The organism is Vibrio sp. 1457, assembly GCF_033340195.1.
GTDB classification, from domain to species: Bacteria; Pseudomonadota; Gammaproteobacteria; order Enterobacterales; family Vibrionaceae; genus Vibrio; species Vibrio alginolyticus.
Genome location: NZ_JAWOWA010000010.1, coordinates 115,344 through 173,014 on the forward strand (window position 1 = coordinate 115,344; position 57,671 = coordinate 173,014).

At 43.9% G+C, this 57,671-nt stretch carries 50 protein-coding genes (2 of these 50 cut by a window edge); 27 read left to right on the forward strand and 23 right to left on the reverse strand.

The window, feature by feature from the left end; all coding sequences use genetic code 11:
• From R7Z41_RS12760 to R7Z41_RS12770, 3 genes are all read left to right on the forward strand, one after another.
• Positions 1-2,254: the 3' portion of a VolA/Pla-1 family phospholipase gene (locus tag R7Z41_RS12760; protein ID WP_225477835.1), read on the forward strand. Its footprint begins 155 nt before the window's first position; 2,254 of the gene's 2,409 nt are visible here — the last part of the coding sequence; its start codon lies off the left edge, out of view; its stop codon occupies positions 2,252-2,254.
• Positions 2,255-2,390: 136 nt separating this feature from the next.
• Positions 2,391-2,600 (forward strand): YgdI/YgdR family lipoprotein, encoded by a 210-nt coding sequence (locus R7Z41_RS12765; RefSeq protein ID WP_017634171.1) that lies wholly within the window; start codon positions 2,391-2,393, stop codon positions 2,598-2,600.
• A 289-nt stretch (positions 2,601-2,889) separates the two neighbouring features.
• On the forward strand, positions 2,890-3,447 hold the full coding sequence (locus tag R7Z41_RS12770) for a PhnA domain-containing protein (protein ID WP_005376350.1): 558 nt from the start codon (positions 2,890-2,892) through the stop codon (positions 3,445-3,447).
• A 185-nt stretch (positions 3,448-3,632) separates the two neighbouring features.
• Here R7Z41_RS12770 and R7Z41_RS12775 read toward each other — a convergent pair whose 3' ends face one another.
• The 3 genes from R7Z41_RS12775 to R7Z41_RS12785 all read right to left on the reverse strand — a co-directional run bounded on the left by R7Z41_RS12775 (position 3,633) and on the right by R7Z41_RS12785 (position 7,488).
• A complete protein-coding gene (locus R7Z41_RS12775) occupies positions 3,633-3,824 on the reverse strand; it encodes a hypothetical protein (protein ID WP_005376351.1) in 192 nt (63 codons plus the stop codon).
• A gap of 279 nt (positions 3,825-4,103) precedes the next feature.
• Positions 4,104-5,123 (reverse strand): TerC/Alx family metal homeostasis membrane protein, encoded by a 1,020-nt coding sequence (locus R7Z41_RS12780; RefSeq protein ID WP_033907086.1) that lies wholly within the window; start codon positions 5,121-5,123, stop codon positions 4,104-4,106.
• A gap of 622 nt (positions 5,124-5,745) precedes the next feature.
• Positions 5,746-7,488: a bifunctional metallophosphatase/5'-nucleotidase gene (locus R7Z41_RS12785; RefSeq protein ID WP_005376363.1), complete on the reverse strand. Its 1,743-nt coding sequence runs from the start codon at positions 7,486-7,488 to the stop codon at positions 5,746-5,748.
• Between the two features lie 268 nt (positions 7,489-7,756).
• Here R7Z41_RS12785 and R7Z41_RS12790 point away from each other — a divergent pair, with 268 nt between their 5' ends.
• Positions 7,757-9,391: an ATP-dependent endonuclease gene (locus tag R7Z41_RS12790; RefSeq protein WP_047103581.1), complete on the forward strand. Its 1,635-nt coding sequence runs from the start codon at positions 7,757-7,759 to the stop codon at positions 9,389-9,391.
• Positions 9,392-9,544: 153 nt separating this feature from the next.
• Here the strand turns inward: R7Z41_RS12790 and R7Z41_RS12795 are convergent, their stop codons facing one another.
• Both R7Z41_RS12795 and R7Z41_RS12800 read right to left on the reverse strand, forming a co-directional pair.
• Positions 9,545-10,027, reverse strand: a complete 483-nt coding sequence (locus tag R7Z41_RS12795) for a DUF1097 domain-containing protein (RefSeq protein WP_017634175.1) — start codon at positions 10,025-10,027, stop codon at positions 9,545-9,547.
• 227 nt (positions 10,028-10,254) lie between these two features.
• On the reverse strand, positions 10,255-11,160 hold the full coding sequence (locus R7Z41_RS12800) for a LysR substrate-binding domain-containing protein (RefSeq protein WP_005376369.1): 906 nt from the start codon (positions 11,158-11,160) through the stop codon (positions 10,255-10,257).
• A gap of 301 nt (positions 11,161-11,461) precedes the next feature.
• On the opposite strand from R7Z41_RS12800, the gene focA reads away from it, so the two are divergent.
• Complete coding sequence (focA, locus tag R7Z41_RS12805; protein ID WP_025767788.1) at positions 11,462-12,913, forward strand: formate transporter FocA; 1,452 nt, start codon at positions 11,462-11,464, stop codon at positions 12,911-12,913.
• A gap of 137 nt (positions 12,914-13,050) precedes the next feature.
• Here the strand turns inward: focA and R7Z41_RS12810 are convergent, their stop codons facing one another.
• The 3 genes from R7Z41_RS12810 to R7Z41_RS12820 all read right to left on the reverse strand — a co-directional run bounded on the left by R7Z41_RS12810 (position 13,051) and on the right by R7Z41_RS12820 (position 14,573).
• Complete coding sequence (locus R7Z41_RS12810) at positions 13,051-13,620, reverse strand: YceI family protein (protein ID WP_017634178.1); 570 nt, start codon at positions 13,618-13,620, stop codon at positions 13,051-13,053.
• Positions 13,617-14,156: a cytochrome b gene (locus R7Z41_RS12815; RefSeq protein ID WP_025767789.1), complete on the reverse strand. Its 540-nt coding sequence runs from the start codon at positions 14,154-14,156 to the stop codon at positions 13,617-13,619. Before R7Z41_RS12815 ends, R7Z41_RS12810 begins: the two co-directional genes overlap by 4 nt.
• Before the next feature lie 174 nt (positions 14,157-14,330).
• Positions 14,331-14,573: a DUF2164 domain-containing protein gene (locus R7Z41_RS12820; RefSeq protein WP_005390155.1), complete on the reverse strand. Its 243-nt coding sequence runs from the start codon at positions 14,571-14,573 to the stop codon at positions 14,331-14,333.
• 183 nt (positions 14,574-14,756) lie between these two features.
• Here R7Z41_RS12820 and R7Z41_RS12825 point away from each other — a divergent pair, with 183 nt between their 5' ends.
• Together R7Z41_RS12825 and R7Z41_RS12830 are read left to right on the forward strand one after the other, a co-directional pair.
• Positions 14,757-15,389 (forward strand): hypothetical protein, encoded by a 633-nt coding sequence (locus tag R7Z41_RS12825; RefSeq protein WP_005376385.1) that lies wholly within the window; start codon positions 14,757-14,759, stop codon positions 15,387-15,389.
• 187 nt (positions 15,390-15,576) lie between these two features.
• Positions 15,577-16,365: an EAL domain-containing protein gene (locus R7Z41_RS12830; RefSeq protein WP_025767790.1), complete on the forward strand. Its 789-nt coding sequence runs from the start codon at positions 15,577-15,579 to the stop codon at positions 16,363-16,365.
• 27 nt (positions 16,366-16,392) lie between these two features.
• Here the strand turns inward: R7Z41_RS12830 and R7Z41_RS12835 are convergent, their stop codons facing one another.
• The 3 genes from R7Z41_RS12835 to R7Z41_RS12845 form a co-directional block, all read right to left on the reverse strand.
• The gene (locus R7Z41_RS12835) at positions 16,393-17,652 is read right to left on the reverse strand and encodes a DEAD/DEAH box helicase (RefSeq protein WP_025767791.1); all 1,260 of its coding nucleotides are present in this window, start codon (positions 17,650-17,652) and stop codon (positions 16,393-16,395) included.
• 67 nt (positions 17,653-17,719) lie between these two features.
• A complete protein-coding gene (locus tag R7Z41_RS12840) occupies positions 17,720-18,322 on the reverse strand; it encodes an ACP phosphodiesterase (protein WP_025767792.1) in 603 nt (200 codons plus the stop codon).
• 81 nt (positions 18,323-18,403) lie between these two features.
• The gene (locus R7Z41_RS12845; protein ID WP_017820948.1) at positions 18,404-18,577 is read right to left on the reverse strand and encodes a hypothetical protein; all 174 of its coding nucleotides are present in this window, start codon (positions 18,575-18,577) and stop codon (positions 18,404-18,406) included.
• Positions 18,578-18,891: 314 nt separating this feature from the next.
• Here R7Z41_RS12845 and R7Z41_RS12850 point away from each other — a divergent pair, with 314 nt between their 5' ends.
• Entirely contained in the window at positions 18,892-20,322 is a 1,431-nt protein-coding gene (locus tag R7Z41_RS12850) for a methyl-accepting chemotaxis protein (RefSeq protein WP_025767793.1), read from the forward strand.
• A gap of 430 nt (positions 20,323-20,752) precedes the next feature.
• On the opposite strand, the gene R7Z41_RS12855 is transcribed toward R7Z41_RS12850, so the two are convergent.
• The gene (locus R7Z41_RS12855) at positions 20,753-21,421 is read right to left on the reverse strand and encodes an HAD-IA family hydrolase (protein WP_025767794.1); all 669 of its coding nucleotides are present in this window, start codon (positions 21,419-21,421) and stop codon (positions 20,753-20,755) included.
• A gap of 195 nt (positions 21,422-21,616) precedes the next feature.
• Positions 21,617-22,126 (reverse strand): hypothetical protein, encoded by a 510-nt coding sequence (locus tag R7Z41_RS12860; RefSeq protein ID WP_005376378.1) that lies wholly within the window; start codon positions 22,124-22,126, stop codon positions 21,617-21,619.
• A 145-nt stretch (positions 22,127-22,271) separates the two neighbouring features.
• Between R7Z41_RS12860 and R7Z41_RS12865 the strand changes: the two genes are divergently transcribed.
• The 4 genes from R7Z41_RS12865 (at position 22,272) to glgC (ending at position 28,020) form a co-directional block, all read left to right on the forward strand.
• Positions 22,272-22,742 (forward strand): CreA family protein, encoded by a 471-nt coding sequence (locus R7Z41_RS12865; protein WP_005397614.1) that lies wholly within the window; start codon positions 22,272-22,274, stop codon positions 22,740-22,742.
• A gap of 233 nt (positions 22,743-22,975) precedes the next feature.
• Positions 22,976-24,280 (forward strand): inosine/guanosine kinase, encoded by a 1,305-nt coding sequence (locus tag R7Z41_RS12870; protein ID WP_005376376.1) that lies wholly within the window; start codon positions 22,976-22,978, stop codon positions 24,278-24,280.
• Between the two features lie 235 nt (positions 24,281-24,515).
• Complete coding sequence (locus tag R7Z41_RS12875) at positions 24,516-26,264, forward strand: formate--tetrahydrofolate ligase (RefSeq protein WP_225477833.1); 1,749 nt, start codon at positions 24,516-24,518, stop codon at positions 26,262-26,264.
• A gap of 538 nt (positions 26,265-26,802) precedes the next feature.
• Positions 26,803-28,020: a glucose-1-phosphate adenylyltransferase gene (gene glgC, locus R7Z41_RS12880; protein WP_025767797.1), complete on the forward strand. Its 1,218-nt coding sequence runs from the start codon at positions 26,803-26,805 to the stop codon at positions 28,018-28,020.
• Positions 28,021-28,117: 97 nt separating this feature from the next.
• Here glgC and R7Z41_RS12885 read toward each other — a convergent pair whose 3' ends face one another.
• Both R7Z41_RS12885 and R7Z41_RS12890 read right to left on the reverse strand, forming a co-directional pair.
• Positions 28,118-31,279, reverse strand: coding sequence for a chitinase C-terminal domain-containing protein (locus tag R7Z41_RS12885; protein WP_025767798.1), 3,162 nt, complete (start codon positions 31,277-31,279; stop codon positions 28,118-28,120).
• 277 nt (positions 31,280-31,556) lie between these two features.
• Entirely contained in the window at positions 31,557-32,438 is an 882-nt protein-coding gene (locus R7Z41_RS12890) for an AraC family transcriptional regulator (RefSeq protein WP_206969532.1), read from the reverse strand.
• Positions 32,439-32,644: 206 nt separating this feature from the next.
• Between R7Z41_RS12890 and R7Z41_RS12895 the strand changes: the two genes are divergently transcribed.
• The 7 genes from R7Z41_RS12895 to R7Z41_RS12925 all read left to right on the forward strand — a co-directional run bounded on the left by R7Z41_RS12895 (position 32,645) and on the right by R7Z41_RS12925 (position 39,179).
• Entirely contained in the window at positions 32,645-33,793 is a 1,149-nt protein-coding gene (locus R7Z41_RS12895; protein ID WP_005376393.1) for an iron-containing alcohol dehydrogenase, read from the forward strand.
• Between the two features lie 294 nt (positions 33,794-34,087).
• Entirely contained in the window at positions 34,088-34,744 is a 657-nt protein-coding gene (locus R7Z41_RS12900; protein ID WP_225477831.1) for a lysoplasmalogenase, read from the forward strand.
• A gap of 162 nt (positions 34,745-34,906) precedes the next feature.
• Positions 34,907-35,641, forward strand: coding sequence for an amino acid ABC transporter ATP-binding protein (locus R7Z41_RS12905; RefSeq protein ID WP_213962475.1), 735 nt, complete (start codon positions 34,907-34,909; stop codon positions 35,639-35,641).
• On the forward strand, positions 35,641-36,438 hold the full coding sequence (locus R7Z41_RS12910; RefSeq protein WP_213962476.1) for an amino acid ABC transporter permease: 798 nt from the start codon (positions 35,641-35,643) through the stop codon (positions 36,436-36,438). Before R7Z41_RS12905 ends, R7Z41_RS12910 begins: the two co-directional genes overlap by 1 nt.
• A gap of 9 nt (positions 36,439-36,447) precedes the next feature.
• On the forward strand, positions 36,448-37,266 hold the full coding sequence (locus R7Z41_RS12915) for a transporter substrate-binding domain-containing protein (protein ID WP_213880725.1): 819 nt from the start codon (positions 36,448-36,450) through the stop codon (positions 37,264-37,266).
• Positions 37,267-37,347: 81 nt separating this feature from the next.
• Positions 37,348-38,268 carry an amino acid ABC transporter permease gene (locus R7Z41_RS12920; protein ID WP_213962477.1) on the forward strand — a complete coding sequence of 307 codons (921 nt, stop codon included), beginning with the start codon at positions 37,348-37,350 and terminating at the stop codon, positions 38,266-38,268.
• Positions 38,269-38,360: 92 nt separating this feature from the next.
• Positions 38,361-39,179 carry an EAL domain-containing protein gene (locus R7Z41_RS12925; protein ID WP_213962478.1) on the forward strand — a complete coding sequence of 273 codons (819 nt, stop codon included), beginning with the start codon at positions 38,361-38,363 and terminating at the stop codon, positions 39,177-39,179.
• A 106-nt stretch (positions 39,180-39,285) separates the two neighbouring features.
• Here R7Z41_RS12925 and R7Z41_RS12930 read toward each other — a convergent pair whose 3' ends face one another.
• On the reverse strand, positions 39,286-39,819 hold the full coding sequence (locus tag R7Z41_RS12930) for an RNA-binding S4 domain-containing protein (RefSeq protein WP_005376400.1): 534 nt from the start codon (positions 39,817-39,819) through the stop codon (positions 39,286-39,288).
• Between the two features lie 226 nt (positions 39,820-40,045).
• Here R7Z41_RS12930 and R7Z41_RS12935 point away from each other — a divergent pair, with 226 nt between their 5' ends.
• Positions 40,046-40,999 carry an endonuclease/exonuclease/phosphatase family protein gene (locus tag R7Z41_RS12935; protein WP_064369267.1) on the forward strand — a complete coding sequence of 318 codons (954 nt, stop codon included), beginning with the start codon at positions 40,046-40,048 and terminating at the stop codon, positions 40,997-40,999.
• A 17-nt stretch (positions 41,000-41,016) separates the two neighbouring features.
• Here the strand turns inward: R7Z41_RS12935 and cra are convergent, their stop codons facing one another.
• A complete protein-coding gene (cra, locus tag R7Z41_RS12940) occupies positions 41,017-41,997 on the reverse strand; it encodes a catabolite repressor/activator (RefSeq protein ID WP_005376402.1) in 981 nt (326 codons plus the stop codon).
• Positions 41,998-42,370: 373 nt separating this feature from the next.
• Between cra and fruB the strand changes: the two genes are divergently transcribed.
• Genes fruB through fruA form a run of 3 tightly spaced genes read left to right on the forward strand, consistent with a single transcriptional unit; the run spans position 42,371 to position 46,243 of the window.
• Positions 42,371-43,504 carry a fused PTS fructose transporter subunit IIA/HPr protein gene (gene fruB / locus R7Z41_RS12945; RefSeq protein ID WP_206969542.1) on the forward strand — a complete coding sequence of 378 codons (1,134 nt, stop codon included), beginning with the start codon at positions 42,371-42,373 and terminating at the stop codon, positions 43,502-43,504.
• A 9-nt stretch (positions 43,505-43,513) separates the two neighbouring features.
• On the forward strand, positions 43,514-44,485 hold the full coding sequence (gene pfkB, locus R7Z41_RS12950) for a 1-phosphofructokinase (RefSeq protein WP_225477830.1): 972 nt from the start codon (positions 43,514-43,516) through the stop codon (positions 44,483-44,485).
• A gap of 18 nt (positions 44,486-44,503) precedes the next feature.
• A complete protein-coding gene (gene fruA / locus R7Z41_RS12955; protein ID WP_005376409.1) occupies positions 44,504-46,243 on the forward strand; it encodes a PTS fructose transporter subunit IIBC in 1,740 nt (579 codons plus the stop codon).
• Positions 46,244-46,323: 80 nt separating this feature from the next.
• On the opposite strand, the gene R7Z41_RS12960 is transcribed toward fruA, so the two are convergent.
• From R7Z41_RS12960 to R7Z41_RS12975, 4 genes are all read right to left on the reverse strand, one after another.
• The gene (locus tag R7Z41_RS12960; protein WP_064369268.1) at positions 46,324-47,034 is read right to left on the reverse strand and encodes a hypothetical protein; all 711 of its coding nucleotides are present in this window, start codon (positions 47,032-47,034) and stop codon (positions 46,324-46,326) included.
• 175 nt (positions 47,035-47,209) lie between these two features.
• Entirely contained in the window at positions 47,210-50,269 is a 3,060-nt protein-coding gene (locus tag R7Z41_RS12965) for an efflux RND transporter permease subunit (RefSeq protein ID WP_064354753.1), read from the reverse strand.
• On the reverse strand, positions 50,269-51,330 hold the full coding sequence (locus R7Z41_RS12970; protein WP_062730998.1) for an efflux RND transporter periplasmic adaptor subunit: 1,062 nt from the start codon (positions 51,328-51,330) through the stop codon (positions 50,269-50,271). The genes R7Z41_RS12965 and R7Z41_RS12970 overlap by 1 nt, the downstream gene beginning before the upstream one ends.
• Entirely contained in the window at positions 51,330-52,403 is a 1,074-nt protein-coding gene (locus R7Z41_RS12975; protein ID WP_053349134.1) for an efflux RND transporter periplasmic adaptor subunit, read from the reverse strand. Before R7Z41_RS12975 ends, R7Z41_RS12970 begins: the two co-directional genes overlap by 1 nt.
• 160 nt (positions 52,404-52,563) lie before the next feature.
• Here R7Z41_RS12975 and vdeR point away from each other — a divergent pair, with 160 nt between their 5' ends.
• Complete coding sequence (gene vdeR, locus R7Z41_RS12980; protein WP_005376423.1) at positions 52,564-53,292, forward strand: efflux transporter transcriptional repressor VdeR; 729 nt, start codon at positions 52,564-52,566, stop codon at positions 53,290-53,292.
• Positions 53,293-53,363: 71 nt separating this feature from the next.
• Here vdeR and gcvT read toward each other — a convergent pair whose 3' ends face one another.
• Positions 53,364-54,482 carry a glycine cleavage system aminomethyltransferase GcvT gene (gene gcvT, locus R7Z41_RS12985; RefSeq protein ID WP_064369269.1) on the reverse strand — a complete coding sequence of 373 codons (1,119 nt, stop codon included), beginning with the start codon at positions 54,480-54,482 and terminating at the stop codon, positions 53,364-53,366.
• A gap of 260 nt (positions 54,483-54,742) precedes the next feature.
• The gene (locus R7Z41_RS12990) at positions 54,743-55,366 is read right to left on the reverse strand and encodes a helix-turn-helix domain-containing protein (RefSeq protein ID WP_005376429.1); all 624 of its coding nucleotides are present in this window, start codon (positions 55,364-55,366) and stop codon (positions 54,743-54,745) included.
• A 379-nt stretch (positions 55,367-55,745) separates the two neighbouring features.
• Between R7Z41_RS12990 and R7Z41_RS12995 the strand changes: the two genes are divergently transcribed.
• From R7Z41_RS12995 to gcvP, 3 genes are all read left to right on the forward strand, one after another.
• Positions 55,746-57,041, forward strand: coding sequence for a serine hydroxymethyltransferase (locus R7Z41_RS12995; protein WP_005376430.1), 1,296 nt, complete (start codon positions 55,746-55,748; stop codon positions 57,039-57,041).
• A 53-nt stretch (positions 57,042-57,094) separates the two neighbouring features.
• Positions 57,095-57,475 (forward strand): glycine cleavage system protein GcvH, encoded by a 381-nt coding sequence (gene gcvH / locus R7Z41_RS13000; RefSeq protein ID WP_005376432.1) that lies wholly within the window; start codon positions 57,095-57,097, stop codon positions 57,473-57,475.
• Positions 57,476-57,601: 126 nt separating this feature from the next.
• Positions 57,602-57,671 carry the beginning of an aminomethyl-transferring glycine dehydrogenase gene (gcvP, locus tag R7Z41_RS13005; RefSeq protein ID WP_225477828.1) on the forward strand. The gene runs 2,795 nt beyond the window's last position, so the window shows 70 of its 2,865 coding nt (coding positions 1-70); the start codon lies at positions 57,602-57,604; its stop codon lies off the right edge, out of view.

Sequence of the window (57,671 nt, forward strand, 5' to 3'; positions counted from 1 at the left end):
TCAAGGAGCGAACGCAGATGTACCGGCACCGTCTTACTTATTAATGGACACAAGCGATGGTACGCTTGGTCTGCCAACTGATGGCGATGATGCTTTAACCAACCCTAGAGCCTCGATGAATACGATGGATGGATGGTCAACGTCTATGCCAATCGTTCTGAACTTTAAAGGCGATGGTTTTGCAACGGGCATGTTGCCGTCTGGTGTTAAAGTCATCAAGATTAACCAACGCTTAACCGAGTGGGACGGTAAATCTAACCCAATCGAAGAGGTACTCGTTCAGAATCAGGACTACGTAGTTCAAGCAAAAGGTAACTCTCTATACGTCCAGTTCTTGGCTGCACTTGATGAGTCAAGCGAGTACATTTTTGCGGTTACACAAGATGTTACTGACGTGAATGGTGAGCCAATTGGTACATCAGCAAGTTATGCGACTGGTAAATCGAAAGAAATCGTTTATGAAACTGGCGACCTTGCTTCTGTTCAAGCAGTCACTCAGGCGGTTGAAGGCATTTTTGGTATCGCCAAAGTAAACCCTAACGACATCGTTTACTCCTCATGGTTCAGTACCCAGTCTGTAGGTGATACGTTAGCGGCAGTCAAAGGAGTAACCGCTACTGGTTTTTCTACCGGCGCAAACACACTAAATACCGTTTACAAAAATGACTCAAACGAAGGTTCAGTTGACTTATCAACGGCCTACACAATAACGCTCGGTGAAACCCAAGACTTTAGCACTGCGCTAGACTCTGACGATGACTTTAGTAAATACATTAGCGATCAAGACGCAGCTAAAACGGCAATTAAAGGCCTTTACATGCAATCAGGTGCCGATGTAAGCGTGACACAAGGTGTGGTAAGACTGCCTCATTACCTGGAAAAAGGCGCAAGCTGGAACATGCAACCAATGGTATCTGCGATGCCAAGCCTAGCGAAGCTAAGCGCAGCATTAGCGGATCCGAACGAGCAAGCAAACATGGTTCAGCAGCTATCAACAGGCGTTTTTGCAAATGATCCTGTTGATGTGACAAAGCTTGCTACAGATCCTACAGAGCAGCTAAAACTTGTTGGAGCTAAGCTTACTCTTACCGATGGTACCCAACTTGATAGTGAGCGTATCATAACTCGCTACTCGCCTGTTCCCGTAGTGAAATCGGTTGAAGATGTCGAAGTACTGGTCTTCACACCTAAATCTGGCGTCGCGACAGACGTTGTGATTTATCAACACGGCATCACCTCAGCGAAAGAGAATGCGTACGCGTTCGCGTTCAATATGGTAAAAGCAGGTGTGGCAGTTATCGCTATTGACTTACCTATTCATGGTACGCGCAGCTTAGATGAACAACGTTCCGCAAATGCGAATGTACTGGCTTATCTAAATCTTTCCAACTTAGCCGTTGCGCGTGACAACCTACGTCAAAGTGTTCTGGATGTGTTAGGTTTGCGCGCTAGCTTGGTAGTATCTGCTCAAGGCGGTCTTTTAGCTGGAGGTCCTCTGCAAGGCTTCAACCCAATGACGGGTTCAAAGGTCAAAATGCTAGGTCATTCACTTGGCGGTATTGTAGCTACATCTGCCGTCGCAGCAGCAAACAATACATTGGGCAGCCCTACTGCCGATGCGCTGTACACCTTTAGTTCTGCATCAGTACAGAACTCTGGTGGACAAATTGGTAATTTGTTACTGGGTTCAGACAATTACGGCCCTCAGATCAAACATAACCTCGCTTATGCAGCATCAAAAGACTATGCGACTTACGCTGATGCATCATGTGCGGATCTAGAAGATAAAACATGTTACGAAGCATTTGAGGCTGCGGCAACGGAAGCTCAAGTAGCAGCGCTAGAAGCAGGTTTCTCACAATTTATCTATGCAGCACAGACTACACTAGACACTGTCGATCCGTTCACAAACGCTTCAGATTTAGTGGCATCTGGTTCGCTAACGACACCATTCTTTATGACAGAAGTGGATGGCGATAGCACAGTACCAAACAGCGTTCCAAATGCACCATTCGCGGGTACTGAACCGCTTGCTAATAAGCTAGGGTTGAAGACTGTGAACAGTACGGACACTACTGTGAATGCAACTGCGAGCTTTGTACAGTTTAATGCTACTGCATCGCACAGTACTTTTGCTTCGCCAAATGGCACTCTGTCTGATATTGATCATCATGTAGAGATGCAGATGGAAAACACTGACTTCTTAATGGATGACACACTAACAGGTGTCACTAACACTTCTGTTTTGAAGTAATCGCAACACCCTTCCTACCAAAGCCCAGTTTCTACTGGGCTTTTTCATTTCAATTCTATTCAAACCCACTCATATTTCCTCTGCTATAGTTAAATCGATGTCTTTGCCTAACTCACTTGTTTAAAAGGAAAACTCTATGCGCGTATTGACTGTTATTGCCACTGTATTACTTCTTTCTGCATGCGGAAGTAGCCAATATCTGATGTCGACAAATGAAGGGAAAATTATTACCTCTTACGGTAAACCAGACCTGAACGAGGAAACGGGTATGTACGAGTATGAAGACATGGATGGTAAAGAAATGAGTATTTCAAAAGAGCAAATTGTCCAGATTGTCGAACGTTAACGACAGGCCCTCTGTAAATTAGAGGGCTATGTTCTAGCCACCCTCTCTCTACATTTACCTCTTTTAGGCTTGTAATCGTTGTAGAAATTGACACAACTAATTCATAAGCCAAAACAATTAATAGTGTCTTTTATACTTCCGTATTATTTATTTAGCGAATATTTTACATCTTCACCTTAATCAGGTTGGAGTATTGTAAAATCTAGTCTTTAATTCGCTAACACCCTTTTATTTCTCAGGATAAAGTGGATAATACCGCCACAAAATAACATTACTAAGGTGAGTCCTTATGTCTATTGAAGCTACTCTGCTTGCGCGCTGCGAGTCAAAATGTGAACTGTGTTCTTCTGAATCTCAACTAACTGCATACGCTGTCCCACCTCACGGTAATGTGACGGTTGATACTGCCATCATGGTTTGTGATAAGTGTCTGGGTGAGATCGATGAGCCAAAAGACATTAACCACTGGCGTTGTCTAAACGAAAGCATGTGGAGCCAGGTTCCTGCTGTACAAGTGACTGCATGGCGCCAACTCACTCGCCTAAACACAGAAAGCTGGGCTCAAGATGCTCTTGACATGATGTACATGGAAGAAGAGCAAATGAACTGGGCAATGAAAGGGATGTCTGCTGACGATAAAACGGTTGACTGTAACGGCACTGAACTTAAGAAAGGTGACGATGTAACAGTAATTAAAGACCTACCAGTAAAAGGCACTAACCAAGTAATCAAACAAGGTACAGTGATTCGTGGTATTAGCCTTGGCGATGATCCAAAGCTAGTTTCGGGTAAGGCAAATGGTGGTCAGTCGATGTACGTGATCGCAGAATACTGCCGCAAGAAGTAATATCGCACTTCAGTCATGTCAAAACGGGGCACCAATGGTGCCCCGTTTTTCTATACAACACTTAATCTACTCTCATGTCTACCTCCTCTAGAGTGTTTCTTTTCTAGGGCGTAGGTTGAGTAGGCATGTTTTACAAATAAAAAAATACCGGCTCATAGGCCGGTATTTCTTACACTATTTCAATATTAACGGTACATACCGATGTCTTTTTGAATATGTGCTGACAAGTCTTCTGCGTAGTAACTGCGTGGCGCAGTGTTATCTACAAATAGAATGTCCAGTAAGTGAGCAATCAGTCCTTTGAAGTTAACCGCGTAGGTTTTCTTATCCATAGAGGTTGGTAAAGCTACATTTGTCATTTGCATTGCTTGTGCCATGATTGCCTCTCTTTAAAAGCAGTAGTCTGTTTAGTTGGTTGTATATTAGTCAGTTTCTTATTGTTTAAGAAATGACAAATTTTACCCATTCAAATTAGAATTTCTAATAAAACAAACTCATTACAAAACTCAAAAATACAAATGAATAATAACGGCATAAATAATCACAATTGCTGTAATTACATTGAATAACTGAACATTACCTGCATAATCGCCCCTTGAGCAACAACATATATTTAACAATATTTTTCGTTATTTCTTTTGATTTTAGTGCTTACTTTATATTTTTTGATTAGTAATATTAACGCTAGTTTGACGCTTCGCTTTATTTTTTAGGAGTGATGCCACCACTGCCGATGTCATCACAACAACTAAAAATGTGAGAGACCATGCTGTCGGAATCTCATATTCTGTTCCAACCAATAGCATTTTCACCCCGATAAACATCATGATTACTGATAATGCTGGTTTTAAGTACACAAACTTATCTAACATTGCTTGAAGAACAAAGTACAGCGATCGCAAACCCAATAATGCAAATACGTTCGCGGCTAAGACTAAAAATGGCTCTCGCGTTACCGCGAATATAGCTGGTATAGAATCCAACGCAAACATAACGTCCATTACTGCAATGACACCAACAACGATCAGCATCGGTGTTGCCACCCACTTACCAGCTTGCTTTAAGATTAAGTGATTTCCTTGGTAGTCATCTGTAACTGGCAATACCTTTCGAATCAACTGCTCCGGATATGGATTAACTTCTTCTGCTTCGCCTTTGTCGCGAGCTAGCTTAACACCCGTCCAAATAAGGAAAGCAGCAAATAAGTACAATACCCAGTGATACTGTGCAAGTAACTGAGCACCAACCGCAATCATGACAGCGCGTAAAACTAGCGCACCTATCACCCCCCAAAGCAATGCTCTCGGGCGCAAGTGCTCCGGCACACTGTATTGTGCAAAGATGATGGCAAACACAAACAAGTTATCAACGCTTAACGACTTCTCTAGTAAGTAACCAGTTAAGAATGAAATCGTTGCTTTGTCGTTCGTATAAGCGCTATGTGGCGCGTAAAAGTCCCAGAATAAATAAATAGAACCAGCAAAAACAAAGGCAAGCAAGAACCAAAAAACACTCCAAACGATGGCTTTTTTCATCGTGATAACGCCACCACGTGTTTGATAGATATCAAGAGTAACAAGAACAAGGGTAAATAAACCAAAAGCACCATACATCGCTAATGATTCTTGAAGAGGCACCGATTGGCTCAATTGGGTGGTATTTTCGATAAGAGACATATTTCCTCCCATGGCGGAAGGACTTCGTTTGGTGACCTTCCGCAGACAATAACAACCAACAGCCACATAACGATTATGTGCTGTTAGTCAATGAATGCGTTGGTCTCGTTGAAGTGTTGACGTGAATGAACCACGTAACACCTTTACTTACCGGATAAGCTGATGCTTAACGAGATGACGATAAGTAAACTTGCGCTAACTACTCCCCAAACGCCGACATAATAACGCCGAGCGTCAGGCTTTCCAACAAAAAAACCTTGTCTTATCGAAATAAAATTCTTATCAAAAATCAGGAAGCACTATAAAAAGAAAGAAATGGATTCAACCACCGCAACTATAGTAAACAGACAAAAAGCAGCAAATGGCTCAAGACAAACTCTTCATTGGTTAGAGGCCTAGCGGGGAAGATAGATACAAAAAAGGAGCATTACTGCTCCCTTTTGTAGCATCCACATTCTTAGCAATTCAAAAGCCGCTTAGAGGCACAAAGTAGACCAGTGTTGACCAAATTGCGATCCAGGCAACCACGACTACCGTATCTGCCCAATCTTTATTCCACATACTGCCATCCTCATCAACCCATGTAGTAAGTGGAGAGCAGCAAAATGAATACCAGTATCTATTATCGACGTCGCTTTGTGTAAAGTTTGTGACTTTGATTCAAACAGTTTGGCTCATCGGTCAGGAGTTCAATAAAACAATCAGCCATGGACAAACTGGTCACACGCCCTTCTCCTTTCATCTCCTGCAATGCGTCGTACCCCTCTTTCCCTTTCATCGTATAGGCAGAAGAAGTCCCTCGATACCAAACATCATCTTGAACACCTACCCATTGTTTACCATCAAAAATCACTAATGATTGAACTCTTTCGCCTTTTGGGGCATCTGCGTGGTACTCGAAGTTTAAATTGTAAGTGTACGGATAACTGCCAGATCCAGTGCCTTCTACGCCATTGTTGAGTGCATTATTTATCGCGCCTTCAAGTGCACGGCGAATAGCGCTGCCTTTTACATCGTAAAAGCCGATAGGAACGGCAAAAGGCAACAGCCGTCCGGCAATGTCTGCCACTGTAATGTTGCCAGGGTTCAAAGAGGTTCGCACGCCACCCGCATTATGAATTGCAAATTGAACGTCATATCCACGTTTGTTTAAACAGTGCAGAAATGATCGGGCAACGGAGGAAGCCAACTCACTCTCACCAAATTCATCGGGAATTCTCACATGACGCTTTTTGGTGTCAACACTAGCAATGACTTGTGACTGTAACTGCCTGACCTGAGGAATATATTTATCGCTCAGGATCGCTTGAGTTTCCGGGTGTTTCTTACAAACCACGACATTCGGTTGACCATGGATGAAGTCGCACGCGGTTTCGAATACACCTTGGTCGAGCTGTTGGTTTAGCGTCGAGTCCCAAAAAATACGTCGACCAAGCAACAGTTCATTTTGTCCACTCAACATCGTTGCTTTACCGTGTTCATCAAACTCAATGACGCAGTGCCCCATTGTCAAAGCATGGAAACCCGCTTGCACCACATAGGTATCATTAATTTTGATACCGTAGGGATCGTCTTGTCCTAACCCTATTGATGAAAAATCACCTTGCAACCGGTGGCTGTGTCCACCAACAATTATACCAATACCTGCGACTTGCTCAGCTAACTCTAAATCACCTTCATAACCTAAGTGGCTCAGAAGAATAATATTTTTTATACCTGATGAATGGATTTGTTTTACGGTCGCCTTGGCGGTTTCAATTGCTGAGTGAAAAGGCGTGTCTGCATCAGGGTTTGCGATGTCGCTCATTTTATCTATGGATAATCCGAAAATCGCGACCCGCTCACCATGGAATTCTTTAACAATGTATTGAGCGCTCTGTGTATCCGGTTGGTAACTATATACATCCTTGCAATCACTGATACGGTGAGGTTTTTTAAGTGATTCATTGGATAAATCCCAGTTGCCAGCAAGCAATGGGAACTGAGTACGTTGGCAAAACAATGCAACTGGCTCATTCCCCATATCTAATTCATGGTTACCTAACGCCATTGCATCAATCTTTAATGCGTTCAATAAGTCGGCATTGGCTTTGCCTTTAAATAATGAGAAATACAGCGTACCTTGGAAGCAATCTCCGGCATGGAGGAACAACATCCCATGACCTTGGCGCTGAGCATCATCTCTTAACTGCTCGACTCGGGTTGCGATACGAGAAAAGCCGCCAGCACTGACATAGGGCTCTAGCGTGAGTTCATTGTTTATCTTAAGCTTTAACTGTAATGACGTTGGTTCAAAGTAGGAATGTGTGTCATTGATGTGTGCCAGTTTGATTCTCACTGGCTTATGATTGTTATTCATCTTCATCTTCTCTTTTTTCATTCCTTATAATAATAAGAAGTGAATCATGACAGAATCATGAATTTTATGAAACTGCGATTTAGGATTTCATGTTTAAGTGATCACGATGCTGTCCCCCGGCTTTGAAAGCAAGCCTCGCTTGTAACGGTCTCTATTCAGTAAGAGGCTCTCGTAATTTTGTGAACTGAGCTTAACTCAAAAATTTCGAATTCATATATGCTTAGGAGTAGCAAAATAACTCTCGATAATTCAAATAATTGCAAGGAGGATTGAGATGAGACTAGAACGCATCGAAATCTCCGGGTTTAGAGGCATCAAACGCCTTTCACTCTCTTTTGACGAACTCACCACGCTTATCGGTGAAAACACGTGGGGCAAATCATCATTACTCGATGCCCTTTCCATCGCATTACCTGCCAATGGCTCATTGTATCAATTCAAACTGAAAGATTTTCACGTTGACTACTCAATTTCTCATCCACAAACACAACACTTACAGATCATTGTTTGTTTTAAAGCACAGGATAAAAACGAAGTAAAAGCGGGACGCTACAGACGCATAAAGCCTACATGGTGCACCAACGAAGATGGTGAGCAAGTCATTTACTATCGTATTAGTGCGTCTCGCGATGAGCACGGCATTAATACAGAGTACGCGTTTTTGGATCATAACGGCAAACCCAAAAAACTTCACCACTCAGAGAAACTCGCTATTGAGTTAATGACACTTCACCCTGTAATCCGACTACGCGACTCCCGACGCTTCCCAGATTTAAACCATGTCAACGGCGATGGTAAAAATGCTCGGATTGAAAAACGAATCAACAACACCTGTCGACGCTTATTGGCTATGCCTGGCCATGTGAATAAAGGTGAGATTCGTAGTAGCCTCGACTCAATGCAAACGCTTGTTGAACACTATTTTGCATTCAGAAGTGTCAGTAAAGGTAACCCACGCAAACCTCGTGATGGTCTTTTCTATACAAGCCCTTCCTCTGATAAAGGTTTGAGTCAGTTCTTGAAAGAAACCAATGACAAACAAAGCCGCTTGCTCTTAATGGGGTTACTCAATGCCTATCTTCAAGCTAAAGGCCCCACCGATTTAAGGCGCTGTGCGAGACCAATACTGATCATTGAAGATCCAGAAGGTCGACTGCATCCAACTCATCTAGCGAGAGCGTGGTCCTTATTGCAATTGTTGCCAATGCAAAAGATATTAACCACCAACAGTGGCACGTTACTCGGTTCTGTTCCACTGTATTCAATTCGACGTTTAATTCGGCTATCAGACAGAACCATCGCTAAGAGTTTAAACTCAACAAAGTTTGGTCGAGACGAGTTGCGCCGAATTGGTTTCCATATTCGTTTTCATCGTTCAGGAGCATTATTTGCGCGGTGCTGGTTACTTGTTGAAGGCGAAACCGAAGTTTGGCTTTTTCATGAACTGGCTCGTCAATGCGGGTATGACTTGGCTGCCGAAGGGGTTCAAATCGTTGAGTTTGCTCAATCAGGTCTAAAATCACTCATCAAAGTAGCAAAAGAGTTTGGTATTGATTGGCATGTCGTTACCGATGGCGACCCAGCAGGGAAAAAGTACGCGCATGCAGTACGAGCACAGCTCGACCATGATCAGGAAAGGCATCGACTTACGGAATTACCCGACCGAGACATCGAGCACTTTCTGTACAACAATGGGTTTGAACTTTTCTTTAAGGACATCATCAAAGTTCCTCATGACCACCCTATCCCTGCTAAAAAAGTCGTAAATCGTGTTTTGAAAAAACATGCAAAACCGGACTTAGCTTTGGCTATTGTTTCTCATTGTGAAGAGAAAGGCATGGAGTGTATTCCTGTTCTTCTGCGCTGGACACTTAAACGCGTTGTTACCATGGCCAACGGCAATACATGAGTTAGGCGTATTTTGCACTCAGCGTATTGTCTTGTAATACAAAAAAAGCACACCAATTTGGTGTGCTTGTATCAAACATCATTAATTTTGATTAAGGGTATTGAGAGGGATAAAACTCAATACACAGTGGATACCAATAAGATCGGGGGTTCACTACTGTGCTTGCTCAGCAAGCGAAGATGAAGTAGCGGTTGATTTCGTATGCAACCATAGCCCTGTCGCTTTCATTAGATAGCCAAACACACCACCTAGCAACAACGATGGAATAACAAGTTGCCAGTTTCCATCAGCCGCAAATGTTGCGCATGAACCAATAAAAGTACCAGGGATGTACGCGAGCCAAGCCTGTTTAGCTTGAATACACATGAAGAATGCCACAATAGCGGTAATCACATAGCCAATAATTTCCAACCCAACGTAAGTGGAACCGTGAATAATTACCATTGCCCAGAATACGCCTGTCATATTGGTGATTAAGCTGATGCCTAGTCCTTTCAATCCGCTCGTTGGCGCTGCAAAGTAGCTCGTGCAACCTAAAAAACCAGCCCAAGAAAGCAAACCTAAAGAGATGGCGATCCAACCCCATACGCCAGATAAAATTCCAGTAGTAATAGAAATAGCTAAAAGTGTCGTCATGGTAGTCATACCTACTCGGCTATTATCGTACCTATATGGTTCAATAACTGCCTTCATACATTGAAATCAAGGACACATGTTAGATACATCAGCTCAGCTTATCGGTGATATTGATCACAATAAGATATTATTATTTTCACAATTTACATTAAAAGTTTGACGCAACCGATAAATCAACAGATTTAGGGAATAAACCAACTCATCTCGTAGGCATATTTAATCAACCTTTAAAGAACTGAAGGCTTCCCTTTCATCATTCGCAGCCCCTCTCTTTTAATGCAGTCGACTAATGGGTTTTCTGCCATATCTGAACGCCATATAAATGAAAGCGTCCTTTCCATTTTTAACTCAGGTACATTTAATGCCACAAGGTGACCTGCTTCTATATATCGCTCTACATCTAAATACGGTAAGCAAGTAAGGTACTGACCATTAGCAACTAAACTACGTAACACCGGAACGTGTTCGTACTCGCGCCACACATCCAAATCTTCAATAAGGTGGTGAATAGAACTATCAAATGTTTTTCGTGTGCCAGAGCCATGCTCTCTTAGTACCCACTTCGCTTGCTCTAACTGCGCAAGGCTAACAGACTGATTACGCGCAAAAGGATGATGAGAAGCTGCGACAACAGTAAGATGATCACGACACCATACTTCTTGGTGTAAACGGTTATCATCACAGCGCCCTTCAATAATCCCTAAGTCATACTTGTAATCTAATACCCCATCAATCACCCCTTTTGTACTTTGTACACCGAGAGAAATACGCATTTCTGGAAAGTCATTATCAATGATACTGATAAGGTCGGGAACTAAGTGCTCTGCTGGGGTTTGACTCGCTCCCATACGAATCTCACCACTCAATAAATGTTGCTCATAGAAGCCCATTTCAATCTGCAATGCATCTTGTAGCAAGCGTTTTGCTTTTGGTCGTAACCACATCCCCCAATGGGTTAACGCCATTTGCTTGCCTTGCCTCTCAAACAACGGCCTGCCAAGCATCTTCTCTAATTGCGCAAGCGACATGCTCGTCGCTGATTGTGTCAAAGCCAATTTTTCTGCGGCTTGGCTTACACTGCCGGTATCTGCAACTGCGTCGAAAACCGCTAATTGCTTAAGTGAGTAGCGCAAAGTGTCCTCCATTATTAGTGGGTATTTCCCAATTCCCACAATTGTTAAAGCATGCCCCAATAAGCAATAGAGTTCATTTTACCTAGCCCCGTAAAGTTATCAATTAATTTGATGAGGTTTCTAAATATTATCAATTTTACCTTACTAACCGCTCTCCCTATTCTGAGTACGCGGTTCGGGAACACCGCAAGCCTCAATGGTTTTGAAACCGAAGTCATTGAGGCTCTTAATAAAAACAACAATTTCATTTTTGAGTTAATAACCAAGGATTTTTTATGCGATTACAAATTAAGGAGTCAATATGGCGGTGACCAGTTCTCAAAATCACCAGTATTTTTCTCCAAAAGAGATGATGGTTGAAGCGGAAAAATTTGCGTTAAGTAAGGCAAACAAAACCAGCAGTATGACATTAAGCCTCGCCATTATGGCCGGCGCGTTCATCGGGTTAGCATTCTTGTTTTACATCACGGTGACCACCGGTAGTACGGGCGCTGGTTGGGGCTTGAGCCGCCTAGCTGGTGGACTCGCATTTAGCATGGGATTGATCCTCATAGTGATCTGCGGTGGTGAATTATTTACCAGCTCCGTCCTATCCAGTATTTCTTGGGCCAATAAGCAAATATCGTTCGGTAAGATGCTTTCGATCTGGGGCAAAGTTTACGTTGGTAACTTTATTGGTGCGATGTTCCTACTTGCGCTGGTTACTGCTGCTGGTCTTTATCAGATGGATGGCGGTCAATGGGGATTAAATGCGCTTAACATCGCACAACACAAACTTCACCACACTCTCATTCAAGCGTTTGCACTCGGTATTCTCTGTAACCTGTTGGTCTGCCTAGCGATTTGGCTGACATTTAGTTCTGCAAATGCAATGACAAAAGCAGCAATGACAATTTTGCCTGTGGCAATGTTTGTCAGCAGCGGTTTTGAGCACTGTGTTGCGAACATGTTTATGGTTCCACTTGGTATTGTTATCGCGAATTTTGCACCTGAATCTTTTTGGGCATCTGTCGGTGTGCCCGCGTCACAATACACAGACCTAAACATTAGCCACTTTATTACCGCTAACTTAATTCCTGTCACGCTTGGCAACATCGTCGGCGGAGCGGTATTAGTTGGCCTTTCAAACTGGTGTATTTTTCGCCGACCAGAACTAAAAGCAGCGAATATTTCTTCTATCACTACAACTACAACACTGTCGTCAGTTAAGGATTTCACCATGAAAAATGCCTCTTTTGTTAAAGACATTATGAACCCAAAACCAGTCACCATTCGTGCAGAAACGCCAATTGCAGCCGCGCTGGATGTGTTACTTGATAACAACGTAACTAGCGCACCTGTTGTAGACGTACAAAATCGATTAGTTGGCTTCTTCTCTGCTCACGATGTGATGGTAGAACTATGGTGTGAGGACTACATTCCGGTGAAAGACCAAAAAGTCGTCGACATCATGAGCAGAGATGTGGTCGCAATTGACGCTGATGATCGCCTCGTTGATGTTGTGGAATTCCTATGTATCGATAAAGAGCAGTTGTACCCAGCGAGCAGTATGGGTATTGCCACTCGCTTGACGTCTTTGTCTCTCGAAGAACGCGCTAAAAGTATCAAAGTAAGTAAGCCACAAGTGCTTCCTGTGCTTGAAAATGGGCAGATGGTCGGGGTGGTTACTCGTACTGAAGTATTAAAAGCACTACGCCCGATTTTTGGTGAGCGTTTAAACTTAGTGGAAAAAAGTGAGTTAGAAACAGCGTAATTCGCTAAACATTTACAACGTCTATTGGCTTTCAATCGCTATCACTGACTGGTTTATCGATGTTAGTGATGTGATTAAGATAATAAAAAAGCGCTCTTCAAGTGAAGAGCGCTTTTAGTGTATCTAAAAGGAACTAATTACTTCTTAATACCTTCGATATGAAGTTCCATATCGACGTAGCTTGAAGCACCCATTACTGGGATGTCAAAGTCAGCAAGCTCTAGGCGAGTGTTGCCAACAAAGCCAGCGCGCTCGCCGCCCCATGGGTCACTGCCAGCACCAACGAATTCAGCCTCAATAGTAATAGGCTTAGTAACACCGTGTAGCGTTAGATCACCAGTTACATCTAGTTTGCCATTGCCTTTATCAACCACTTTTGTGCTCGTAAAGGTTGCTTCACTGTATTTACCAGCATCGATGAAGTCACCACTACGAATGTGTTTGTCACGTTCAGCATGGTTTGAATCTAGGCTGGTTGTATCAACAACAACATTTACTTTTGAATCAGCAATGTTGTTTTCATCAAAAGAAAAGTCACCAGAAAATGTATTGAAACGACCTTTGATGAAACTGTAACCCAAGTGGCTAACTTTAAAGTTGATTGAAGCGTGAGCACCTTTGGTATCGATGACATAATCTGCAGCTTGCGCACCAAATGGCAGTGCCATAGCGATAGCTAATCCTGTAGCGAAAAGTGACTTTTTCATTTTGAAGCTCCTAACATTTTTCTTAATGTGTTGTCTTTATCGATAAAGTGGTGTTTTAGTGCAGCAATAGCATGTAAGCCTGCAATCAGGATGACTGCCCAAGCTGCATAGAAGTGAATCTCACCTGCAATATCTGATTGGCCTGGGAATAACTCTCCCGCTCCTGGCACGGTGAACCAATTAAACACTTCGATGCCGCGTCCATCAGACGTTGAAATGAGGTAACCTGAAACAAAGATGGTGATCAATAGTAGGTACATGACACCATGCGCTGCTTTAGCAGCAAGCACTTCGTAACGTTTGCCTTCTACCTTTGGTGACGCCGTCACATGTTTCCATACGATGCGTGCCAAAGTTAAAATAGCGAGTAAAATACCGACAGAGCGATGGTAATGCGGCGCAGTTCGATACCATTCGCTGTAATAGCTAAGGTCGACCATCCACAAACCCACTGCAAATAGACCAATAATGCACAGCGCTGATAACCAATGCATCACGCGTGCAGTAAGGTTGTAATTCTTTACCAGTGTATCCATCTCAAGTTCCTAGATATATTCCTAAGTTAATGCTGAGCAAGAAACACTACATTAACCTATTTACGTCATATGAAACAGATTATTTACCATCATTTACATCCAGCCAATGGTACCGTATCTATCAAGTTGTTCGAATTTTTTGAAGGAACTTTAAATCGTTTGTAAAACTGAAACTTACAGCTTAACTTCTTGTTCTATCTCATACAGCTCTTCGGAAACTTCTAACATTCTGCGTTCAACCAGTAACTTAGCATCTTCAACACCCTTGTTATAATAAATTGGCCCTAGTTTTTCTGTAATAAAATCAATTAGAAACTCACTATCGAACTGGCCAATTTCAACATCTAGCTCGTCTTGCATGTAATCTTGAATGGCGGTGGCCAACGCCTCTTTTTGTGCGCGTTCTAGCTTTATCATTTTTTCCCTTTCAAATTTTTGTTCAACTTCTGCTTCTTTCGTGTTGCTCTATTAAAGATTAGACACGGTCATTTGTGAGAAATTTGGTGTTTAGATCAAGAAGTTGCCGAAGTAAATTAGTCTATTCTCAAAAGACTATGCTAACCTTTTGCAGTTCGTTTTGTAATTATTAAGGGATATTCTTTGCTACTCGACCTAGTTATTCAAAGTGTTAATGATTTTCAAGACGACTGTCTTAAGCTGTGTGAAAAGCATTACCCTGCGGTGCATAACCAAGGCATGAGTGAGCATCATCTTGGTCTCGCTTTTTCAAGAAGGATGGAACATACTTTTCGTCACTTTGGATACAACTGCGTGATAAAGCCAATCGAAGTGTTGGATTCTCCAGACCTTCCCCATCACTATCGAATTTCATCCGACATTGGCACTGTCTGGGTTCTGAGTCACCATATGGTCAGTGCCGGAAAATCTTGCCGGGAAAACTTACTCTCATCAATTACGGAATGGCAGAGTGAATATGGTTATGCCTTACAGCCTAATGACCTACTCTTTTTGGTTTGCGATCATTGGATAAGTCGCAGCAAAACGAGCCGAGAATTGCTTCATTGGTGGATGGGTGAACTACCCGATCAGATCAACGAATACACAGAACAAGGAATCACACTGTACACCAGCGAGTCGCAACTCACGCAATCTTTGGACACTCGATTCGGTATTAGCCCTTGTTACATTAAGTTTGGGCATCCTTTACGGCGTTCGAACAAACAGCAGTTAGTCAGAAAATATTTGCAGTTGTATGCCGTACTGCAATGGTAGCATCAAATTGAAGTGCTGAGATTATCAATTATTTCATCAATTTGTTTGATATCACTCGACAAAGCTACCCATCCATTACCATCGTTCTTGCTTGAGTTAATGAGCACACTTAGATTCATTGCCAATGAAATAGAAAAATTAGCGCGATAACGCTGATGTTGAGACATTGATTTAGGTTGTGGTAACAATGATGAACATCTCGCAACTACTTAGTTGCATCCGGAAAGAAGCCGACGGGCAGTATATTGCGAAATACGCGAACTTCACTCTCCGCAGTGTCTTTCAACCCATATATAAGAACGATATTTCCATCGTTGGCCTTGAAGCACTGGTAAGAATTAGCAATGCCAATGGCACCATGGTTAGGCCAGATCAGTTTTTCCAATCCAAAGCGACTCCCACTCAAGATTTGCTCAATGTTGAACGCTTAAGTCGCCTAATCCATATCAAAAATTTCTCTCAGTCTCGCTTTCACACAAAACAATTGTTTCTCAATGTATTACCGGTAGCGGCAGAGATACTAGTCAAAGACATCACGTATAACCGACTGCTAAAACAAACCATTTATGAATCGCATTTGATGAATGAACAAATCGTCATGGAGTTACTTGAATTGAAGGTGGAGGATGAACTCTCTTTGTCTCAAGCTGCTCGGGAGTTAAGTCTTGAAGGATTTAAATTAGCGATTGACGATTATGGCGTCAATGCATCGACAACTGAGCGAGTGAGAAGCGTTTGCCCAGATATAATCAAGATGGATCGCTCTTTATTGCTAAGGTATGAAAACGGTGATTTTAAAGCGCTTAACGATGCATTATCACTCGCAAAAGCGTTATGCTCTAAAACCGTTATCGAAGGAATTGAAACCGAGCATCAACTTCGCTTAATGAAAAAGCTCGGTTTCGATATGTATCAAGGGTACCTACTTGCTATCCCCCAAACGTTAGACGTCTATGAAGAGGCAAAAACAGCCTGATTATGTAAGAACAAAAATTTGCGCGGTTTAGCGAGAGCTACGTGATTTACCACGATTCTTATGAATCGCCAATTTTGCTTTTAGCTTACGCTTCTCAGATGAACGACTACGACGGCGCCCACCCCCATTTTGTTCAGGCTCAACTTCTTCTACAAGACTTGGTTCGAAACCTGCCAGCCATTCTTGGGGTAAGCGTTGATCAAGCAGGTTCTCGATAGCTTGCAACAAGTACTCCTCATCTCTACTCATCAGAGAAACCGCCAAACCTGACTTTCCTGCTCTTCCAGTGCGGCCAATTCGATGGACATAATCTTCTGCTTTGAATGGCATATCAAAGTTCACGACTTGTTCTAGCTCTTGAATATCTAACCCTCGTGCTGCCACATCGGTTGCAATCAAAGCACGCACCTTACCTTGTTTAAATTCATCCAAAGCTCTTTGGCGGGCGCCTTGTGATTTATCGCCGTTGATAGAAACCGCTTTGATGCCATCTAACTTGAGCTCTTTCGCTAACTCATCACTGCCTTGCTTCGTTTTTGTAAATACAAGCACTTGCTGCCAATTCCGCGAGCCAATTAAGTACGCTAGCAATTCACGTTTCCGTTTTTTATCCACTGGATAAACCATTTGTGCTACCGTTTCAGCAGTCGTATTTGCTGGTGAAACTTCGACTTCAACTGGCGATTCCATGAGTTTATGCGCAATAGTTTTGATTCGCTTCTCAAATGTCGCAGAGAACAATAGGATCTGTTTCTCAGCAGGCAAACGTCGGAAGATGCGCTGCAAGTCAGGCCAAAATCCCATATCTAACATACGGTCGGCTTCGTCTAACACGAGCATACCGGTTTTAGAGATGTTTACGTTACCATTAAACAGGTGATCCAAAAGGCGGCCTGGCGTGGCAATCAAAATATCAGCGCCCTCTTCTAACTTTCTCTTTTGTACGCCAATGCTTGTACCACCATAAACACACACGATGCGAAGTTCTGTTTCTGCCGAGTACTGATTCAAATTATCAAATACCTGCTGTGCAAGCTCGCGTGTTGGAACCAAAATCAATGCTTGAGGTGTGCCGTTAAGTTTCTTTTGCTGAACGGTTTGTATGATAGGTAAACCAAACGCAGCCGTTTTTCCCGTACCAGTTTGTGCAGCAGCAAGTAAGTTTTTTCCTGCAAGGACGTGTGGAATTGACTTTTCTTGCACTGGTGTTGGCGTCACGATATTTAGATTGCCTAGCGTCTCGATTAGCTTTTGTTCGATGCCTAAATCAGCAAAATTAACAGACATGTGTAACCTCATTATTTTTGGAGCGCAGAGTTTACCAGAGCCCCTAAAGCCATACTACTTTTCTATCTCATTGAGTTGAGTCGTTAAGCTGTTGCTGAAAATCATACGACTGGCGCAAAACATCTCGATAAAGTGACGAGAACTTCTCTTCTAATTCGGTGTAATCACTTTCAATCACTTTAAATGTTGTGGTTAAGTCTGCCATTCTAGGACTTCTTTGCGATATCCGATGTAGTGCAAATTCTATATTGTCTAGATCTTGATAGGATTGAAGCCATCGGCCATGCCACATTCTGCTGTGGAGCACCAAAAAACGTGGCGGCAAATGTTCATGAACCTCTCGGTTTACTCTCTCGTATGCCGTTTTTACAAAGTGTTCGAGAGGCACGGAATGAAAGTCGTTCCAGTGTTTTGCGAGGCAATGATCCCAAAACATATCCAAAGCGATAGGTGCAAAACGTCGCGCAACACCAGTGAAATGAGGCTTACATTCGTTGACGATTGGATGATGGTCGGTAATACGGTCAACAAATCTATGTAATCTGATGCCATTTGAGATATCGCGATCATACAGCTTGCTTGGATCTCCTTTTACGAAGTCTCCAAGCAAGTTTCCCAACAAATGGCTGTTACTGTGATCTGCGATATGCAGGTGGGCTAGAAAGTTCATTCGACGCCAGTTTTGGCCTCTAGGGCTTGGTGTGACATGAACCTAGTATAACGTCAATTACGACGAGATGAGAGTGTTCCGCTATTCGGCTTCGTTGTCTGAGCCAACGTATTCCGACAAGATAATGCCAATTTCAAGCGCATCTAGCAGCTCTAGGCTCTCATCGTTTTGGTATTGGTCGCTCATTGTGACCTCCTTTATTTTAAGCTCTCTTGCTTTTACTTGCTGACGGCCTGGCTCTTGCCATATCCACATCAGCAACTCCTTTTTATAGTCTTTATATGACACATTCATGACAGCGAGAAGTAAAGATTTAAAAACCTATGAGCATAATCAAAAGTAAACGATTGCAATTAGATTTCATATCCGCTTAACACTTTAGAGAAATGACTCTTTTATCAACATTCATGTCAATTTAAAGATATAACATACTGTTATAGGCGTCCTTAGATCTCATTTCTTAAACTAAATTTAGTATTCGTTACATATTTTGCTGATTAACTTCGCATATTTTGTTTCGATATAGCAATAGATTTGGTCAATATCTTTTATCTCTAATGGAGCTTTAAATGAGAGAAGTTGAGTTTAGAACGATAGACAGGCTGTTTATCAAGATGTCTATCAACGACAAAATGTGGGTTATATTCCTACTGTTTTTAGTAGCCCTCACTTCAGTGGCTGGAAGCCGCTACTTCAATGAAATACAACAATTTGAGCAGCAAGCCATCTCGGCGAGCGAAGCGAAGCTTTCTGGTATCGTTGATGCTCAATCAAACCGCGCTACAGAAATTGACGGCGTATCGAAATCGAACCGCGTAAGCGAGAGTTCTTTTGTCGATGGGTCTGTCACCGCTTATGCCAAGTTGCATTCTGGAGAAGTGATTAAGCTGACTCAAAATGTGTCCACACAATACGAATCGGTAAAATCATCAGCTCTATCGTCACTATTACTCAGCTTCTTATGGGTTATTCCTTTTGCCCTATTCTCTTACTGGGTGGCAACGTTTATCGGAGGAGCTCTGTGGGTTTTATATACAACAACCGAAAAAATTGGTGACGGTGACTTAACCTCTCGTCTTGGTTTTCACCCTGGTCGAGATGAATTCGGTACCATCGGCTGTGCGCTAGACAAGTCTATGGATACCTTAAGTGAACTGGTTAATAGTGTTAAAAATAATGCAACGATGTTGAGCGAGACATCTTCTGCATTCGAAAAAGATATGCAGTTGAGTGAAACCCAGATATCTCATCAATATCAAACGCTTGATTCAGTCGCGACGGCAATGGAAGAAATGACAGCCTCTGCAAAGGAGGTATCAAGTATTTCTCAACAAGCAACGACGCAGTCAGACCAAGATGCCCAGAAGATCGAACTAAGCAGAAGCCGTGTACAAAACGTGATTGGCGAGATAGAGACGTTATCTAGCTATATTGAACAAGCCTCTACGTCAGTAACCAATTTAAACGAGAATACGACGCAGATTAATGACGTGATCACAACGATTAACGCCATTTCAGAACAAACTAATCTGTTGGCGCTAAACGCAGCAATCGAAGCAGCCCGTGCTGGTGAACAAGGTCGTGGATTTGCAGTGGTTGCCGATGAAGTACGTACATTAGCAAGCAGAACTCAACAGGCAACAGTAGAGATCCAAGCCATGATTGAGAAGCTTCAAATTGAGAGCCAGAACATTGCTTCAATCACCAACCGAACCGTTCAGCAAGCTCAAACCAGCAGCCAGCTTATTGATGAAATCGGCCATGATGTTACCTCTATTGCCGAGTCAGCACGCTCATTAATGGACATGAGCATTCAGATTTCCACATCTGCTGAAGAACAAAGCGCAGTTGCTAACGATATTGCATCGGAACTTTCAGAAATTCGTAGTCAATCAAGCACAATCAGAGAAGTGGCGGAGCAATCTACCGCTGGCGTCGCTAATCTCACGCAAGCCTCCGTTTCTCTTGGTGAGATATTACAACGCTACCGCACCGCATAACGTTGTGGAACTTATGATCAACAAGGGCTCCTTAAGGAGCCCTTTTCTTTAAACCGTGTTCAACTATTACCTTCGATATTTTCTACGACATCCAAGTGGATATTTGAAGTGAATCTCAAGTTCTCGCTGTACCGGATGAAATAATGTTCTTAAACAAAGCGTTCCGCTATGCTTGATCTTGCCAATTCCAATTTGCTGCTGGAAAACAATATGAATAATTACAAAGACACAAAAGACATAGAGAACCTGAATTGCCCACTCTGCCAAGGAGATGAATATCTCATTTCATCGGATGGCGAGAAATTCACATGCGCTGCTTGCGGATTTCATACAAAAAACTTCTCATCTATCCAATGTCTACATCAAACGCCTTACCTACAGTCTAAACTTAAGCACATCCACAGCTTGAGTCCGGTTTGCCATTAGTAGGTCAAACAGAGCAGCCACACAGCTGCTCTTTTAATTCATCTAAATGATGAATGCGAATTACACGCTCGTCATCAACACGATTGATAGCTTCACCATTAAATAACTGTATCGTTTTGATACCGGCGTTTAGTCCCGCCTCAACTCCTTTAGGCGTGTCATCAATATAAAGACAGTCACTTGGTAAAAAGCCCATGCTCATAGCACTGTACATGATTAAATCGGGCTCAGGCTTCCAACTATTCGCATCGAATGCCGAGAACACTTTCCCTCGGAAAGCATCGAGTAAACCGGTTAACTCCAAAGCGTATTCAATTTTATCTTTAGGTCCATTAGACGCCACACAATATTCGATATTATGCGAATCCAAAAACTGAATTAATCGTTTTGCGCCATCCATCGGCTGTAAGTGACGCACAAAAAGAGACTGGACTTCTTCTCGGTATTGCGGCTCTAAAACATCAATTGGGACTTTGATATCTTTCAATTCTTTAGTATCTAAAAGGATGTCAGCGAGCTTTCCTCCTTTAAAGTGAGAAACGCACTCTTCCATCGTTAACTCAGCCCCATGCTGGTTAAATACATTGACGAGCGCTTGGCAACACAGTCTTTCGCTGTCGACCAACGTACCATCACAGTCAAATATCACGCACTTAATATTGGTAATTGCCATAGCCATCTCCAGACGTCTTAAAGGCTCAAGCCCAAGCTGATTTTAAGAATGTTTGGATTAATCTTATTTGAGTTTGGGATTGTTGAAACGACGAGCTTGGCATTTCATGGAAATAGAAGGGAGCAATTACAGTTTTTCTAAGCAAGATCACCCAACGTCATCTTGCTTTACTTTTTATGCACATTGATGTGTAAGTTAGTTTTCGATAACCACTGAGTCTAACAGTTTTTGCTCGGTGCTTAGTCTTTTAGCCAGATCAGCCACAAACGAGCTTTTGTATTTTGATTCAGAAACAGCAACATCAGAGATGAGTGTATTTCCTTCGAGATGGCTAACAATAGCAGCACCAATTGGGACTCCAGATTTAAAACCAACATATAATTCAAAATCTGGCGTGAGGATAATCTGTGTCAGATATTCAATGATCATATCTTTATCATACTGCTGTTCCCAGCGCTGAGATTGCAAGATAGAGAACATAATGGTCAGTCGATGAAAATCGACCAGAAAAATATCGTCGGGGTTAAATTCAGAGTCACTTTCCAGTAGTGTGTCTTTGTCGACTACTTGATACGTTGCTTTTTCTAGCGTTTTGAAATAGACATCGCGCCCTTTCAAACTCTCTGGTGTCGGAAATTCAACTTCGACCAGATCATACAGCCATGTATTTTTACGCTCGATACTGGCTAACTGTTGTTCATTCATCTTGATACCTTCGTTTAGAGCAGTACATTAGCATGAAGCCCGCAACAAACCTAGCGCACATAGACCTTTCCGTGGCTAAATTTTGTTTTAGGTGCAAACCTCTGATAGATTTCATCAATATCTTTCCTAGTTAAGGACAAAAATAATGAAAAAGATGCTGTTAAGTGCATTGCTTGCTACTACTCTAGTTGGTTGTTCAGATAACGATGTTGCTGACGTGGGGCTCGGTTGGTTTACTTTGAAAGACATCAAAGTCGGTGAGTTGAAAGACGAGGTGGTAACAGGTGTCACATGTCACATCGCCTCTATCGAAGCGGATTTCAGCTTAGCAGATCCAAGTGATAGCTCAATATCATGTCGTCAGACTGGCGAAATCACACCGGAAATGATTGCAAAAATAGATAAGAGTAAGTCCGGTGAAATTGTATTTAAGAAGTCAAAAAGCATTTTCTTCAAAACAATGAAGGTTCGCCGTATTTATGATGCCGATAACCAAACCTTACTCTACTTGTCTTATACAACAAAAGAGACCGATGGTAGTTTTAAGCATAGCCTTTCGACAGTCCCACTTTGGGGTACCAAGGCTTACGTTGAGCCAACTGAAGTGAAAAAGTAACGCGGGTAAATTTAGTTAGCGCGGAGCAGGCTCTTTCCGGGCGCTGCTGAGCAACAAGTTTAAAAAACAACCCATTGCAATACGACAAGCCTCATAAATTGCAGCTGCTTTGGTTGCTATTTACTCAGCTCGCTGATTTTTTCAGCGAGCAGACTTCTTTGTAATAAATCGCCACGATTTTCATTTTTTTGTGATACAATCCCGCCTCTTTTTTTTCTCACTCAAGAACAAGCATGAAGTTTCCTGGTCAGCGTAAATCTAAACACTACTTCCCAACTCACGCTCGAGATCCATTAGTAAACCAAATCCGACAGGCACCTAAGCTATATCGCCCAACTATTGTTGGTGTCGGTCAAACCATTGTAGATATCGAAGCACGTGTAGATGACGCGTTTTTAGAGAAATACAACCTGAGTAAAGGACATTCGCTCGTTCTTGAAGAAAGCAAAGCAGATGCACTTTACGAAGAACTGGTTGAGCAAGGCCTGATCACACACCAATACCCAGGTGACACGATTGGCAATACTCTTCACAACTACTCAGTTTTAGCCGATAGCAAATCCGTTTTGCTCGGTGTGATGTCTAAGAACATTCAAGTCGGTTCTTTTGCTTATCGCTACCTTTGCCGTACGTCTTCACGCATGAACCTTAACCATTTACAAACGGTAGATGGCCCTATTGGTCGCTGCTACACCCTAATTTCTCAAGACGGTGAGCGTACATTTGCTATCAACGAAGGTCATATGAATCAACTACTTCCGGAAAGCATTCCTGAAGAGATCTTTGAGAAAGCATCAGCCCTGGTTGTTTCTTCTTACCTAATGCGTGGTAAAGAAGAAGATCCAATGCCTAAAGCGGTACAAAGAGCGATCGACTTTGCTAAGAAGCACGATGTCCCTGTTGTACTTACGTTAGGGACAAAGTACGTTATCGAAGGTAACGCACAGTGGTGGCAAGAATACATTCGCGAAAACATTTCTGTTGTCGCTATGAATGAAGAAGAAGGTGCGGCGCTAACAGGTGAAACAGAGCCGCTAGCAGCTGCTGATAAAGCACTTGAGTGGGTTGATCTCGTACTTTGTACAGCAGGACCAAATGGTCTGTACATGGCTGGTTACACCGACGAGAAAGTAAAACGAGAAACCACACACGACATCCTTGAAAGCTCCCTCGAAGCCTTTAACCAGTACGAGTTTAGTCGTGCGATGCGTAAAGAAGACTGTCAAAACCCAATGAAGGTCTACTCTCACATCGGCCCTTACCTTGGTGGACCACTAGAGATTAAGAACACTAACGGTGCAGGTGATGCAGCCCTTTCAGCCTTACTGCATGACATGGCAGCAAACTCTTTCCACCAAAAAGAAGTGCCTAACTCAGAAAAGCACGAAGTACGATGCTTAACCTACTCCTCGCTTTCTCAGATCTGTAAATACGCAAACCGAGTAAGCTATGAAGTGTTGACGCAGCACTCTCCTCGCCTATCGCGAGCGCTTCCTGAACGAGAAGATAGCTTAGAAGAGACTTATTGGGATCGTTAAAACGACAGCTTTAAAGCTAAAAATATATCAAGGTCACCATTTGGTGGCCTTTTGTTTTTGTCTAGCACTGTAACGAGTAGATTTTGTTAGTATGTCGCACAATACGAAGCAGTAAACTCTTTACAAGCCTAACCGAAACAGTACCATCACCAAGCAGACCTTTGCCTCACAATAATACTCGTTATAACTCAGGTAGTTTTTCAACGCTACCTGAGTACCACTTTGGGGATTCTCCATGCAGTCAGATATCGAAATTTGCCGAAAAACACCACTTTCTTCTATTGATGTTATCGCGGAAAAAGTAGGACTATCACCCGAAGAGTATGACACTCACGGGAAGCACAAAGCCAAAGTCCACCCAAAATGTTTGGAACGACTCAAAGCAAATGATGACGGTAAACTTGTACTCGTCACTGCGATCACGCCGACTCCTCTTGGCGAAGGAAAAACCGTTACGACGATAGGCCTGGCGCAAGGTTTAGCAAAGCTTAATCAATCTGTTATTGCATGTATAAGGCAACCTTCGATGGGACCCGTCTTCGGTATTAAAGGTGGCGCAGCGGGCGGCGGTTATTCTCAAGTAGCTCCAATGGAAGAGTTAAACTTACACCTTACTGGTGACATTCACGCAGTGACAGCGGCGCACAACCTTGCTTCAGCCGCTCTTGACGCTCGCTTGTTCCATGAGCAACGCGAGGGTTATGATGCCTTTGAATCACGCACCGGGTTAAGAGCACTTAAAATCGACACGGCAAGTATTACTTGGAAACGAGTGATGGACCATAATGATCGTGCACTACGTAAAGTCAAAATTGGCCTCAATGATGCAGGAAAAACCATCAATGGTTTCGAGCGTGACGAAGGGTTCGATATTTCAGCTGCTTCCGAGTTAATGGCTATAATTGCACTAGCCAAAGATTTAAAAGATTTACGTCAACGTATCGGGAAAATTGTCGTAGCGTACGATTTGAACGGAACCCCCGTCACTACGGAAGATCTACAAGTTGCAGGAGCAATGGCAGTAACACTAAAAGAGGCGATTGCACCAACACTGATGCAAACTCTAGAAGGTGTTCCTACGTTGATCCATGCAGGTCCATTTGCAAACATCGCCCATGGAAATTCATCCATTATCGCGGACGATATTGCGCTAAAACTGTCAGGTTACACGGTAACTGAAGCCGGTTTTGGTTCGGATATGGGATTTGAGAAAGCGTGTAACATTAAAGCTGCTGCCGCCAACAAAGCCCCGGACTGTGTAGTGATCGTAGCAACATTACGCGGCCTCAAAGCGAATTCCGGACACTACGATTTACGGCCAGGTATGGCTATTCCAGATTCCATTTTTAATCCGGACCAAGCAGCATTGGAGTCTGGGTTTGAAAATTTAAAATGGCACATAAATAACGTTCATAAATACGGTTTACCTGCTGTCGTTGCCATTAACCAGTTTCCACAAGATTGTGTGAAAGAGCTTAAAGCTCTTGAAGAGCTGATTCACCAATTTAATCCCGAAGTTAAAGTAGCCATCAGCACCGCTTTTTCGCAAGGCGGACAAGGCGCAACGGAACTAGCTCAACATGTTATTGATGCGTGTACCACGCCTGTAGAGTTTTGTCCGTTATACAACAAAGAGCAATCATTACTCGAAAAGCTCATGGCAGTATGTGAAGCGGGCTATGGAGCAACCAATATAGAAATGACTCCTATCGCGACTGAACAGCTCAAACATTTTGAGCAATTAGGCTTTAACAACTTAGCGGTTTGCATCGCGAAGACACCACTATCTATAACCACGGACTCCGCAGTCAAAGGCGCACCAACTGGTTTTACCGTCCCAATCCGCGAGCTGCGCTTGTGTGCGGGCGCAGGATTCATTTATGCATTATCTGGAACCGTGATGACGATGCCAGGCTTACCTGATAAACCCGCATTTATGAATTTAGATCTTGATGATGAAGGAAATATCGTCGGTCTCTCTTAGTGCAGTGATAACGTATCGCTATCAGTGATAGTGAACATATTCATTGAGTGAGTGGTCTACTTACCTATCCACTCACTCTCAACAACTGTGAAAAGAGTTGTCTCAGGCCTTCTACTCTTGAATTGTTGATACAAAGCTCTCTTGCCTTACATCAACGCGCCTGTTTTAGACCTTTAGAGTTAAGACGCTAACCCTAAGCCTTGTTTAGCCATAGTTATTAAGCTAGAAAACCCTATTTATCTTCTTGTTTTGTAGCCACTTTACATTGTAAATCCATACTTGTTGACCTCTCCTTTCTACAATTTTGCGCCAATTTGATGCACGGGCTATTTAGCGCTTCACTAATATGGTGCAGTTGTCTTACAGTGAAATTTTAACCTCCTTGATTTTTAAGGAGATATTCTATGGCTCGATTCTTGTAGTAGACTTTTCACTAATAAGCACATTAGCACATGCTTTTCAAAACCTCTGCGTTGCATACCACCTCCTTCAGGTTAGCACCGTTTTGATGCATGTCAGAAAAGGGAAAGGGAATACTATGGAAGACGCACTCGCCGTAATTTTAGCAGGAGGGATGGGGTCTAGACTCAGCCCACTCACCGATGACAGAACCAAGCCAGCCGTACCTTTTGGCGGAAAATATAGAATTATAGATTTCACACTAACCAATTGTTTACATTCGGGTTTACGCAAGATCCTTGTTTTAACCCAATATAAATCTCATTCACTTCAAAAACACTTACGAGACGGCTGGTCGATATTCAATCCAGAGCTAGGCGAGTACATTACTGCTGTTCCACCACAAATGCGCAAAGGTGGTGCATGGTATGAAGGAACCGCCGATGCGATTTATCACAACATGTGGTTGCTATCGCGAAATGATGCAAAGTATGTGGTTGTGTTATCCGGCGATCATATCTATCGAATGGACTACGCCGCAATGCTTGAAGAGCATAAAGAGAAAGGTGCTAAGCTCACCGTTGCCTGTATGGATGTTCCCGTAGAGGATGCTTCAGCATTCGGTGTAATGGGCACCACAGAAAACGGGCTCGTTACTTCGTTTATAGAGAAACCTGAAACCCCACCTACTCTTCCTGGAAGCGCGACCAGAAGCCTTGTTTCTATGGGAATATATATCTTTGATATGGATGTTTTGAAAGAAGCGCTTGAAGAAGACTCAAAACTCGATTCATCAAGCCATGACTTCGGAAAAGACATCATACCTAAGCTAATTGATACCGAATCCGTTTACGCTTATCAATTCTGTGGCAGTAAAGGGCGCGTCGATAAAGATTGCTATTGGCGCGACGTGGGTACCATTGATTCCTTCTATGAAGCGAATATGGATCTACTAGAACCTGTGCCGCCAATGAACCTTTATCAGTCTAATTGGGCGATTCGTACTTACGAGCCGCAGTTTCCACCAGCTCGTACTGTATCGTCGGCCACGGGTAATGAAGGCATTTTTATTAACTCCATCATTGCTACCGGTGTCATCAATTCCGGAGGCTCGGTACAGCACTCCATTATTTCCTCTAATGTACGCATTCAAGATAGTGCAACGGTAGTCGATTCCATCATTTTTGATGACGTAGAAGTCGGTGAAGGAAGTCAGTTGGTCAACTGCATAGTTGATAAACATGTTCGTATTCCGCCACATACTCAAATTGGCATCAACAAACTTGAAGATGCGAAGCGATTTAAAATCTCAGACAAAGGTATTGTCGTCATACCTGAAAGTTACCAATTCGATTAAACGACAAACTATCACAACAAAAAAGCGCACGATAATCATCGTGCGCTTTTGTTTAAGTGCCTGTAAACATTAGGCTATAACAAATAATCCATAATAATTAGATGTTACATACCGTTGACCAGCTACCATCTGTACCCGGTTCAGCCGCTGTCCACCAGTTCGCTTGGTAAACCACACCGTTGTGGATGATCTTATCACCTTGGTTAGCGTGGCTTGGATTACCTGCCCAATCCGTTTGTGGCAGAGCTGGGTATGTCACTAAACCTGTCGTATCACACGTACCTGGTTCAGTGGTACCACCACCCGTGCCCGCATTTAGGTCACCAATTGGTAGATCTGGCTGTTCAAACTTAAACGCAAACTCTTTACCACCAGAAATCACTGAGTAGTTAGCCGGACCAGAGATTGGTAGATAGTAAACCATATCAAGCTCGTAAGTGCCGCCCGCTGGCAAGTCTTTCCATGCTGGTAGAGAGAACGACACACGGTGCATTACGCCATCTAAGCCACCAATGTTGTTTGCTCGAGTATGTCCAGAAGCAATCACTTTCAAACCACCACCTGATTGGTCTTTCGCATTGTCCGGCGCAGATACTGGGATATCGAATTGGAATTCAGTACCGCCAGGGATCGCTTGACCAGTGTTGTTCGTAAACGTGATTTTCGGGTTAATTGGGTAGTTTTGGTCGCCAACTTTGAAGCCGCCAACACTAACAGTAATGTCTACTGCTTCAGTTGGTGTTGGACCAGTCGCTACTTTGTTACCGTAAGGCGTCGCAGACTTAAACTTGTCGTAGATAGCTTTGGTCATAGTGTTACCCATGTGGTATTCACCATTACCCGCCGCACAAGCTTGTTCAGTTGCATCTACTGCCGTACGATTACCATTTGCATCCAGTACGTAACAGTTGTAGTCACCGGCTAGTTCCCAGAACATGATACCGCCGATCTCTTTATCGATAACGTAATCGGCTTTCACCTCGATAGAAGCTTTATCTTCCGTAGATAGGAATACGCTCTTCTCTGCGTTCCACAACCAAGGTGCCACAGCAACGCTATCGTAATGACGAGTATAAGTACCAACAAACTTATCTGAAGGATCGTTGACAGGGTCAAGACCGTAAGCAGCTGCGTAAGAGCCCCAAATACCGTTTTCTAGGTTCTTAGCATGCCACATTGGGTTAGAACCAGCGCCCATTTCGTTTCCTTTAGGGTCGGTATCATGCCACATGTTGTCGATACCAATAGCGCCGTGACCACAGTTGTTCTTCTCACCTTCACCTGTGCCCGGTTGGCACTCTGCTTGGTTTGGTAGTGCCGCTCGGCCCCAAAGGCCATTGTCGCCACCAGTAACACCTTGCCAACCACGGGTGTAGTAAGGAACACCAATGTTGATACGACCTGCTGGCATAGAGCCACGGAAGTAATGGTAAGCCCAGTCTGTGTTCAAGTAACCGATACCACCGTATGCAGCAGTGCCGTATACGTTCCACTGCGCTAGCTCAGAGTCTTTACCTGTATCGAATAAAGCCGCGTTATGACCAACGTGATCATTCCAAGCCCCATGCAAGTCGTAAGACATGATGTTTACGTAGTCTAGATACTTAGTTACATCGAAGGTTTCCATCCCACGTAGCAAGTAACCTGAAGATGGTGCTGCGATAGTCAGCATATAATGAATACCATCTTGCGCGGATGCCGCATCAAGTTTCTCACGCAATACTTTCATCAGCTCTTGGTAAGACGCCCATAAATACTGACGACGTGGTTCCATGAAGTCTTTGTCGTAAGGGTTACCAGCACCAGCCATTGACGTCGGGTATTCATAGTCAATATCTAGGCCATCGAACTTGTACTGACGCATCATTTCAACGGCAGAAGTTGCGAACTTCTCAATACCAGCATGATTAATAGAACCGTCCGCATTCGTCGTCATGGTGTAGAAGCCACCATCAGCTACACGATCGCCGTTCGTATCGAAGTGACCGCCCGTTTCAGCCCAACCACCAATCGAGATTAGCGTTTTAACATCATGTTTTTGCTTGTAAGTTGCTAGTGCACCAAAATGACCTTTAAAACCAAGAGCAGGATCTACCTCAACGCCTGGCCAAGTTTTACCTGTAGCAGGGTTGTTAGGATCATTTACGTCGCCAACGTTTACTTTGCCGTCAGAACCAATGCTCACAAACGCGTAGTTAATGTGAGTAAGTTGTTCCCAAGGAATGTCTTTAACAAGGTAAGTCGATTGTGGGTCGTCACCTGATCGCCAACTGGTGAAGTAGCCGATTACACGACGTGGGTGATCAGCCCCCATTTTCTCACGGCCTTCTTCGTCATAAATAGAACAGTAAGGAACATCTACACCCGTTGTTTGATAAAGACCATCAGGACGACAATTAGATGTCACTGCGCCGCCGTTTACTGTTAACGTCGCAATTGCAGAATCTGCTGTTGCTCCAGCATCATCGGTTGCTCTCGCATAAACACTTAATGAGCCAGCTTGTGAAGGGGTTACATCCAGCGTGTATGGCGCTGTTGTAGCAGTGCCAGCAAGCACACCTGCAACATAAAAATCAACTTTAGCAACGGTACCATCCGCATCCGTAGCATTTGCAGTCAGTGTTACGGAACCACCCAGGTCAATAGAGCTCGCAGAAAGCGCGACATCCACTGTCGGCGCTTCGTTACCAGGTTGCGCTGATGCCACAGTTAACGTCACAACACTTGCCGTACTAACGGCACCTGCATCGTCATAGGCCTTGGTAGAGAACTCGTGCTGTCCTTCAGTTGCTGTCCACGATGCAGCATACGGCGCAGACGTTGCCTGACCAACTAATACACCATCAACAAAGAACTCTACTTTGCTAACAGTCCCATCAGTATCTGCCGCATCTGCAGCTAGGTTAACAACATCACCCGCAGTCACAGAAGCCGACGCAGAAGGCGATGTCAGAGTAACCGTCGGGACTTCATTCTGAGGTGGTTCAACCGGTCCAGTGCCATCACAAGCGCCAAGTGTTTCCCACTCGCCCCACTCACCAGATTGCGCTGGATTGTTGTTTTGCGTCCAGTAACGCGCTTTATAAGCATTACCTTCATGCTGAACTTGGTCGCCACCGTTATAAACTTTTGATGATTGCCAAGTTTCTAGAGGGGCACAGTCAACTGCTGCGTAGCTATTGAAGGCCATAAGACAAGAAGCGGTGAGTGTGCTTAGTGTGAACACGTTTTTCACTGCGTTGCCGTTTTTAAGGTGCATAATCGCTCTTCCTTAAGTTATTGTTAAAACAATACTAAATGCGCTAAACGAAGCGCATCTATACTTTTATTTCGACGTAAAATAACTTAAGTACAAGTTGGTGATTTCACACTATCTATTTACGAGTTTTCCACACCGCCTCGCAACAATCCACTAAATGATTGCAACAACGTACCTATTATTTGGCACCAGTAACTAATTTTATAACTCAAATAAATATGTCACTCGCAAATTAATAAAAAAGGTAAAAAAAGTCGCCATTTTGAAATAAAGATCACTAAGCCTTTGTTGACCTTGGCGTTTCATTAAAATGCCGCTTGTACTCGCGACTAAACTGTGATGGGCTCGTGTACCCGACCATTCTCGCTGCATCATTAACACGTCTCCCCTCTAACTGGATCAATTCGCGCGCTTTGTTAAGTCGAACTTTCTTAATATATTGCAACGGAGATTCAAGCGTGACATTGCGAAATGCTTGATGGAAAGCAGACACACTCATGTTGGCTTCTTCAGCCAATGCTTGTACGTTCAACTGTTCATGATACGCTTGATGTACACGATTTAGTGCTTTAGCTACCCTCGCGTAAGAACCTTCTTGATGTGCTAGGTCAAATAAAACATACCCCTCTTTGCTCACCAAAGTACGATACACAATTTCCTCAAGAAGCAACTCGCCAAGCATGATGACATCAAGCTCGTTACACATTGCTTTCATTAACCGTTTGCACGCATCCAACATACCTTCATTCATACGTACCGACTTAAGGCCGCAACGGGTAGCATCCAGACACTTATTACTGAATTTTTCAGCCTCTAATTTTTTAACGAGTTTATGAAGAAGCGTTGGCGAAATATCTATCGAAATGCCAAGTAAAGGCTCATTGTTTGTCGCAAACGCTTCGCACTCTAGTGGCATGGGAACCCCGACAACAAGGTAATCATCGGGCCCATATTGCACTGGTGTATCACCAATATGAATGTTCTTATGCCCTTGACCCAATACGATGATGCCGGACTGATAGACAAACGGCTGGCGATGATTCCCTTTGCTACTGCGATAAAACCATACGCCATCTATCGCTGTTTTCTTCATACCTTCTAGGTCATGCATCCCCTGCTTTTCAACATATTGCTGCATGATATTTGCGAGAGTGTGCATTAGAGCGCTCCATCAATGACCAACGAGTTTGGTCTCTATTATCGTTTCGAGCACTATACTTCCTCTCGACTTTAACTTTCTAGCTCAAGAGCATTAATTTTGTAGAAATAGGCAAATTATTTGCAGAAATCGACCTGTTAACCATCATTAATCAGGACTAATATGCATGTATTCAATCTCCTTCACTGGAAGCAAGAGGGCTAATAATGAACTTTTCTTATGTAAACCCAACCAAGATTTTCTTTGGTCAAAAACAAATCGCAGCAATCAAAGAAGCTATCCCATCCGACCAAAAAGTTTTAGTGGTATACGGTGGTGGCTCCATCAAAAAAAATGGCGTGTACGACCAAGTAGCAGAAGCTCTTGAGGGACATGAATGGCTAGAGTTTTCAGGTGTTGAACCAAACCCAACCAAAGAAACGCTCGATAAAGCAGTCGCAATGGTAAAAGAGCATGGTGTTGATTTTATTCTAGCGGTAGGTGGTGGTTCAGTCATCGATGGTTCCAAATACGTAGCAGCGGCATCAATGTATGATGGTGATGGTTGGGATATCATGATTGGTAAGCACCAAGTCACTGAAGCGACGCCTCTAGCTGCAATTTTGACATTGCCAGCAACAGGCTCAGAGTCAAACATGGGCGCAGTTATCACTAAAAAAGAAACTCAAGACAAACTTCCGTTCATGTCTCCAGCAGTGCAGCCAAAATTTGCCGTGTTAGACCCAGATGTAATGAAAACACTGCCAGAACGCCAGCTTATCAACGGCATTGTTGACGCATGGGTGCACGTATGTGAGCAATACTTGACGCTTCCTACCGGTGCAATGGTTCAAGATGGTTACGCAGAAACACTGCTGAAAACCTTAAAAACACTCGGAGAACAGTTTGCGGAACGAGACGACGATATGTGGCGCGCAAACTTAATGTGGTCTGCTAACCAAGCATTGAATGGGTTAATTGGTAGTGGCGTTCCACAAGACTGGGCGACACATATGATCGGCCATGAATTAACCGCTCTATGGGGCGTTGATCATGCGCGTTCTCTTGCAATTGTCCAACCATCGTTACTTCGTAACCAAATGCAGTTTAAGCGCCCTAAGTTAGAACAAATGGGTCGCAACGTATTTGCTCTTGAAGCAGGTGAGGATTTAGCAGAGCGCACAATCGAAGCTATCGAAGCGTTTTATCATCAACTTGATGTCGCAACTAAGCTCGAAAACTATGGTGAGAGCCGTGAACAAGCTATCGATGCCATCATTGATCAACTAAACAAACACGGCATGACTGTTTTAGGTGAAAACCAGGCGATCACACTTGAACGTAGCCGAGAAATCTTAGAGTTAGCTGTCTCATAACTGCAACAATTCTTCACTGCCCTTCCTAGGGTTTAACGGTATTGTGACTTAACAGTCACAATACCGTTTTTTTATGCTATTTTGTAAGCCACATCACGTTCAAAACGAGGAGGCTTCTAAAAACAACGATTCCCTCCAGACAAAAAATCGGCCGTGTTGGTTAGTAAAGAGACAACTGTCCAGCTTTACACAAATAAAAATAATTGAGATCAAAGAACGAGTTAACTCGTTAATTAAGTTTTGATTTGTTGTAGTGATGTACTACATAATTTTGTCTGTTCGAGAAAACACTTTATGTGGCTAGTTGTTGTCGTATTAGCATTCATACATATCATCAGTATCCGTAAAGGCTCTAAATGGCTCTTTTACGTTTCTAAACCATTACCAGTGCTCTGTATGCTTGGTATTTTAATTCAGTCCCCGGCTTACCCAATGCCATATGCGCATTGGATTTTGATTGGCTTATCGCTCTCGTTGCTTGGTGACGTGTTATTAATGCTACCTAGAGACAAGTTCATTACAGGATTAGTGCTCTTTTGCTCTGCCCATCTCTCCTATAGTTATGGTTTTGCCATCATGTCAGCGTGGTATTTTACACCTTGGCTCCCAATTGCCTTGTTCGGACTCGGTATATGCGTCTACTGGTTGTTCCGACCGGATCTCGGTAAAGAGAAACGGCCAGTTGCCAGTTATATATTGGTACTGATGACTATGTGCTGGGCTTCGATCGAGTATTATTTGAGTGGGAAAACACAATCCTCCTCCTTTGCAGTGCTCGGAAGCTTTATCTTTATTATCTCTGGCATCGTATTGGCTTTCGAACGCTTTGGAGGACGGTCAATATTTTCACGACAAGTTGTCATGGTGACCTACTATTCTGCACAGACATTAATGGTTATGTCTGTTGTTGCGATTGTTGTTCGTTATCCGTATCTCGTTGAACTGAGTTAGTCATACTCTAGACTGCACCAACATTAAAGAAACATGGATGTATCTTGTAAGCGATCTGAATAGAGTCTTAAAATCATCGCCTAAACATTAGCTTATTCTTAATGAAATTACGCGCACAACTTGCTATTGTAAAAGGATATTTTTCCGTTATAGCGTGCCCCTTTGAAAGAGAATACTCCCGTCGTTGAGTTTAGCGACGTAAATAAGTGGTATGGCGATTACCACGCTCTAAAAGACATCAACTTCTCCGTGCATTCTGGCGAGATCGTCGTGGTGTGTGGCCCTTCAGGTTCCGGAAAATCAACGCTCATTCGTTGCATCAATCATCTTGAATCGATTCAAGAAGGCCAGCTTCATGTGTTCGACCAGCCTTCTCACGCAAAATCTCTCAAGCCCGGTAAAATCGGCATGGTGTTCCAACACTTTCACCTTTTTCCTCACTTGACTGTACTGGAAAACCTCACCTTAGCGCCGATTCGCACACTCAAATTATCAAAACAAGAAGCTGAAAAACGCGCAAAACATTACCTAAAGCGAGTCAATATTGAAGAGCAAGCGAGTAAGTATCCAATCCAGCTTTCTGGCGGTCAGCAGCAACGCGTCGCGATTGCCCGCTCCTTGTGTATGGAACCGGATTTACTCCTGTTTGACGAGCCAACTTCAGCGCTTGATCCGGAAATGATCAACGAAGTGTTGAATGTCATGGTTGAGCTGGCTCAAAGCGGAATGACGATGATTTGCGTCACGCATGAAATGGGATTTGCCAAAAAAGTAGCGAACCGCGTGGTATTTATGGACGAAGGCCAAATCGTGGAAATGAACTCTCCAGTCGCCTTATTTGAGACACCACAGCATCCACGAACCCAAGCATTTTTGAACCAAATTTTAAGTTACTGATGATAGTTCGCGTAATCAAACCTGTCCTTCAAGCTTTACTGCAAATGACGCTCCTCTTCATCGCGATTGTGTGGGTGTTGGACTCTGGTGCCGACGCTATGGGCTATCAATGGCAATGGGAGCGCGTACCTGATTACATCGCTTTTTATGAAGATGGCGAATGGTGGCCGGCAGAACTTATTGATGGGCTATTGGTCACGCTTAACATCTCGGCTATTAGTCTATTTTTTACCTTAGTATTAGGGTTGGTTACCGCGTTACTAAGGCTTAGCGATTCGAAAGTCGGCAATGTTATTGGTACCACTTATGTCGAAGTAATACGTAACACGCCGTTGTTGGTGCAAATCTATTTACTCTACTTCGTGTTTGGCCCCGTGATTGGTTTGGACCGATTCAGTACCGCCGTTTTGGCATTATCCCTTTTCCAAGGTGCCTACACCGCGGAAATATTCCGTGTAGGTTTAAACAGTATTCCTAAAGGGCAATTCGAAGCAGCACAAACTCTCGGACTATCACCGTTTTACACCTACAAAGACGTAATTTTTCCTCAGGTTTTACAGCGCACATTACCGCCATTAACCAATGAAGTGGTTTCTTTGATCAAAAACTCTTCCATTGTAAGCGTGATGGCGATTTTTGATCTAACAACACAGGCACGCAACATCGTCTCAGAGACGGCGATGCCGTTTGAAATTTGGTTTACCGTGGCAGCAATTTATCTTGCTCTCACTCTGTCACTTTCTGGCTTGTCTGCATGGCTAGAACACAAACTCGGAGCCAGTTGGCGCAAATTATAAGGAGATAACATGAAGTTATTCAAAGCGACCATTACTGCATTATTAGGGCTAGCCATCGCTATGCCTACTCTCGCGAAAGAAGGTGTTGCCACACCCAATGTAGATCAAATCAAAGAACGAGGCACTTTGCGCGTTGGTATGTCAACATTTGTACCTTGGGCAATGCGTAACAAGCAAGGTGAGTTAATCGGTTTTGAAATCGATGTTGCCAAACGCTTAGCACAAGATTCAGGTTTGAAAGTGGAATTCGTACCGACTGCATGGGATGGCATTATTCCCGCATTACTGGCGAAAAAGTTCGACGTGATCATTGGTGGCATGTCTGTTACGCCTGAACGCTCCAAAAGCGTCTTGTTTACTGAGCCCTACTCGCACTCAGGCGTTCAAGTAGCAGCAAACAAAGAACTCGCCTCTGGTTTTAGCGAATTTTCGGATTTTGATTCACGACGCGTAAAAATTGCGGCTCGTCGCGGCGCATTCACCGTTCAAGTAGCCAGAGAAACCTTCCCGAAAGCGAAGATCCTGCAATTCGATGACGACGCACAAGCGTTCCAAGAGGTGCTGAATGGTAACGCCCACGCGGTCATTGCTTCTAGCCCAAAACCAGAACATGAGACAGTGAAACACAGCGACAAACTATTCCTTCCATTCTCTGAGCGACTATCACAAGGTAACGAAGCCTTTGCAGTTCGTTTGGGGGAAGAAGATAAAAAGGCCTTTTTCAATAAATGGATTGAAGCAAGAACCCAAGATGGATGGTTAAAACAACGTTATGAATACTGGTTCTCGACATTAGATTGGCAAGATCAAGTCGCGCAAGGCCAGTAATCTTAATGGCTCGTGGACGCCGCGAGCCTATACTCTCCAATCATTCATTTTACTTTTCCATAACTTATCGGAGTCAAATTTTTGGGCGAACACACTACCACTCGCACAGCACCCGCGAAATCCAGCACAGGCTACCTTTTACCGCAATTAAACACACTAGACTGGGTACTACTTGTTATGTGCGGTATCGGTGGTGTTTGGCTGTACCATCGGTCCGCTGTTGGTGTGCATTATTTGTGGCAGTGGAAAGAGGCACTTGAATTACTTTTCACGCCTAGAGCAGATGGTGGTTTGCCCTACTTCTTCCAAGGTTTGATTTCGACGTTAAGGCTCAGTATTTGGGGCATCAGCTTCGCATTAGCGTTTGGCACTTTGTTAGGCTTAGCACGCTTCTCTCGTTCCGTTTGGTTGCGCACACCTGCCAATGCGCTTATCCAGTTAGTGAGAAACATCCCTCCGTTGGTGTTTGTTTTTATTTTCTACTTTTTCATTTCTAACCAATTGATCCCGTTACTCGGTTTGGAAGATCTTCTACGAAACTACAACGGCGAACCAAATGCGCTACAGCGCTTTCTGTTTGGGCCTTCTAACCTTTGGGAAAACCTTGCCTCTGGCGTGTTATGTGTCGGCTTACTCTCTTCTGCCTACATTGCAGAAGTTGTGCGCGGTGGTTTACAAAGTATCGACCAAGGTCAGTGGGAGGCGGCTGACTCATTGGGCTTGTCTCGGTGGGTGAAATACCGATTTGTTATCGCGCCACAGGTGCTTAAATCAATAACACCTGCACTTGCCGGTCAAACCATCTCTTTGGTGAAAGACACCTCTATTGTTTCACTGATTTCGATACAAGAAATGACGTTTGTTGGGACAGAGATGGCAAATTCATCAGGGTATATATTTGAAATTTGGTTGATTGTCGGCCTCGCTTACTTCTTAATTTGTTTTGGTCTGTCACTTATTTTTCGCCATATTGAAGCAAAATCGGAAGCCATTTCAAATTAACTCAACCGCATATGTAATTAGGCACATTTGATTCTTCAAATCAGAATTGCACCCTGTTACATTGGCAAGATGCTAAATTTTCGGCGTTTTTCATGGAGTTAAAGAATCAATCCGACTACGAGCGATACATAAAACAAGATAATCTTGGTGAATATTACGTAGTTCTCAATCAATTCACTTTTCACAGTGTTTATCAGCCAATTTTTGATAGACGCCAACGTATTATTGGTATGGAAGCCTTACTGCGTATTCGTGGCATTGATGGTTCCCTAATTCGTCCTGACGTGTTTCTGGCCAATAATGGTCTTGATCCCTACTTTCGCTTATGTGTAGAGTTTTTATCCAGAGCAATGCACATTAGAAATTTTGCACGCTATTTCGCAGGGACACCGATCAAACTGTTTCTTAACGTCATGCCTCAAACGCTACTCACACTAACCAAAGACATGGGCTTTAAAGATAACGGCCTGCTTTACAAACGCCTTTCCGAACTTGGTATGAGCCCAACAGACGTAGTTTTTGAAGTAGTCGAAGAGTCATGCGGAAATACGGATTTATTAATCAAAGCCGTACAGTTAATGAAAGCGAATGGTTTTATCTTTGCTATCGATGATTTTGGCGCCCAACATTCTGACATCGCACGTGTTCAGCAGCTCTGCCCTGACATCATCAAAATCGATCGTTCTTATTTGCTAGACTACTGCGCCGGAGAAACCTTTTCCATACATAGCGCCGTTGATCTAGCGGATCATATGGGAGCAAAAGTCATTATAGAAGGGGTTGAAGAAGACGGGCAGCTACAAGCTATGTATCAACTTAATTTGGATTATTACCAAGGCTTTTACTTAGGAAAGCCTTGCGCCATTCATCACTGGACAGATAGCCTAAACATCGAGACGACAGTGCATTAACACTGCCCACTTACAGCACAGTGAAACCAAAAAAGCGCCGATATAATATGCTCGGCGCTTTTTAGTTTTACTCAGATGTCACTTATTTAGTTAAGCGTTCATTTCCCTAGAAAAAATCAATAGAATTACGTCCGCTCTTCGGATCACGAGTCGCTTGCGGTTTGTCTTCTTTTTTGCCTTTCTTAGCAGACTGAGACAACGCTTCTTTCTGCGCTTTACGCTCTTTATGTGCCGCTTTACGGCCTGTTGATTTAGGCCCAGAAGCTTTAGGTGACTTACTTTGACGAGACTTATCTTTACGGGAAGACTGCGCTTCTTTTTTCGCTTTCTTTTCTGCTTTTTGCTCTGCCGTTTCAGGTTCGGTTACTGGCGCATCGCAAACCACAACATAATATTCCTGGTTAAACTCAAAAAAGTCACCATCATACATCTTGCGGCGCTTACGTGTTTCTAGTTCACCATTCACCGCGACGTAGCCTTCCTCGATGATATGTTTTGCTTCGCCGCCACCGCTGACCAAGTTTGCGATCTTAAAAAGCTTGTACAGTTCGATTGGATGCGCATCAACATCGATGCCAATCGCTTCGATCTCAATCTCTTCGCCTTCTAAATACTCTTCGTGGTCGTAATCTTGGGTCATGTTACTTACTCTTACTATTTAATGCCCTGAAGTTTAAACGCAATGCTTAAAAATAGAAACCTCTGGCGATGTTCAATCACCGATTCGCCTTGGCATTTGAGCACCTCTTAACCCATTTAACTTGTCGCTCGTTAGCTTGTATACCGATGCGTAGCTCAAACGAAGCTGCAATTACGCAACCTGAAGGTATATACTCTCTAAGTTATTGTTGAAAAGAGCGAATACTTTGTCTCAACCAAGTAGAATTACCTTTGTCACTGCGAACTTGTTTAATTTTGTCGCACCGCCTAACGCCTACTATGATTTCGAGAACATATACTCGTTAGAGCAATGGCGAGACAAACTTTCGTGGACGCAACGTCAAGTTGAAAAACTGGAAGGCGACGTGATTGGCTTACAAGAAGTGTTCAGTATCGAGAAGACCCAGGCATTCTTTTCAACCATCGGCTACCCCTACTTTGCGACCGTTGACACCCCACATGTTGAGGATGAGTACATTTACTCAAGCCCTGTTGTGGCAATCGCCTCTCGGTTTCCAATAGAAAAAGTACAAGCGGTAGAGTTTGACTTAGCAACGCTTGAGCCTTTTGGAGTAAGTGTTGCTCCAGAGTTCAGTCGCAAACCTATCTATGCCCAAGTAATACATCCTGTACTTGGTCATATCGCCGTTTACGTAACGCACCTGAAATCTCAACGCCCGGCCGACTCAGAACAACCAGAAACGTCTAGCACGATTATTGGGCGCTGGTTATCCACCCAGCAAAGAGGCTGGGAAGCAGCGATGTTAAGAGACGCGATGCAAAAGAGGTATCGAAAAGAACCAATGCCGACAGTGTTAATGGGCGATATGAATCAACCTATCACTCCTATCAGCGTTAACAGCGCATTGGTATCCAATACTGGTGACAGCGTCACTGAATTACAACTCAAAGATGGTTGGTTATTGCAAAGTGCCCCCCTGAAGGATGAACGCCCAGCCACGCACTATCATTTTTCCACTGGGAATGTACTCGACTATATCTTGCTCTCACAAGAGTTTGATACCTTATCAGATATATCGGTTGCCGAGGTTGTTGACTATCAGGTGTCTAACCAACATCTGGTCAACCCGATTTATGACAGAGATAAAAACGCCAGCGACCACGCATTTGTGGCGCTGACGGCTGAAGTAAAGCTTTGAGCAACCTATTTAGTTACTTAGTGACGTTTCACAATTTTACGCGGGATAAGTTCTACGCCAGGCTTGTAACGCTTGGCGGAAGCATTGAGTGCTAACTCCATTGCGCTGTCCGCGATCAACTCAAACTGTTGAGGCAAAGAGTTGATTTTCACAGGCAAGAAGTCCAGCAGTCGATTATCACCAAATGTCGCTAAACGCACCTTTCCCATCAGTTCTGGTTTTTCTAGCATTACATCCAACACACCTTCTAACAGTGTGTATGACGTTGTAACAATGGCATCTGGCAATGCGTTCTCTATTAACCATCTCTCTAAGACTTTCTTGCCTTCTTCCCGGGAGAAGTGTTGTCCATAACCCACTGTTGCCGTTTTGCCACCTTGTTGAGAAGCAGATAGAAAACCGAGCTCACGCTCTTTTGAGACTTGAAGATCTTGCAATGCACCGATTAAGCCAATGGACTTAATATCCTCTGACAGTACTGACTGAGTGAGTTCAAGTGCGGCATCAAAATCTTCGCTGATGACACAACAAAAGTGCTCATCATCCATTGGACGGTCTAGCGCGATAACTGGCGTACCAGAATTTTGCAACTTAAGGTAATACTCGTTTGCAGTGGGCATACCACTTGCCACAAACAACGCATCAATGCGACGACTGACTAATGCTTCCGCCACCTTTTGCTCTGTATCAGGATCATCATCAGAGCAGCCAATCAAAATTTGGTACCCCGCTTTCCGAGAGTTCTGCTCTATCAGCTTTGCAAGACGCGCATAACTGGTGTTCTCTAAGTCTGGGATGATAAGCCCAAATGAGCGTGAATTACCTGCCCGCAAGGAAGACGCCGCATGATCTGGCTTATAATTGTACTCATCTACAACGGCCATCACCTTTTTCTGAGTCTTCTCGCTGATGCGGTATTTCTGCGCTTTTCCGTTAATCACATAGCTTGCAGTTGTCTTAGAAACACCCGCTAATTTGGCTATTTCATCCAGTGTCATATTCTAAACCTTATTCTGTGCGCGCGATCATATTAATACATCAACTATCTTTCGATAAGTTGAATTATAAGCTGAACCGATTCAGTATAAAAGCTGAAAGGATTCAGCAAAACTTAAAAATTGACGTAAATCACCCGAACACGCAACAAACCAATTTGTGAGCTAGGCTATAGGACAGCGGCAAAGGCTCGTTTGTTAACGTCAGTTTTTAAAACAGTTTTTCTGAGTCTTTTAAAAAATTTACCAACAAGCTGAATCGATTTAGCTTGAAAGATAAAAGGTTTGAGGAGTGATAAGCGCTCAGAAGCAGCGGCGTTCAACTTCTCACACAGAATACATTTTTAAATTGATACCTTAAGGCTGGAGAAGCACCATGCTTAAGCTAAATAAGAACGACATTACCCTCTCGCAATCAGCGACAGATAAGTTTGAAGCAATAAGGAGTATTGCTCATAGCCTTACTGATAAAGGCCTAGTTGAACGCGGTTACGTTGAAGGCATGCTAAACCGTGAAAACCAAAACTCTACGTTTTTGGGGAACGGTATCGCCATCCCGCACGGTACAACCGACACTCGTGCAATGGTGAAAACAACGGGTGTTGCTGTGCATCACTTCCCACAAGGTGTCGACTGGGGTGATGGCAATACTGTGTTCGTCGCTATCGGTATCGCAGCTAAATCTGATGAACACCTTGGCATTCTTAAACAGCTCACCAAAGTGCTAGGCGCAGATGGCGTAGAAGAGCGTCTGCGTAATGCAAAAAATGAAGACGAAATCATCGCCCTACTGCACGGTGATGTTCAGCTTGAAGCAGACTTTGACGCTTCTTTAATCCAACTGATGTTCCCTGCGAGCGACATGCTACAGATGAGTGCTGTTGCAGGTGGTCTGTTGAAAAATACGGGATGTGCTGATAACGAATTCGTTGCCGATCTCGTTACCAAACAACCAACTCACTTAGGTAATGGCCTGTGGTTAATTGGCAGTGACAAACATGTCACTCGCACAGGTGTGTCATTTGTCTCGACGGCAAACGACTGCGAATATGAAGGTCAAAAAGTGCGTGCACTTTTCGCGTTCGCAGCATGTAACAATGCTCACCAACCTATCCTAAAAACCCTTTCTAATATTGTGTTTAACAATGAACACGGCAAGCTTTTAGATGCATCAGTAGAACAGATTCTTGCTTTGTTCAAAGGTGAAGAAGTCACAGCCGCATCTTCAGAAGAAGGCAATACCGCTGTATTTAAAATCAAAAACTCTCACGGCCTACATGCTCGTCCGGGGGCAATGTTAGTCGCAGAAGCGAAAAAGTTTGAATCCACTATACGTGTTACCAACTTAGACGGAGATGGAAAAGCAGTAAACGCGAAGAGCCTAATGAAAGTCATCGCACTGGGCGTTAAGCACGGTCACCAACTTCAATTTACAGCAGAAGGCCCTGATGCGCCGCAAGCCTTGGAGTCTATCGGAAATGCAATCGCTTCTGGCCTTGGTGAAGGTTAAGGATCCGATATGACAAACAAAACAAATAAGGTTGTCACTATTACGCTCAACCCGGCATTGGATTTAACAGGTTCAGTAAATGAACTAAACGTTGATTCCGTGAGCTTAGTACAGCAAAGCAATCTCCACGCTGCAGGTAAAGGTGTCAACGTAGCAAAAGTATTGAGCGATTTAGGCGCAGACGTCACGGTTACCGGCTTTCTCGGTAAAGATAACCCAGAGCTATTTCATCAGCTTTTCAATGACATCAACGTTAAGAATGAATTTGTGGAAGTAGAGGGTGCCACTCGTATCAACGTTAAGCTGGTTGAGGCCAATGGCAACGTCAGTGATATCAACTTCCCTGGCGTTCAAGTAGCGGCCGACGAAATTACTCGCTTTGAGGAGACACTATTTCGTCTAGCGGAGACGCATGATTACTTTGTACTTGCAGGTAGCTTACCTGGAGGCGTAACCGCTGAACAATGCGCTGCATGGATAGAAGCACTGCATCAACAAGGCAAAAAGGTGTTGTTCGACAGTAGCAAAGCCGCATTGAAGTCAGGTATTGATGCTCACCCATGGTTAATTAAACCTAACGATGAAGAACTTGGTGATTTTGTTGGCGAACATCTAGCAACACCTGAACAGTGCCAAGCTGCAGCGCAAACACTGAGCGACAAAGGCATAGAAAACATCGTGGTTTCTATGGGACCTGACGGTGTTATGTGGCTCAACCAAGGCGAATGGCTTAGTGCAAAACCGCCTCGAATGCATGTCGTGAGCACCGTTGGCGCAGGCGATACGCTGGTCGCTGGCTTGTGTTGGGGCCACATGCAACTGATGCCTAAAAACGATTTATTGCGCTTCGCTACGGCACTTTCTGCTTTGGCAGTTAGTCAAGTTGGCGTAGGGCTAACCAGTCAGGAAGAACTGGAAAATATCAAGCGACAAACTGAAGTTAGCGCGCTTTACCCTATTACAAACTTAGAACAAAACTAAGGAACAGAAGGTTATCGTATGAATATTGCCATTATTACTGCCTGTCCGAGCGGTGTAGCAAATAGCATCCTTGCGGCAGGATTACTAGAACAAGCCGCCGCAAAATTAAACTGGAATGCCAAAATAGAATGTCAATCAAGTGTGGTTGAACCAACACTATTGACGGAAGCTGACGTTGAACAAGCAGAAGTCATTGTCATTGCGGCAAATACTAGCGTCGACACTTCTCGTTTTGTAGGAAAAAAGGTTTACCAAGCGGAAATTAGCGAAGTAGCAAAAGACGCAACTGCGTTTCTCCAGCAAGCGGTTGAAAACGCCACTTTACTTGAAAAAGCAACCACACTTGCAGCCCCTATCACTACAGATACAACATCAGCATCAAAGAAGATTGTTGCAATCACGGCATGCCCTACTGGCGTTGCGCATACCTTTATGGCGGCAGAAGCTTTAGAAGAAGAAGGCAAGCGTCGTGGCCATCAAATCAAGGTGGAAACTCGTGGTTCAGTTGGCGCTAAAAACCAACTGACTGAGCAAGAAATTGCAGACGCCGATCTGGTGATCATTGCTGCGGATATTGAAGTGCCACTTGATCGCTTTAACGGCAAAAAGATGTACCGCACGAAAACAGGTCCAGCTCTGAAGAAAACAGCCGAAGAGATGGACAAAGCATTCGAGCAAGCCACGGTGTATCAACATTCTGGTTCAGCTAACTCTTCATCTTCCACCGAAGAGAAAAAAGGCGCTTACAAACACCTAATGACGGGTGTTTCGCACATGCTTCCTGTCGTCGTTGCAGGTGGTTTGATCATCGCTCTATCTTTCGTGTTCGGTATTGAAGCATTTAAAGAAGAAGGCACACTAGCAGCAGCCTTGATGAACATTGGTGGTGGCTCTGCATTCGCATTGATGATTCCTGTACTTGCTGGTTACATCGCGTTCTCAATTGCTGACCGTCCGGGTCTGGCTCCTGGTCTTGTTGGCGGTATGCTAGCAAGTTCAACGGGTGCTGGTTTCCTAGGTGGTATCGCAGCTGGCTTCATTGCCGGTTATGCAGCGAAGCTCCTTGCGGACAAAGTAAAACTCCCACAATCGATGGAAGCGCTTAAACCAATTCTGATCATTCCATTTGTAGCAACATTGTTCACTGGCCTTGTCATGATCTACATCGTAGGCGGCCCAGTTTCAGGCATCATGAACGGCCTGACTGACTTCCTAAACAACATGGGTTCTGACAGTGCAGTACTACTGGGTATTATCCTTGGCGCAATGATGTGCTTCGACCTAGGAGGCCCGGTAAACAAAGCCGCTTACGCATTTGGTGTTGGCCTTTTGGCTTCACAAACTTACGCGCCAATGGCGGCAATCATGGCCGCAGGTATGGTTCCTGCGCTAGGTATGGGTTTAGCGACCTTCATTGCGAAGAACAAATTTGAACAAAATGAACGTGAGGCAGGTAAAGCATCATTTGTCTTGGGCCTGTGTTTCATCTCTGAAGGCGCAATTCCATTTGCTGCGAAAGATCCAATGCGCGTGATTCCATCTTGTATGGCAGGTGGCGCGCTTACTGGTGCCCTATCGATGCTATTCGGTGCGAAATTAATGGCACCACACGGCGGTCTATTCGTGCTGCTAATTCCTAACGCAATTTCACCAGTATTAATGTATTTAGTGGCTATTGCAGCGGGTACGGCGGTCACTGGCTTTACTTACGCATTCTTAAAAAGCAAAGCAGAAGCGAAACAAGAAGTCGCAGCTTAATTAGAGCGACTCCGGTTAACAATGCCACCCTCGAATTTGGCATTTAGCACCTCCCTTTAATTCCGTAAGGGAGGTGTTTTTTATTCCGCAGCCGGAACGGCTACAATGTCTACTTCCCCACTGCTCATATCCACCGTTGCTTGATAAGCGCTATGCGGGTCACCGTAGTGCTTGAAGGTAAAGTGGTAAACGTTAGCTGGCGTCCACAAGGTTTTTGAATCTGCGGGCAGAATGTCATAGCCGTCTTGCTGATAAAGCTCTGTCGCCATTACATTTGCGATTGCCGCCTGCTGGTTAGCGTCTCGATCCACCTTTGGCTCTAGTGACGGGTTACTTGGATAAGATTCACCGTTGTAACTCATGAGTCGATATGAGCCATTACTCCAAACGATAAAGTCCTGCCAACCATTACTGTAACTGTCGGCTAGTACAATAGGCGTGCGAGTTACCGACATTCGATTAATAACGTTTCCCTCATTATCAAACATATATGCAGAGCAGCCACCACTACCACAGAAATAGCGATCTTGAAGCAACACTATGTGTTCTGCCTTGCCGTCGCTGTTTAGGTCGGCGCTACCCGATAGATAACGTAGATTGTCTTGCTCGAGCGACAGCCCTTCAGGGGCTAAAACCTTACTATCAATCCAACTGGAAATGACTTCAGCACTAACACTGTTGACTTTAGGGGCAGGTTGTTTGGTTTCTGTCGGCATGCTGTCCGTCGCGGTGCAGCCAACCAAGGTGAAAGAACCAACGAAGAAGAGTCCGTTTAATATGCGTTTATTCATGTAATCTCAATCTTTGATGTGTCGTTACATCAGTATACGCATGATTTGCATTGTAATCGTAAGAAAATCATTAAAATCAAGCAAATGAATGGTTTGGTATATATTAGTAAGATCAAAAAAGCCCCGAAGAAAACCTTCAGGGCTAGGCAGGAAGCTGGCAAATAGCCAGGAGTCCCTATGCAGTGGTCGGTTTTACCCTAAACAGAATTGCAAACATCACTGGCACCACTATCAGTGTCAGTACAGTAGCAAAACCAAGACCTGCCATAATCGTTATTGCCATCGAGCCAAAGAAGGCGTCGAAGACCAGTGGAATCATCCCCAAGATAGTTGTTAGGGCAGCCATACTTACCGGACGAACGCGGCTTATCGCACTATCGACAATCGCGAGGTAAGGATCTTTACCTGACTCCAACTCAAGGTTAATTTGGTCAAGCAACACAATACCGTTTTTCAAAATCATGCCACTTAGGCTTAACAAACCAAGGAATGCTGTAAAACTGAACGGCATGTTCGTGGTAAGCAAACCAAAAGCAACGCCAATGATCGCTAACGGAACGGTGAACCAAATGACCAACGGCTTTTTGATTGAGTTAAACAGTAAAATAGTAATGATGAACATCAACAAGTAACCCATCGGCAATGAACCGAATAGGCCTTCTTGTGCATCTTTGGATGATTCGTACTCACCACCCCATGTGATTTCGTATCCTTCTGGAACATGCAATGCCATCACTTTAGGCTGTACACGAGCAAATAAGCTTGCTGCCGTGTCGTCACTCAACACATCATGGTCCGCGAGAACGGTTAACGTACGCTTACGGTCACGACGCTGAATTAGCGGCTCACTCCAATCCAGTTGAACGCCATCAATCACTTGATCAACCGGAATATACGTTTGCAACGAAGGACTCCAAATGGTCACGTTTTGTAGTGATTCAAAATCTACGCGTTCTTCTTCAGGAAGGCGTGTCATAATTGGCAACGTATGTGTACCATCACGCAAGTAACCTAAGGTGCTACCACCAAACGCCATTTGCAGTGTGCTTGAAAGATCTTCTTTCGAAATACCTAAGCGACGAGCTTTAGACTCATTGAAAGCGGGTACAAGTTCCTTGGTGCGCTCTCGCCAATCGTGACGAATGTTTCGAGCACCAGGGTCGGTATGAAGGATGTCTTCAACTTGCACCGCCAAGTCACGTAAAACTTGTGGTTCAGGGCCAGTAATACGCGCTTCGATCTTAGACGCTGGTGATGGACCAAATTCCATCAATTTAAACTGGAACGTAGGCGCATCAAATGTTTTCGCCAGATTCGCATCTAACTTATGCAGTAAACCAAACATTTTCTCACGATCAGTCGCGCGAACTTGGAACTGCGCGTACGCTTCGTAACTTTTTTCTGGTTGATAGGTTAAAGCAAAACGCTGTAGGCCCTGCCCAATCGAAGCAGAAACAAAGTCAATATCATCTTGCTGACGAATGTAGCTTTCGACCTCTTCAGCTTTTTTAATCGTTTCACGGATGTCAGTACCCTCTGGCATCCACATATCCACGTAGAACATCGGCGTATTCGATGGTGGGAAGAACTGCTGTTTTACATTACCAAATGCCACGACAGCACCCACTAATAGCGCCACCATGCCAGCAACGGTAAGCCAGCGGAATCGCAATGCAAATTTCAGTGATGCCCCAAATACGACAAACAACCAGCCTTTATAAGGATCATCTTCGCTAGTACCCTGCTCTTTGTTTTCCTCTTTCAACAAAAGATCGGCAAGGAAAGGCGTCAGTGTAATAGCGGTAATCCAGCTTAAAAATAGTGAGAAACACAGCACCCAGAATAGAGAGCCCATGAACTCACCTGTCGCATCTTGCGACAAGCCGATAGGTGCAAAAGCCGTAATTGCAATAACAGTTGCGCCCAGCAAAGGCCATTGTGTTTGCTTTACAATATCGACAGCCGCTTGAACTTTGGTACGCCCTTTCTTTAGGCCAACCAATATGCCTTCCACGACAACAATCGCGTTATCAACCAGCATACCCAAGGCAATAATTAACGCGCCAAGAGAAATACGATGCAGTTCGATGTTGTTGTAATTCATCAAAATGAAGGTACCAAATACCGTCAATAACAACACAACTCCAATGATGACACCACTGCGTAAACCCATAGTAAACAGCAACACAATGATTACGATCGCCACTGCCTCCGCTAGACTAATTACAAACGCTTTAACAGATTCATCCACCTCATTGGCTTGGTTGTAAAAGTAGTTCATATCGATGCCAGCAGGCTTGATAGACTCAAGGCTCGCGAGCTCCGCATCCAAACGTTCACCAACCTCAACCACGTTCACACCCGATGCAAACGAGATACCGATATTAATCGCTTTTTGACCGTTAAAGAGTACGACGTTGCTTGGCTTCTCTTGAATACCGCGCGAAATCGTTGCTACGTCTTTTAGACGAATTAGATTTCCTGTGTCACGGCCATGAATGATCAGATTTTCTAGTGCTTCTACAGTGTTTAAGGTGCCGCTTGGGCGAATAACAAGGCTTTCGCCATTGACCATCACTTCACCTGCTGAAACCACATTGTTTTGCTGGTTCAACAAGCTCGAAACCACATTCATGTCTAAGTTCAGTGCAGCAAGGCGATCAAGTGAGATCTCAACGAATAGCATTTCTTGCTGATCGCCCGTGATGTCTACCTTACCAACACCATCAACAAGCTCGATTTCACGGGTCAGGTAATCCGCATAACGTTTCAGCTCTACATAGTCGTAATCGTCACCAGTGAGCATTAACATCACGCCATAAACGTCACCGAAATCATCAATGATCTGTAAAGACTGAACACCTTGAGGCAATGATGGTCGTAAATCATTAATTTTACGGCGCATTTCATCCCAAATTTGCGGCAGTTCATCAGGACCATAGTCCATTTCCATGCTCACCGTTATTTGAGACATACCATTAGAAGACGTAGAGGTAATTTTGTCGATATAAGGGAGTTTTCGAATCTCTTTTTCTAGAGGATACGTCAGCTCTTCTTCAACTTCTTTTGACGTCGCGCCAGGGTATGTTGAGATGATCATGGCATCTTTGATCGTAAATGCCGGGTCTTCTAATCGTCCCAGCTCCAAAAATGACGTTAAACCACCAACAGCAAGGATAATAATGAACAACCAGCTGATGACTTTGTTTTTTATTGAATACTCAGCAATGTTCATTATTGGTTATTCTCCACAACATCCACATGTTTACCTTCGCGTAATTTACGCAGATTTGAATTAATCAGAATATCGCCCTGGCTAACACCTGACGACACAATGGCTCCATTGCCATTCACTTGAGAAATCATGACAGGCACCCGTGTGACAATGTCACCTTCTTTTTTCCACACAAAGAACTCATTCCCTTCACTGCCTGCTTGAAGCGCCGTGACAGGCACACTGTAACCATCGATAGAGGTAATGCCCGCCTTCACCATATCGACCAAAACGCTTACGCTGGTTCCCGGCAATATCTCTGTTTTTGGCTGTGGCATCGTCAAGTACATTTCGTAGGTTTGAGTTTCAGCGTTGGGTTCACTTGTGTGCTCTAAATAGTCCAAAGCAAATCTGCCATCGATGCCGGAGAAGGTTGCTCTAGGCTTGTAGCTCATGCTGTCTGAGTTTGGGTCTACCATCGCTAAAACATTGTCGGAAAGCTCAATACGCACGTAAACCAAATCGTTTTGGTATAGGTTTAACACGGGTTCACCAATTGCCACACGCTCAAAACGTTCTTTGAAAACATCAGATACTTTACCGGCGAACGGGGCGAATAAACGGGTGTAATTCAATTGATTGGTCGCGTTATAGAAAGTAGCCTCAGCTAGCTCTTTATTGGCGGTTAGCTCATCAAGTTCCGCTTTTGAAATCATTTGACGTGCATGCAAGTCTTCACCGCGTTTAAGCTGACGAATTGCAAGTGTGTATTGTGCTTCTGCGTCATTCACGGCTTGCTTCTCTTTGCTATCATCTAGCTTTGCGATCATTTGCCCCTGCTTCACAACGTCACCCGCTTTAACCAATACGTGCTGAACTTCCCCAGCGCGGCGAAATGCCATTGGCGTTTGCTCTGCAGGCACTACTATGCCTTTGAACGCGCGATGTTGACTTTGTACTGGTGCATCCACCGAGATAGTCGACACAAAAAGTGACTGCTCGACGATAGCTTGGTTTTCATTTTTGCACCCTGTTAAAACTGCAAGTGCAATCGCAGAGATCGTAAGTAGAGAACGTTTCATTAAATGCCTCCCTCACGAACCCAAGCTTTCACCACTTGTCCTTCAACCAGTCTCTCAACACCAGCAATAACAACGTAATCATTGTTATCAAGCCCGGCTTTCACACCACCTGCTGCGTCAAGTGACACAGTGACTTTATTGACCTGCTGCGTGCTTCTGTCCATTACCCAAACTTCACCTTGCGTCCCATTTTTGTTGACCCAAGCAGACTGAGGTAACGTCATCGCGTCCGATACATGTTGTTTAGCAATGTGTACCTGCCCTGTCATACCTGTCAGCAAATTGCGATCTTCTGGTCGAGTGATGGTCACGATCGCCTCATAACTATTGGTATCGATGTTTGGCTGCGTCGAAATTTCTTTAAATTGCCCAGGAATACGTTTTCTTGGCTCGCTATCCATCGTCACCCACATATCAGAGTTTTGCAGTGACTCAAGTGATACAGATTCCGCATAACTTACTGGCAAGGTGAACGACACATCCAACGTCGTGTTATCAATGAGATTCAAGATCTCCTGCTTCTCTGCTACTACCTGAAACGGGTTGACATAGGTATATGACACAATGCCATCAAACGGTGCATGAATTTTGGTATAGCTCAAATCGGTTTTAGCTTGTTCGTAGTTCGCCAATGCCGCTTTATATTGAGTTTCTTTCTGATCGTACTCATCAGTACTAATGAGTTTTTTTCCGTAAAGGTTTTTCGCGCGGTCCCATTGTGTTTTCGCTAACGCGTACTGCGCTTGAGCGGCATCTAACGCAAGCTGAAGATCTTTAGGGTCTAACGTTGCGAGCACTTCACCTTTTTGGACCTTTTGACCCATGCGTACACGTAATTCATCTACCTCTCCACCAACCTGAAAAGAAAGCTGCGCGCGATGTGTTGCATCAATACGCGCTAAAAAGGCGTGCGAGTCTTCAAGTTCTAGGTCTTTCACCGCCAGTAATTTTACAGGTTTGATTAAAGGTTCAGACGGCTCAGAAATGGCTTTATTACACCCAGTTAGCATCCCAGAAAGACTTAATGTCACCACTGCGCCAACTAAAGTGCGCCTTAAATATTGTTTTCGCACCCGCTTTCTCCGTAGGTTTTATATATTACACAGCCGTGCAGTATAAGCAGAATTTGAAACTGATCAACATATTTTCCAGGTGGATAGCAAATTAATTAGTCAAAGCGTTCGGTTTCTGGTAAAAGTAAGCGCGTGATTAATATTCGGGAAAATTCGAACTATGAATGAAAGAAAGCAGGGGCGTAGAAGTGCTGAAGCAGCAGAACAAACTAAGTGTCTGATCCTTAAAGTGGCAGCAGATATGTTTTGTGAACTTGGTTACGAGCGTGTCTCGCTGCGCAATATCAGTGAAAAGGCTGGTGTTTCACATAGTTTGATCCGTCACCACTTCGGCAGCAAAGAGAAAATCTGGCAAGCGGTTAGCGATGCAATGGACGAGTTCATGCAGTGCTATATGGCTGAACTCATCAATGAAATGCCGGAGAACACACCTTCGAATAGAAAAATTTATCTGTTTATGGTTCGCATGCTAGCATTTGCTCTCGTCAATCCTCATCCAGTACAGATGATCGCCGATGCCATTCGACAAGGCGATGACGGTGCTCTACTGCAGTACTTCTTAAAGTCAAAAGATGAATTCGCTGCAATATTTACCGGAATTTTCGAGCAGTACAACAGCGAAAACCCTAATGCACAGTTTGATCAGTGGGAATCAAAGTGGCAAATGTTGATCTTCGCACATGGTGCTGTCAGTCTCGCACCAATGATGCAAGAAACATGGCCGGATATTGCAGATAATCGCGAAAAACTGCTGATCAAGCATTGGGAATTGTTTAATACCATTATGGCCTCTCAATTTGGGATCCCAAAAGAAGAGATGATTCATCCGGAAAAGCTTGAAGATATCGTTATTGATATGTGCTGTACTATTGATGAAGCAGTAAACTAAAAGTAAACAAGCGAAAAGAAGACATAAAAAATGCCGAGCTACAAAGCTCGGCATTTTTGTTTCAATTCGTTTTAACCACGGTAGTAGCGTTGTGGTACGAACGGCATTTTTTCAACTGTCATTGGTAGCATTTTACCACGCACTTCAGCGAACACTTCAGTACCAATCGCCGCCAAATCCGCACGAACATAACCCATTGAGACTGGCTTACCTGCATTCGGACCCGCCGTACCGCTGGTTACAACGCCAATTTTAACGCCGTCAGCATCAAACAGTTCAACACCTTCACGCACTGGCGCTTTGGTTTGACCTACTAGACCCACACGCTTACGCGCCACATCTTTAGTCTCAATCTGCTTAAGAATAATGTCTGCGCCAGGGAAACCACCTTCACGTTCACCACCAATACGACGAACTTTTTGGATACCCCATAGCAAGCTCGCTTCAACAGGTGTTGTTGTTGTGTCTAGGTCATGACCGTATAGACAAAGGCCACACTCAAGACGAAGTGAATCACGAGCACCAAGGCCAATCCATTCAACTTCATCTTCCGCAGTCAGTTTACGTGCTAGCTCTTCCGCTTTGTCAGCAGGAACCGAGATTTCGTAACCGTCTTCGCCTGTATAACCACTACGAGAAACAATGCACTCGGTGCCTAAAACATCGACTTTACAAATATCCATGAACAGCATTTCAGAAACTTCTGGTGCAAAACGCGCCAATACAGCCGCCGCTTTAGGGCCTTGGATTGCAAGTAGAGCTCGGTCTTCGATAGTTTCTAGCTCAACACCAGATGGTAAATGCGCTTGTAGGTGTGCGATATCTTGCGCTTTACATGCTGCGTTCACAACCACAAACAGATGATCGCCTAGGTTAGCCACCATCAAGTCGTCCATGATGCCGCCCTCTTCATTAGTGAAAAAAGCGTAACGCTGTTTACCAGACTCAAGATCCACAATATCCACTGGGACTAATGTTTCTAGGAACGCAGCTGCACCGTCACCAATTAGGCGAAGCTGTCCCATGTGAGAAACATCAAACAGACCTGCCGCATCACGAGTATGTAAGTGTTCCTTCTTTACGCCTAGAGGATACTGAACAGGCATATCGTAACCCGCGAACGGGACCATTTTGGCACCAACTTCAACGTGAAGTGCGTGTAGTGGTGTTTTCAGTAGTTCTTGAGTCATTTTCGTCTCCATTTAGATAGACCCGAGAATGCTATCGGCATTCGATGTGTTTCCAATAATAAACATGGCTCATTCTATTTTGCACGAACAAGACGTAGATCGACTTGCAAAAGTGTGACTCTTAACATTTTAATCACAACAAATCGTACAAAAAAAGCGCTTTAATGAGCAAGTTCTCATCAAAAAAGCGCTTTTTCATCATAACGACCACCAACAGCAATCGTTTGCTTTCACTATAGGAAATTTACAAGTATTTATCACTATTTGGCTGTCACCCACAAAATGAGCGCATCTTCTTCGCTAACACTGGTCAACATATGTCCCATATTTGCATCGTAATAAACGCTGTCTCCCTCGCTTAAAACAACAGGTTCGTAAAACTCAGAATAGAACATGACCTCACCAGATAAGATAAGCAGAAATTCTTCGCCATCATGACGAACCCAGTCTTTATATTCATCAAAACTACGAGCTCGAATTTGGCTCTTAAACGGCATCATTTTCTTGTTGGAAAGTTGTGTCGCGAGCAGTTCGTGTTCATAGGTTTGTGTTGGGTGTGGTTTACCTTCATTCTTCTTGGTAACATCCCTGCGCCCTGTCGCTACCTTTTTTCTAGGTGGCTCAAAGAGTTGTGGCATGTCAATTTGTAAGCCAAGTGCCAATTTTTGCATCGCTTGAAACGTCGGGGAGATCTGCTCATTTTCTATTTTGCTCAGTGTAGATCGAGCAAGCCCGGTTCGCTGACTCGCTTCTTCTAATGTGATACCGAGTTTCGAGCGGATATCCTTAATACGCTGGCCCAGTTTTAACGGCTCGATATTTTGGTCATGTTGCTCTTTTGCCAACGTCATCGATGGGTATTCATCGTAAATACTTTCTGCCATAAATCCCTCTATAGATATCCATATTTTTTGTCTTACTCGCATTGTGCATGAAGCACATAGTGGATAGAAGTCCACCAAGTGAATTAAAGCGTGCTCTTGTTAACAAATTTTGAAATCTTGTTTCCTATAGGAAATTTTTGGTTGATTGTTCCCGTCACAGGCGCTATGTTACCAACTTGTTAGATGTAGAGATGCATATTTCCGTAAGAGATTGGTAAAGGAAACACGCAATCCAACGGAGTTTTTGCCCAAATTTAGGGCCGGATGTTCACTCTGTTCTGCTACGCAGTTCAGCTGTTTTTGAGGACAAATGAACCACAACCGCAAATCATAACTCATCTATTGCGGGTTCATTTTCAGATTTGGAAGGTCAACTACCATGAATAAGAGTTACCCTAACCACAGCTTGGAAAACTTTTTCTCTACCAACCTCTCTGCGACAGATGATGCTGTCTTTGCTGGAATTCAAGCGGAATCCGCTCGCCAAAACGAACAAATCGAACTTATCGCTTCAGAGAACATTGTTTCTAAAGCGGTAATGCAAGCTCAAGGCACATGCCTAACAAACAAATACGCTGAAGGCTACCCAGGTCGTCGTTACTATGGTGGTTGTGAGCACGTAGATACAGTGGAAGCCATTGCTATCGAACGCGCAAAAAAACTTTTCAATTGTGAATACGCAAACGTTCAACCACACTCAGGCGCACAAGCAAACGGCGCAGTAAAACTAGCACTGCTTCAACCTGGTGACACCATTCTTGGTATGTCTTTAGACGCAGGTGGTCACCTGACGCACGGTGCACGCCCTGCACTTTCTGGTAAATGGTTTAATGCAGTTCAATACGGTGTTGATCGCGAAACACTGGAAATCAACTACGAAGATGTTCGTGAGCTAGCACTTGAGCACCAACCTAAAATGATCATCGCAGGTGGTAGCGCTATTCCACGTACTATCGACTTTGCAAAATTCCGTGAAATCGCAGACGAAGTAAATGCAATTCTTATGGTCGACATGGCACACATCGCCGGTCTTATCGCAACAGGCGCGCACCCTAGCCCACTGCCACACGCACACGTTGTTACGACTACAACACACAAAACATTGCGTGGCCCTCGCGGCGGTATGATTCTTACTAACCACGAAGACATCATTAAGAAAATCAACTCAGCCGTATTCCCTGGCCTACAAGGTGGCCCACTGATGCACGTTATCGCAGCCAAAGCGGTCGCATTTGGTGAAGCGCTTGGCCCTGAATTTAAAACTTATATTGATTCGGTGATCAATAACGCAAAAGTCCTAGCGGAAGTATTGCAAACTCGCGGTTGCGACATCGTAACTGGTGGCACAGACACGCACCTAATGCTGGTTGACCTTCGTCCGAAAGGGTTGAAAGGCAATAAAGCAGAAGAAGCTCTAGAGCGTGCTGGGATCACATGTAACAAAAATGGCATCCCATTCGATACAGAGAAGCCTATGATTACATCGGGCATCCGTTTAGGAACGCCTGCGGGTACAAGCCGCGGCTTTGGCGCTGAAGAATTCAAACTCATCGGTAATTGGATTGGTGACGTACTGGACGGTTTAGTGAACAACCCTGAAGGTGACGCAGAAGTTGAAAAACGCGTTCGCAAAGAAGTAAAAGAACTTTGCAGTCGCTTTCCTCTATACCAGTAAACGATTTTTTTGAAATCATAATAATTCCTGACAAGTTATTCGGAGATTAAGCAATGGACAAAACACTGAAGTTTGCAGATAGCCACGAGTGGGTACGTGACAACGGTGACGGCACAGTAACAATTGGTATTTCTGAGCATGCACAAGAAATGCTAGGTGACGTGGTATTCGTTGACCTACCAGACGTAGAAGACGAAGTTGAAGCAGGTGAAAGCTTCTCTCTCGTTGAATCTGTAAAAGCAGCGTCAGACATCTACGCACCAATCACTGGTGAAATCGTAGAAATCAATGAAGAACTAGAAGACAGCCCAGAGCTAATTAACGAAGAGCCGTACGAAGGTGGCTGGATCGTAAAAGTGAAGATGTCTGATGTATCTGAACTAGATAACCTGAAAGACGCAGACGAATACCTAAACTCTATCGAAGAAGAGTAATTAGGATGTGACGAAAGCTGTTCCCTAGCCTGTTTAGAGAACAGCTTTTTTTCTAGGTTCGGACGTATAATTTAATTTATCAGTAACGCAAATCCGTTACCCGAACCAAGGAGTAGGTAAAGGACAATGACTGAATTACTTCAAAGCCTCAGCACACAAAACGAGTTCGTTGCTCGCCACAATGGACCAAACAAAT

Coding starts and splice junctions, on each gene's coding strand:
- R7Z41_RS12765 (WP_017634171.1), top strand. CDS start 2,391: ATGCGCGTATTGACTGTTATTGCCACTGTATTACTTCTTTCTGCATGC.
- R7Z41_RS12770 (WP_005376350.1), top strand. CDS start 2,890: ATGTCTATTGAAGCTACTCTGCTTGCGCGCTGCGAGTCAAAATGTGAA.
- R7Z41_RS12775 (WP_005376351.1), bottom strand. CDS start 3,824: ATGGCACAAGCAATGCAAATGACAAATGTAGCTTTACCAACCTCTATG.
- R7Z41_RS12780 (WP_033907086.1), bottom strand. CDS start 5,123: ATGTCTCTTATCGAAAATACCACCCAATTGAGCCAATCGGTGCCTCTT.
- R7Z41_RS12785 (WP_005376363.1), bottom strand. CDS start 7,488: ATGAAGATGAATAACAATCATAAGCCAGTGAGAATCAAACTGGCACAC.
- R7Z41_RS12790 (WP_047103581.1), top strand. CDS start 7,757: ATGAGACTAGAACGCATCGAAATCTCCGGGTTTAGAGGCATCAAACGC.
- R7Z41_RS12795 (WP_017634175.1), bottom strand. CDS start 10,027: ATGACGACACTTTTAGCTATTTCTATTACTACTGGAATTTTATCTGGC.
- focA (WP_025767788.1), top strand. CDS start 11,462: ATGGCGGTGACCAGTTCTCAAAATCACCAGTATTTTTCTCCAAAAGAG.
- R7Z41_RS12810 (WP_017634178.1), bottom strand. CDS start 13,620: ATGAAAAAGTCACTTTTCGCTACAGGATTAGCTATCGCTATGGCACTG.
- R7Z41_RS12815 (WP_025767789.1), bottom strand. CDS start 14,156: ATGGATACACTGGTAAAGAATTACAACCTTACTGCACGCGTGATGCAT.
- R7Z41_RS12820 (WP_005390155.1), bottom strand. CDS start 14,573: ATGATAAAGCTAGAACGCGCACAAAAAGAGGCGTTGGCCACCGCCATT.
- R7Z41_RS12830 (WP_025767790.1), top strand. CDS start 15,577: ATGATGAACATCTCGCAACTACTTAGTTGCATCCGGAAAGAAGCCGAC.
- R7Z41_RS12835 (WP_025767791.1), bottom strand. CDS start 17,652: ATGTCTGTTAATTTTGCTGATTTAGGCATCGAACAAAAGCTAATCGAG.
- R7Z41_RS12840 (WP_025767792.1), bottom strand. CDS start 18,322: ATGAACTTTCTAGCCCACCTGCATATCGCAGATCACAGTAACAGCCAT.
- R7Z41_RS12845 (WP_017820948.1), bottom strand. CDS start 18,577: ATGTGGATATGGCAAGAGCCAGGCCGTCAGCAAGTAAAAGCAAGAGAG.
- R7Z41_RS12850 (WP_025767793.1), top strand. CDS start 18,892: ATGAGAGAAGTTGAGTTTAGAACGATAGACAGGCTGTTTATCAAGATG.
- R7Z41_RS12855 (WP_025767794.1), bottom strand. CDS start 21,421: ATGGCAATTACCAATATTAAGTGCGTGATATTTGACTGTGATGGTACG.
- R7Z41_RS12860 (WP_005376378.1), bottom strand. CDS start 22,126: ATGAATGAACAACAGTTAGCCAGTATCGAGCGTAAAAATACATGGCTG.
- R7Z41_RS12865 (WP_005397614.1), top strand. CDS start 22,272: ATGAAAAAGATGCTGTTAAGTGCATTGCTTGCTACTACTCTAGTTGGT.
- R7Z41_RS12870 (WP_005376376.1), top strand. CDS start 22,976: ATGAAGTTTCCTGGTCAGCGTAAATCTAAACACTACTTCCCAACTCAC.
- R7Z41_RS12875 (WP_225477833.1), top strand. CDS start 24,516: ATGCAGTCAGATATCGAAATTTGCCGAAAAACACCACTTTCTTCTATT.
- glgC (WP_025767797.1), top strand. CDS start 26,803: ATGGAAGACGCACTCGCCGTAATTTTAGCAGGAGGGATGGGGTCTAGA.
- R7Z41_RS12885 (WP_025767798.1), bottom strand. CDS start 31,279: ATGCACCTTAAAAACGGCAACGCAGTGAAAAACGTGTTCACACTAAGC.
- R7Z41_RS12890 (WP_206969532.1), bottom strand. CDS start 32,438: ATGCACACTCTCGCAAATATCATGCAGCAATATGTTGAAAAGCAGGGG.
- R7Z41_RS12895 (WP_005376393.1), top strand. CDS start 32,645: ATGAACTTTTCTTATGTAAACCCAACCAAGATTTTCTTTGGTCAAAAA.
- R7Z41_RS12900 (WP_225477831.1), top strand. CDS start 34,088: ATGTGGCTAGTTGTTGTCGTATTAGCATTCATACATATCATCAGTATC.
- R7Z41_RS12910 (WP_213962476.1), top strand. CDS start 35,641: ATGATAGTTCGCGTAATCAAACCTGTCCTTCAAGCTTTACTGCAAATG.
- R7Z41_RS12915 (WP_213880725.1), top strand. CDS start 36,448: ATGAAGTTATTCAAAGCGACCATTACTGCATTATTAGGGCTAGCCATC.
- R7Z41_RS12925 (WP_213962478.1), top strand. CDS start 38,361: ATGGAGTTAAAGAATCAATCCGACTACGAGCGATACATAAAACAAGAT.
- R7Z41_RS12930 (WP_005376400.1), bottom strand. CDS start 39,819: ATGACCCAAGATTACGACCACGAAGAGTATTTAGAAGGCGAAGAGATT.
- cra (WP_005376402.1), bottom strand. CDS start 41,997: ATGACACTGGATGAAATAGCCAAATTAGCGGGTGTTTCTAAGACAACT.
- fruB (WP_206969542.1), top strand. CDS start 42,371: ATGCTTAAGCTAAATAAGAACGACATTACCCTCTCGCAATCAGCGACA.
- pfkB (WP_225477830.1), top strand. CDS start 43,514: ATGACAAACAAAACAAATAAGGTTGTCACTATTACGCTCAACCCGGCA.
- fruA (WP_005376409.1), top strand. CDS start 44,504: ATGAATATTGCCATTATTACTGCCTGTCCGAGCGGTGTAGCAAATAGC.
- R7Z41_RS12960 (WP_064369268.1), bottom strand. CDS start 47,034: ATGAATAAACGCATATTAAACGGACTCTTCTTCGTTGGTTCTTTCACC.
- R7Z41_RS12965 (WP_064354753.1), bottom strand. CDS start 50,269: ATGAACATTGCTGAGTATTCAATAAAAAACAAAGTCATCAGCTGGTTG.
- R7Z41_RS12970 (WP_062730998.1), bottom strand. CDS start 51,330: ATGAAACGTTCTCTACTTACGATCTCTGCGATTGCACTTGCAGTTTTA.
- vdeR (WP_005376423.1), top strand. CDS start 52,564: ATGAATGAAAGAAAGCAGGGGCGTAGAAGTGCTGAAGCAGCAGAACAA.
- gcvT (WP_064369269.1), bottom strand. CDS start 54,482: ATGACTCAAGAACTACTGAAAACACCACTACACGCACTTCACGTTGAA.
- R7Z41_RS12990 (WP_005376429.1), bottom strand. CDS start 55,366: ATGGCAGAAAGTATTTACGATGAATACCCATCGATGACGTTGGCAAAA.
- R7Z41_RS12995 (WP_005376430.1), top strand. CDS start 55,746: ATGAATAAGAGTTACCCTAACCACAGCTTGGAAAACTTTTTCTCTACC.
- gcvH (WP_005376432.1), top strand. CDS start 57,095: ATGGACAAAACACTGAAGTTTGCAGATAGCCACGAGTGGGTACGTGAC.